The sequence below is a fragment of the Archangium sp. genome, assembly GCF_036277355.1.
Lineage (GTDB): Bacteria > Myxococcota > Myxococcia > Myxococcales > Myxococcaceae > Archangium.
Genome location: NZ_DASUNC010000068.1, coordinates 57,672 through 114,621, shown reverse-complemented (window position 1 = coordinate 114,621; position 56,950 = coordinate 57,672). Strand labels below are relative to the sequence as shown.

The window sequence follows — 56,950 nt, the reverse complement described above, 5'->3', positions numbered from 1 at the left end:
CTCAGCTCGGAGCTCGTCAGCGCCACCGGGTTGCCTTCGATCGTCGTCTTCTTGCTCCCCTTGGCGAGCATCGAGTCCTGGGCCGAGTTGACGAAGGGCGTGGGAACGGGCCCGGCCGGCGTGGGGACCTTGCAGACGTCTGGCGCGGCCGAGACATGCGTATTGCCGGCGCCCTTGTGCAGAACCGAGCGGCCATTGGCGAAGACCTTGCTCATGATTCCCTCAATCCTTCGGACTCATTTCCACGACGCAGGCGCCGACCCGGCCGCTGTCGGAACACCCGTATACCAATGTCCTGCGCGGCCCGCCTTCACGCCACCTCGCCCGGTGCAGGGCGATGCCCATCATGGCGGGAGCCGCGCCTGCTCCGGCATCCCCCAGCCCCTCCGCCGCCACTCCCACGTGGAGGGGCTCGGGCATCAGCGCGGCATTGCGCAGGTACGCCCGGGTGAACTCGGTGCCCCAGAATGACTCTCCCGGTTGGCAGGCCAGGACGCCATCCACCCGGCGTGCACCCGCCACCGCGTCACGCCGGAGGTGTTGGAATGCCTCCGTCAGTCCCTCCGCCAGGCTGGGCTCCCGCCGCGTGAAGGGCCGAGGCTCCACCGCGAGCGACGTGCCCAGCAGGGTTCCCATGGTCTCCAGCCCCAGCGTCCTGGATGCCCCTGGACGGGCCAGGGCGACGAAACCCGCCGCCTCCCCGGGAATCCTCCCGTCCGGATTCTGACGTCCCAGGTGCAGCCGCGCCGCCGCCAGTGCTTCCAGGGAAGCCTTGTCGCCCAGGGAGTCCACCGCCCCCACCAGCGCCAGCGCCCCGGTGCGCCCGGAGCGCAGGTCCGCCCGGGCCGTGCTCAGGGCCTCGAAGAAGGCGGCCCGGCCCGTCGCGTACACCTTCACGACATTCAGCCGTCCCCCGGCTTCCGCCATCAGCGCCGCCACCAGCGCCTGCTGCTCCACCGCCGCGGCCCCCGCTCCGGGCTCCGGCAGTCCGAGGTACAGGAGCACCGGCTCCCGGGGCTGCGCCGTCAGTACGGGCCGCACGCCCACGAGCGCCTGACGCGCGAGGGCCACCATGCGCTCCGTGCGCGACAGGGCCGTGTCGAGGAGTCCCAGCCGAGAGGCCCGGACGGGGTGTCCCAGGTCGTCCAGTACCTCCGTCTCCGCGAAGCGCACGAGTCCCGCGCGCAGCGACGCGAGCGTCATGTGCCGCGAAGTGCCAATCGGTGTGCACAGGCCGAGGCCCACCACCTGCTCTCCGCTCACGGCGCGTCCTCCCAGGGCTCCAGGAGCCGCACCGAGGTCACCTCATGCGTGGCCAGCTCCCGGTGCGTTGGAAACGTGGCCCGCCAGGTGAGCACCAGCCGGCGCTCCTCCGGCTCCAGCAGCACGGTGTCGAGCGTCATGCGCCGCTTCTCGCGTCGCCGGGCGAAGGTGCAGCGGGCGAGCAGCCTGAAGACAGGGAGGGCGAAGGCGATGGGCCCCTCGGGCGAAACACCCTCCAGCACCACCGGCTCCCCTCCTCGCAGGTGGGGCGAGGCCTGGAGCCCCCGTGACGCGGTCTGGAAGAAGCGCTCGTCGAAGTCCAGTGGCCAGAGCGGCGCCCGCTTCTCCACCCAGGCCGCGTCATAGGTCCCCGCCCACCCGAGGCGAGGCTGCCAGTGGCGCGCCACCGGGCCGAAGCCGCATGGCGGTGGTCTGTCCGTCCAACCGCGGATCGGCGCCTGGGGCTCCTCGAGGGAGGGCAGGGGCTTGTCGAGTGCCTCCTGCGCGCTCTCGTAGAGGCCCCGGCCCACGGGGTTGTGCGCCTCGTACCGCGAGGCGCAGGTGCCGCCGAAGCTGTACTCGTACTGGAGCGGCACGGACTCGAAGGGCAGTGGGTCCGAGGCGCTCAGCCCGACGAGGCTCCGGTACCAGACGCGCGTGCCGGAGACGAGCGCCCGCTTCTCCAGCGCCCCGACCCGTGCCGTCACCTGCGCCCGCGTCACCTTGCGGCCCCGGGGGGCCCAGGCCCGGCCGTGAAGCAGGACGTCGGTGGCGGGCCGCGTGTACGCGGAGGGCGCCTCGTAGCGGAGGCTCGACTTCTCCGGCTCCCCCCAATACGTGTCGGTTCGCGGCGGCGCGAGTTGCTCGTCACACAGCGCGAGCGGTGCTCCCGGGGAGCGCCCTGGCGGGGGCATGACGAAGCTGCCGGCGACGACGATGACGAGACACTCCTCGCCTTGCTTCGTCAGGGAGAGGAAGTCGGCGGCCGCGAAGGAGGTGAGGTTGTCGAGTACGGGCATGGTGCCTCGGTCCTTGTCGTCCTCAGCGCGAGGTGTGCGCGAAAGCAGGCCCTCTCAGGGAGAGGTGGGCGCCGCGGACCCTGGCGAGGCCCGCGCGCTGGCGGGGGATGAAGGCTCGGGTGGCGATGACATGCTGGCCCCGGGTGCGAATGGCCAGCTCTCGTGCCAGGACGTGCCGGCGCCGCATGGGACTGGTCTCCAGGGCGTCCACCAGCACGGGGCCACTGAAGGGCTGGCCCAGCAGGTAGCGCCTTCCCTTCTCGAAGCGGCCGCGGGCTCCGTCCCACTAGGCAGTGATGGCGGCCACTCGCGGCCAGGGCAGGTCGTCCTCGGGGGAGGGCATCAGGTTCGCGTCCAGGTCCTCCCGCAGCTCGGGAGGCGGAGGCGCCCCTTGCGGACGCTCTCCCGGAGGCAGGGCGTGGGGGCCGTCCAGCCGCAGCCCCGTCATCGCCGAGAAGGCCTCCCCGGCCAGCGGCGCGACCGAGGGGTCCGCGAGATGTTTCACGCAGGCTTCCATGGCCACCCACCGCCCGCTGAAGCCCAGGGCCCACAGGACCATCGGGCGCAGTTCGGCCGTCTCCAGCAGCTCCACCAGGAGCGAGATGTCTTCGTCGTCTCCGCCCAGGGCCATCAGCACCAGGGGCTCGGGGCCGAGCGCGGCGCGAGACCGCACCGCCTCTCGGCAGGCATCCCAGGCCAGCCTCACTCCGGATGTCAGGCCCACCTCCATGGCGGCTGCGCGAACGCCGGGGTGCGAGGCGTCCAGCAGGGCAGGCAACAACCTGCGTACCTCCTCCTCTGGCAGCGGCAGGGCGCCGCGCAGGGCCGCGAGCCGTACACGTGGCTCCTCATGGGCGATGAAGCGCGTGAGCAGCGCGGGGGAGGCCTCCTGGCGGAAGGCCAGCGTCTCCAACGCATGGGTCTGCAGGTCGCGGTCCTCCAGCTTCAGCAGTCCGGTCAATCGTGCGCTCAGCCCGGGAGTTTCGCTCAGCTCCAGTGCTCGACGGATGGCTGTGCGTGCCTCGGGCCCGGCCTTCTGGAACTGGAGCAGCACTTCGTCCACCTCCCCCCGGGCCAGCAGCGCATACGCCGCCGCGAAGAGGAGCGGTGCTTCCTCCGACTCGAAGGCGGGACGTAGCACCGCCTCGGCCGCGCTCTCGTCCTCCAGTCCCTCCAGATGGGCCCGCAGGCGCTCCTCCACCGCCGCCGTCTCCTCCAGCGTGAAGTCCGGCGCCACCAGGGTGCGCTCCCACTGCTCCCATTGGAAGGCGGCTTCGCTCAGCTGCTCTTCCAGGACGTCCAGCAGCACCATGGCATTCCTCGCGGTGCTCGCAGCATAGCACCCGGCCGCAGACATCTCTTTGGAACGTCGCGGACTACCGCGGGAGCCCTCGTGCCCACCGCCACGGAGCTGGATGGCCTGGGCAGCCCGAAATCGATGCCCGCCGTGACGCCTCCGCCCTGACGTGTCCAGATGCTAACGCGGCGGATGGACGAGACGCCGCCGCTGGACACGCTCGTGGTCGCGGGCGGAGATGTGGACGCACTGCTCAAGCAGGCGCGCAGCACCGCGGACCAGGTCACCACCGTGGTGGAGGGCGTGATGCGGGTGCTGGGTAGGAGCGGGGACATGAAGCGACCAGTCAGTGAGCGGGTCACCCTGGTGGAGGTGCTCGAGTTGACCGGACCCTTCGAGACATTCGCCGCCACCGTCCAGGCCGCGGCACGACGCCTGGAGGCCGAAGGGGTGAGCGGGCTCGCGCGCGTGCAGTTCTACGCCACGCCTGGCTCCTCCGAAGTCGGGGCGATCATCACGTTCGCCGCTCCCAGTCAGATCATGGACCACATCCGCATGATCTCGGACTGGCCGGAGTTCAAGGCGCTCCTCGGCGTCGTGAAGCCCGTGGATGTCCAGCTCTACGGGCGACTCGGCGAGGAGGCGCTCGCCTGGGTCCGGAAGATGAACGTGGTGAGCAAGACCTTCGAGCGCCACGTGGCCGGCTTCGTGCGCTCGCCGTGAGGTGACAGGGCAAGTGCTACCTGCCGGTCTCCGCGGCGTCCCGGTGGGCGTCGCAGGCAGGGCCGAACCCGAAGTCACACCCCTTCTTGAAGAGGGCCTTGGCGCGCTCCGGATTCTTCGCCACGCCATCGCCATGCTGGTAGGCGAGGCCAAGGTTGAGGCAGCCTCCCGCCAGCCCCGCATCACAGGCCTTCTCGAAGAGGCCGACGGCTCGCTTCATGTCCTCCTTCACACCGCTCCCGGACATGTAGGACGTGCCGAGGATGTTGCAGCCGTTCATGTCTCCCGCGTCACACGCCTGCGTGAGAAGCGTCGCGGCACGCTCCGGATTCTTCGCCACCCCGTTCCCCTCCGCGTAGGCGAGGCCGAGGCTGAAGCAGCCGGTGGCCGCGCCCCCGGTGCAGGCCTTCTCGTAGAAGGTGGCGGCGCGCGCCAGATCCCGCGGTACCCCATTGCCCCGCGCGTAGGTGAGGCCGACGTTGAAGCAGCCCTTCGCGCTCTTCGCGTTGCAGGTCTTCTCGAAGAGGGCGAGGGCCTGCTTCGAATCCTGCTTCACCCCCATACCTTGCGCGGAGGCGATGCCGAGGCCGTTGCACGCGTCCAGATGGCCCTTGTCACACGCCTTCTTGAAGAGGGAGGCCGAGCGTGCCGCGTCCTTGGCCACACCCAGCCCCTGCGCGGAGGCCACACCCAGCTTGTAGCAACCTTCCGGGTCGCCCTTCGTGCAGTTCTTCTCGTTGAGCCCCGCGATGCGGACCCGTTCCTCCTGGCCGATGGGCGCCTCCTGCTTCTTCGGCACCTCCTTCGGAGCCTCCTTCTTCGAAGCCTGTGCTTTCGCCGCCTCCGCCTTCGGCGCCTCGAGCGCGGAGCTGCGCGTCCCCAGCAGCATCACGGCCAGGGTGAGCCCGAGTGCCCAGGGGTGCCGGCGTGTCTCGATTCCAGAGCGAAGCATGGAGAAGCCCTTTCCGGGCATGATGGCCCGTCGCGAAACGTTCAGTCTCCCCATGATACGGGATTGAGACACCTCGCGGGCGGGGTCTCCCTCACTTGTCGACGCGCTCCTGGACCTCGAAGCGCCCGGCCTTCACGACGTGCCGATCGACCACGAGCTTGCCGGCGCGCAGCGTGCCGCGAACCTCCAGCGCAGGGTCGTCTGCCACTGACCCACGGGCGCGTGGCTCATCCCTCGCGGCGGAGCTGCTCGGCGAGGCCGTCGAGCAGCCGCAGCAGGCCGGTCTCGAAGAGCGTGTCGAGGGAGAGCTCGAAGCTCCCGCCGGCCAGCTCGCCAACGCGGGAGAGCATCGGGAAGTGTCCCGAGGCGATGACCCTCGCCATCTCCGCCTCCTGGGTCTGTATCCATTCATCGCTGGTGAGGCCCGTCTCGGCTTCCGCCTCGGCCTCCTCTTCCAACTCGAGGGCGATTCCCCGCACGAAGCCGACCAGCGTGAGGTGCACCTGGAGCATGGTGTCCAGCCCGAGCCCCAGGCCATCCAACGCACGCAGCACCCACTCGGTGTGGGCCATCCCGCTCGGAAGCAGCTGCGGCCGGGTGAGGGAGAGCACCCGCGCCAGCCACGGGTGACGGTGGTAGAGCGACCAGTGCAGCCGCATCACCCGCTCGAGCTGGGCCCTCCACCCCGGTGGAGGACTCCGGGGGAGCTCGCCTTCCGCGAACGCCGCATCCGCCATCAGCAGGACCAGCTCCTCCTTGCCGGGCACGTGGCGGTACAGCGACATGGTGGGCACCCCGAGCGCGGCGGCGACGCTGCGCATGGACAGCTCCGAGAGCCCCTCGGCATCGGCGATGCCGAGCGCGGCACGCACGATGCGCTCGCGCGACAGCTCCTGCTCGGAGGCGGGGTTCGCGCGCCGCCGGGCACTCCGCGGTGAGGGCGAGACCCGGTGCTCGGGAGCGGCCACCACGGTGCCCACGCGCGGGACGGCTCGAAGCACGCCCTGCTTACCGCACCGCCTTCGCCCGCTACGAGCAACAACTGCGCGGCTTCGTCGAGCGCAACCAGCGGCTCGCGACGGAGGATGCGACCGAGGGGCCACCGCCCAAGGAGGTGCTGGAGCGGGTGGCCAATGGCATCACACTCCAGGACTACACAGTGTCCGCGTGAATGGCTGGCGGCTCACGCGAGGAGTACGTACCCTCGCGCCCATGACCTCCCATCCCTCTGGTTGTCCCGTGCGTGACACGATTCCAGGGCGTGTTTCAGCGGCCGCGTTGCTGCTCGTGCTCGGGGGATGCTCCGACCCGACGCCCCGCTCCCGATGCGAGACCTTCCGGGGAAGAACCCTGCAGCAGGCGCGAATCACCGGGGCCGAGCTCGTCGCGGCGTCCAGCCCGTTGCCCGAATACTGCAAGGTCACCGGCACCCTTCCCCCCTCCCTCGACTTCGAGGTGCGTCTGCCCTCGGTGTGGAACGAGAAGACGGTCTACGCCGGAGGCGGCGGCTTCGACGGATTCATTCCCGACACCGGCGTCTATACGGTGAATGGCTATGCCACCATCGGCTCGAATGGCGGACACACGGGCGATGTCCTGGACGCCTCCTTCGCCCTGGATGCCCAGAAGCTCGACGACTTCGCGTCCCTCTCCATCCACCGCGTGCTTCCCATCGCGAAGGCGATCATCCAGGAGCGGTATGGCAAGGGCGCCGCGAAGACTTGGTTCGAGGGGTGCTCCAATGGAGGCCGTGAGGCGCTCATCGAAGCCCAGCGGTGGCCGGAGGACTTCGATGGCATCATTGCCCGGGCTCCCGCCTACAACTTCGTGGAGCTGCTGATTGCCTTCAACCGGAACACCCGGCAGCTCATGAAGCCTGGAGCCAGTCTCTCCGCCGGGAAGCTCCAGGTGCTGGGCAAGGCAGTGCTCGATGCCTGTGATGCGAAGGATGGCGTCGCCGACGGCATCATCTCCCATCCCTCGGCGTGTGCGTTCGATCCCTCGGTGCTCCGGTGCACCGGCGCCGAGCGGGAGGATTGTCTGACGGCCGAGCAGGAGGCCTCGGTCAGGACGATCTACTCCCCCACGGTCCTCGATGGCGCGACCATCAACGCGGGATGGCCCCCCGGAGGAGAGGCGGACCCGGAAGGCTGGGCCGGATGGCTCACCGGCAATGGCAACGCGACGCTCTCGGCGGGCGGCCTCTTCGGGAGCGGAATGATCAAGTACTTCATCACCCGGGACCCGAACTTCGACCCGCTCACCTTCGACCCCAACGCCTGGCTCCCGCGCATCAACGAGATGTCGGCCCTGGTGTCGGCCAACAACCCGGACCTGGGACGGTTCCAGGCGCGCGGCGGGAAGCTGATTCTCTGGCACGGTGGCACCGATGCGGCCATCAGCTTGAACGGGACGACCACGTACTATGAGAACGTGGTCCAGGCCGCGGGGGGCCAGGCCGCGGCGGACACGTTCGTCGAGTACTTCCCCGCCCCGGGCGTCAACCACTGCTTCGGCGGAGCCGGCGCCGACACGGTGGATCTGCTCACCGCCCTGGAGAACTGGGTGGAGAAGGGCGTCGCGCCCTCCCAGGCGAAGCTGGTGGCCACGAAGCTCAATCCCCAGACAGGGCAGAGCGTCCTCTCCCGGCCCCTGTGCAAGTACCCGCGCCATCCCCGGTACAAGGGCTCGGGAGACGTCAACTCGGCCGACAGCTTCACCTGCGTCGAGCCCTGAGCGGACGCGTCCCCCGGGGCCTCAGCCCGCGGCCCCGGGCTCGAAGCGCGCGAGGAAGACCTTGAACTGCAGCGAGACGAAGATCGGACGCGGCTCCACCAGTCCGGTCCGGGCGAACATCGAGAACAGGGCGGCATCGGACTCGATGGGCCGTATCACCGAGAGGAGCTGACGCCGGCGCTCCAGCGCCTCCTCGGGCACGCCATGCGCCCGCAGCCGCCGCAGCTCCACGTTCGTCAGCACCGGGTCATTGCCAACACGGCAACCCAGCACGAGGGGCGCTCCGGGCGCGAGCCGCCGGGTCACCTCTCGCAGCAGCGCGAGCCGGGCCTCCTCGCCCTCCACATGGTGCAGCACTCCCATCATCTGCGCGCCGTCGAACGGAGGCCCGGGAGGCAGCGTGTGCAGCTCGCCCACGTGCAGGTGCGTGCGAGAGAGCAGGCCCTCGGCCTCCAGGCGCTGGCGGGCCACGGCGAGCATGGCGTCGGAGGGATCCACGCCCGTGAAGCGCCAGCCGGGCACACCGAAGCGGGTGTAGGGCACCAACTCCGCCCCCGTGCCCACTCCCACGAAGAGCAGCGACGCCGTGTCCCGGCCGTCGAGCCGCGCGGTCAGCGCGCTGACGCCGAGCTCATACATCGCCTGGACGCCAGCGAGGTTGACGGAGGCCTGGGTGTCGTAGTGGGCGGCACGATCGGCGCCAAAGCCTTGCACGACGTGGTGGGCGGAGTGTTCGTGGGTCATGACGTGTCCTCGGGGGCCCTCGGAAAGCGGGCGATTGAACCAGAGGATGCGTCGGGACCTCGAGGAATGGGAGAGCGGGGATTCGGGCCGGATCGGCGGAAATTCAGGCGGCCCCGTCGAGCACGCGCAAGGCGGGAGCGTGGGGCTCCAAGGCCGCGGGCTGCGGCTCCATCCGGAGCGCGGACCGGTCGAGATCGGCCAGCCGTGGACGGCCGAGCAGGGCGAGGGTCCGGTCGATCTCCTTGGAGAGGATGTCCAGGGTGAGCTCCACGCCCGCCTGTCCGTCCGCGGCCAGCCCGTAGAGGAAGGGCCGGCCGATCATGCACGCCCGGGCTCCCAGGGCGATGGCCTTGACCACGTCGGAGCCGCGGCGGATGCCACCGTCCAGGACGACCTCGGCGCGGCCCTGCACCGCCTCGACGACCTCGGGCAGGACGTCGGTGCCCGCCGGGAGGAAGTCGAGCTGCCGGCCTCCGTGGTTGGACACGATGATGGCCTGCACACCGTGCTCCACCGCGAGCCGGGCATCCTCGGCGCAGGTGACGCCCTTGAGCACCAGCGGCCCCGGCCAGATGGAGCGCAGCCACTCGAGGTCCTTCCAGGAGACGGAAGGATCGAACTGCTTGTTGGTGAAGCCCGCGACGGAGAGCGCGTCCTTCCTGGACAGCGCTTTGGTCTCGATGAAGTTGCCGAAGGTGGCGCGGGGACTGGACGCCATGCGCAGCACCCAGCCCAAGTGCCGGAAGACATCCAGCAGGTGGGTGAGGGTGACGCGGGGAGGCACGGTGAAGCCGTTGCGCCGGTCCCGCTCCCGGTTGCCCATCTCCTGGACGTCCACCGTGAGGCAGAGCGCGCGGTAGCCGGCCGCCCGGGCCCGCTCGACCAGCGAGCGCGTGATGCCCCGATCCTTCCAGACGTAGAGCTGGAACCACAGGGGCGGTGGCGCTGCGGCGGCCACCTCCTCGATGGTGCAGATGGACATGGTGCTCAGCGTGAAGAGGCTGCCCCGCCTGGCCGCGGCCTTCGCGGCGAGCACCTCGCCCCAGGGCGCCACCAGCCCCGCCAGTCCCGTCGGCCCCAGGATGATGGGCGTGGACAGCCGCTCGCCGAGCAGCGTGGTCGACTGGTCTCTCGCGCTGACATCCACCAGCGTGCGCGCCCGGAAGAGGTAGCGCTCGAAGCCACGCCGGTTCGCGTGCACGGTGTACTCATCCTCGGCGCCCCCCTCGATGTAGTCGAAGAGGGTCCGGGGAAGCCGGCGGCGGGCGCGCTGTCGAAGGTCTTCGAGATTGATGAGCATGGCGTGGATACGGCACCGGGATGATAACAGCGAAGCCCGGTGAGCCGACAATCCAGGGGGTGGGAGGTCACCCGTCGTTGGGCAACGGCGTGAAGCAGTCGCCGAGCGACTCCAGGGGAACGGACCACAGCTCGCGGCCGTGCACGCCATCATCGGCGACGAAGAAGACCCGATCGCCGGACCGGGTGAATCGGGAGGGGAAGGACGAGGCGGGACCGGGAGCGAGGTCCTGGAAGAAGAACGTTCCCTTCGCCGTCCCATCGCTCCTCCACAGCTCCTGGCCGTAGGTGGCGTTGGGAATGGAGAACAGGACGCCCTTGCCCATGCCGGTCAGACCCGTGGAGAAACCCGGGAACGAGCCATCGGGCCCGGGGGTGAGGTCCTCGACGAGCCGCGTGTTCTTCCGCTGGCCCTGGCTCACCCAGAGTTCCCGTCCATGGCGCCCATCGTCGGCGATGAAGAACACCTTGCCGGCCGCGGTGGTCAGCACCTGGGTGTAGTCGGAGAAGAAGGTGTCGGCCGGGCCAGGGTGGATGTCCTCGACGAGGCGCGTGCTCCCACTCGAGCCGGAGGTCTTCCACAACTCCTGGCCGTGGAGGCCATCATCGGCGGTGAAGAAGACCTGGTGGCCCACCGACACGAACGACAGGGGCGAGGAGCCCTCCGCACCGGGACGGATGTCCTCGACGAGGCGCGTGCCCCCGGGCGTGCCATCGCTCACCCAGGGCTCGGCACCGTGGACGCCATCGTCGGCGACGAAGAAGAACTTCCCGTCCGCGACGGCCGTCACGTACAGGTCCGGGGCGATGTCCGCCAGGGGAATCGTTCCCTCGGCAGTGCCGTCGCTCTTCCAGAGCCGGGACCCCGTGTCATCGAAGACGTAGAGGAAGACCGTTCCTCCCAGGGCGCCCAGGACGCTGATAACGGCGAACCCGCCGGGGTTGATGTCCTTGACGAGCACCGTGCCCTCGGGCGTGCCGTCGCTCTTCCACAGGTCCCGGCCCCCCTCCCCTCTACTGGCGGCGAAGAAGAGCGTTCCGTCCGCGTTGGTGAGCCACTCGGGATAGGAGGGACCCGTGGGGTTGATGTCCTTCACCTGGAAGGTGCCCTCGGGCGTGCCGTCGCTCCTCCACAGCTCGATGCCTTCCTCCTCGCTCTCCGCGGCCACGAAGAAGAACAGCCCGTTCACGGCGGTGGGATACTGCGACTCCCCGAGGTAGCTCCCGACGAAAATGGTCTTGATGAAGACGGTGCCCTCGGGCGTGCCGTTGCTCTTCCACAGCTCGATGACGCCTCCGGGATTCGGGAAGGGCAGCGTGGTGAGGAAGAGCGTGCCGTTCACGTCCGTCAGGTCCGCCGGGTCCGACGTCTCCGGCCCGGGAACGATGTCCTTCACCAGGGAGGCGGGACGGCACTCCCGCTTGCAGCCGTCCTCCCTGTGCCCCCACTCCTGGGCGGGAACCCCGGTGCTCTCCTCCTCGATGGAGGGCGTGCAGGCCCCCACGAGGCAACAGAAGATGAGCGGCAAGCGCCACGCAATCATGTGAACCCCCCTCGATACGCCGCCCAATGTGGAGATGGATGCGCCGTCCATCCAGGGCTCTGGGGGAGGGACGAGCGGGCAGGCGGAACTCCCGCGTGACTGCCCGCCCCACCAGGAACTCCGCTCCCTTCCGCGTCTATCGGCCCGTGGGTGCCGGACTTCGCTCCTCCCTGGCCTCCTGGGGCATGACGAGCGGCAGCTCCACGAAACTCGCCTGGCCCGGCGCGTGGTACACGCGCTGTACGGCCTTCCGGAAGTCGCCGGGCTTCGCGTCGAAGATGCTCTCCACGTACGTCTGCGGGTTGCGGTCGTAGAGCGGGAACCAGCTCGACTGGATCTGCACCATGATGCGGTGGCCGGGCAGGAAGACGTGGTTCGCCGTGGGGAGCCCGAAGCGGTACGTCACCGGCTTGCCGGCGGGCAGCGGCCGGGGCTTCTCGAAGCTCTCGCGGTAGCGCCCGCGGAAGATGTCGGCCGAGACCATGAGCTGGTAGCCGCCCATCTCGGGCCGCGCGGCGACCTCGTCCGGGAACACGTCGATGAGCTTCACCACCCAGTCGGAGTCGGTCCCGCTGGTGGAGGCGACGAGGTTGGCCATCGGGCGGCCGCTGATCTTCACCGGGGCGGTGAGGACGTCGGAGACGTAGACGAGCACGTCGGGCCGCGAGGCCGCCTCGCGCTGGTCTCGCACGAGCCAGCTCTTCCAGGGGTCCGTCGCCGAGGCACCGGCCGCGCTGGAGTCCTCGACGATGGGGCGCGCGCGGTAGGGCACGGGCCTGGCCGGATCGGAGACGTATTCGTCGAAGGCCGCTCCGCCCGCCGCGGGGGCCACGAACCCGGCGCTGGAATCCGGGCGCAGGTAGAACGGGGCCGGCTTCACCTTGCAGCCGCTCGCGCAACCGGCGGGCCACGACGACAGCTCGCGCCACCGGTTCGTCCCCGTCTCGAACGCCGTCACCGGCGCGACCTGGGCCCGGGGCGCGCCCTCGACGAGGTACTGGTCGAGGAACGGCCGGAGGATTTCACGCCGGAAGTGCGCCGAGGTGTCGGCGCCGAACTCGAGCGCGCCGAGGCTCGAGCCGTCCCCGATGGCCTGGCCGTGATGCCACGGACCCATCACCAGGAAGACGCGGTCGTTCGCGGTGTCCTTCGGCTCCAGCGTCTCGTACACCGCCGGCGCGCCGTAGATGTCCTCCTGGTCCCAGAGGCTGTGGACGATCATCACCGGCACCGTCAGCGGCCGCGCCGCCAGCAGCTTGTCCACCGCCTGATCGCGCCAGAACGCGTCGTACGCCGGGTGCGCGAGCAGCTTGCGGAAGAAGCCGAGCTGCTCCATCCCGTGCCGCCGGCCAATCTCCCCGGCCGAGCCCGCCGCGAGGTACTCGTCGTACTGGTCCCGGTAGCCCGACGCCCACTTGATCTCCCCCTTGCGCGTCGCCTGCTGCTCGAGGATGTACGGCAGCATCGTCTGACGGAAGGCGCCGTGGTGGAACCAGTCATCGCCCATCCACCCGTCGACCATCGGGTTCATCGGCACGGCCACCTTGAGCGCCGGATGCGGGTTGACCAGCGCCATCAGCGGCAGGAAGCCGTCGTACGAGATGCCGATGATGCCGACGCGCCCGTTCGACTCGGGGACGTTCTTCACCAGCCAGTCGATGGTGTCGTAGGTGTCGGTGGCGTGGTCCACCGGCGTGGGGTTCCGCGGCCCGTGCAGCGGCCGGTTCATCACGTAGTCACCCTCGGAGCCGTACTTGCCACGCACGTCCTGGAGGACCCGGATGTAGCCCCCCTCGACGATGACGTCGGTGGCGTTGTCGTAGCCGTGGAGCACCCGGGACAGGTGGGTGCTCTCGGCGTGGCGGGTGAGCCTCTCCGCATCGTAGGGCGTGCGCGTCAGGAGCATCGGCCGGTTCTTCGCGCCGCGCGGCACCAGGATGATGGTGTGGAGCTTCACGCCGTCGCGCATCGGGATGTCGACGGTGCGGCGCTCGTGGTCCAGCAGCTGGCCCGCGGGGGTGAAGGTGGCCGGTGTGTCGGAGGGAAGGTCCGGAGGGCCGCCGCTCGGAGCGGGCGCGGTGGCCAGGGTGGAGAGCAGTGCGAGCGAAGCGACGAGCGGAGCGAGCGGCATCGCGGCGGAGGCTAGCCAACTCCTGGCCACCCCGAGAGGAGAAACCGCGGGCGAGGCATGAGGAAGCGTCAGCGCCGGTCCAGGTGCACGGCGAGCACCGGTGCCGTGGTGACGGTGCGGACCTCGGGGAGCTGCGCCACGCGCTCGCGCAGGGTGTTCAGCGCCGGCATGCTGGGGACACGCGCGCGGATGAGCATGTCCAGCTCTCCGGCGAGCGACTCGATGCTGAGCACCTCCGGCAGCTCGCGCACCAGGGGGGCCACGCGGGGGCACGCGGGCCCCTCCAGCCGCACGAAGAGGTAGGCGTCCACGCCGGTGGGAGGCCCGCCGCTCCCCCGCCGGATGGTGTAGCCCTGGATGAGGCCGTCGCGCTCGAGCCGGGCCACCCGCTCCTGGACCGCCGAGCGCGAGAGGCCCACCTTCGCCGCCAGCTTGGTGGCGGACTCCCGCCCGTTGGCCTCCAGCAGGGAGAGGATCCGCCCATCCAACTCGTCCAGCGCCATGACCCGTCATCTCCTCCCGCCGGCCCATCCCCGGTGCCCACCGGCATTCCGCCGGTGGAGCGGCACTCCGCCACCTGTCGACCGGCGGCCGTCCTTCCTAGGGTGCCGCTTCACCCCCCACGGGAGCAAGCACATGGAACTCCACGACCGCGCGGCGCTCATCTCCATCGACGTGCAGCAGGGCTTCGACGACCCCTCCTGGGGCCCCCGCAACAACCCCCACATGGAAGCGAACGGACGCCAGCTCCTCGCCGCCTGGCGGCGCTCCGGACGGCCGCTCGTCATCGTGCGCCATGACAGCGCCTCGCCCACCTCGCTGCTGCGCCCGGGGCAGCCGGGCAACGCGCTCAAGCCGGGCTTCGAGCCGCTCGCTGGCGAGCCGCTGCTCACCAAGAGCGTGAACAGCGCCTTCATCGGCACGGACCTGGAGGCGCGCCTGCACGAGGCCGGCGTGCGGCAGGTCGTCCTCTTCGGCATCGCCACGGACATGTGCGTCTCCACCACCGCACGCATGGCGGCCAACCTCGGCTTCGAGCTGGTGGTGGTGGGGGATGCCTGCCACACCTGGGCGCAGCGGGCACCCGATGGCACCCTGTTCGACGCGGACACCATGCACCGTGTGCATCTGACCACCCTGGCGACCGAGTTCGGCCGCGTGGTGGACACCGCGGACGTGCTGCGGGCGCTCGCGGCGCGGGCGGCCTGAGACGCGTCCGAGGAGGGTGTCCTCCCCGGCACGACGCCATGGAGTAGAGTCGTGGGATGAAGGCGAACTCGATGTGGCGGTCGATGCCACCGGAAATGCAGCAACAGCTCAGCCAGGACAGCGAGCATTTCCGCAAGTGTCTCGACTACCTGCGGGAGCACGCGGCGGGCGAGCTCGAGGGCATCTACGGCCCCGACAGCATGACCTGGGTCATCTACCGGGAGCCGGTGATCCTCCTCGGTGGATTGCGCGCCATCCTGCTGCAGATCGCCCATCCGGCAGTGGCCGCCGGTGTCTCCCAGAACAGCAACTTCCGGACCGACCTGCTCGGCCGTGCGCGGCGCACCTATACGGCGATGTACCAGCTCGTCTTCGGTGGCCTCCGCGAGGCCATGGGCGCCGCGAAGCGGGTCCACAGCCTCCACAGCCGCATCTACGGCTCACTTCCGGCCGGCCCCGGTGCACAGAGCGACGGCCGCTATCGCGCGAACGATCCTTCGCTGCTGCGGTGGGTGCTCGCCACCCTCATCGACGGCGCCCTCGAGGTCTTCGAGACCTTCGTCCGGCCGCTCAGCCTCGAGGAGAAGCGCCGGTATTACCAGGAGACGCGGCTCGCCGCGGCGCAGTTCGGGCTCCTGCCGGAGCAGATGCCGCCCACGCTCGAGGACTTCTACGCGTGGTACCACGAGCAGCTGGCGGGGGAGACGCTGCGCGTGGGAGACACGGCGCGCGAGCTGGCGAGCCTGCTCTTCAATTCGCCCTTCACCCGGGGACAGCTCGATGAGGTGCTCACCGCCGGCCTCCTTCCGGAGCGCTGGCGCCAGGCGTACGGGCTGGCCTGGGGGCCGGGACAGCAGCGCGCGTGGAAGCTCCTGAAGAGCACGATGCGCCGGGCCATCCACCTCACCCCGCCCAGGCTCCGCTCCGTCACCGCCTGGCATCAGGCCCAGCTGCGGCTGGCCCTGGCTCGAGGAGAGCGGCCAACCGTCATGGCCCGGGTGCTGAACACCCTCGACTCCTACGTCGACGTGCCGTTCAGCATCCGGCCGGTCGCGGCGAAGGCCCCCTCGGACGACAAGGATTGAGGCGTGCAAGCGGCGGGAATCGAAGCCGCCAAGCCCTCGCCTGCCCGGCCTGGCGGCTCCCCGGGCACGAGCACCGTTGCCCCGAAGTACAGACCTCGGCTGCTGGGCGCTGGTGCCCCCCCTACGGCCCCGAGCTTCGCCTAGCGCACACTGGTGGCCTCACGAGCCCAAGCTCCATTGACCCGGGTTGAGGCATACGCCCAGGCTCAGCGAGGCACTGAGGGACAAGGCAATGCACCCAGCAGGTCTAACGCGATTGATGGCGCTGCTGACGGCAGTTGCGGTGGCAAACCTCGGATGCGCCCACACACAGGAGCCCGAGCGCAGGATGTATCTGATCGCCGAGGACGCAAACAGCATCGACTTTCAAGAAGATGCACGCGGGATCGGAGGCGCTGGAGCCGAGGCCTACTGTAACGAGCTACAAAAGCAGTGCTACACCAAGTGCATGAGGCGCAAGCCAGAGATCCCATCCATACCGAAGCACTCTGGCAAGCACAAGGAGCACTGCACCACGAAGTGCCTCAACGAATTCATGGATTGCGTCAAGCGAATGGAGGAACTGGAGCGGCAGGAGTCGCAGAACAAGAAGCTTCAATTCCCAAACATCAACGAAGCGCTCGACTGGCTCAGGGAACACACACCCGAGGCGCCGCCAGGAACCCATGTGGTCGTGGCCGGAGTAGGATTTGTCATTGCGATAGTCGGCGGCGCGCTCTTTCTCGTTCCCATCTAAGCCAGATTTTGCACCTGGAAAACAACCGCAAAAGGCTCGACGCGACCATGCCCTACATTCCAGACTTCGACACGGACGCAATCCTTGGCGCTCTCAACGCCATCAGCCAAAAGCATCCGGAGGGCTCCCCGGAGAGGGACATCATCGAGCTCGCGCAGATCGCATTGGTCTACCCTCGCCACATCCGGAAAGAGGGTGACTTCCGCAGATTCTATAAAGAGTTCTTCGATCCCTCATTCAAGCTCGAGGTCTCCCATGAATTCGCAACACGGGAGGATGCAGACAAATGGCTTGCCCGTGGAAACGCGAAGGACGCCGAGCGCGTCAGAATCGCCGGCAAGGGTTTCATGGTCGTTCAATTGCCAGGAAGGCTGACGTTCATGAGCGCACCTCTTGAAGACGAAGAGGTGGAGGAAGACGAATCAGGGGAGGATTCCGAGTAGACAATTCAGGCTTACGAAGCGGGCAACCTCTCTTGGAAGCGGCGGGAATCGAACCCGCTGGGGACTGATCCGCCACCACTCGGACCCAGAGGCATCCCCCCGTTTCCCCTCTGAAAATGAGGCGCCCATCTGTCCGGACGAGTCCAGGCGCGTCCGTTCGGTTCGGTCCTTTTTTGGTCCCCTTGGACCCGTTACCCATCGAGAGCGGCAAGCCGTCCGGCAAAGGCCCCCTAATGACACCGACTCTTGAGTCTACTATTGGCTTGGTCCCGACATTGCTCCGAGCTGATGCTGGCGGGCGAGTGTAGAGCGACAGCGGAAACGCCCCCCCTCACGCCACTAACGCTAACCCCCTGAGTTCGGTGTAGCTCTCCCTACCTCGCATGCCCGCGCCTACGGTGCTGTCCAGGGCAGGCTCGCTTTCGCGAGTCGCTATGCGCCCCTGGATAGCGTCCTCGTCGCAAGGCGGTGGGCTGGCTGCGGCTGATGCTCCACTAAAGGTGCACACCCTCGGAGCTGTCGGAGTGGCCGATGCCATCCTCCGCTAGACCCTATGTCCCACGAGGGGGCTGGCCTCCGGGGAGGTAATCGTCAGGTAGATAGAGCTGGTGCTCCGCTGGGAGACGACCGCTAGCTAGGAGCGCTTCATATTCATCCAGCGAGCAGATGGTGGCGATGACCACCGGTCTGCCATCCTGAATGACGACCACGGCGCCCACGGCTCCCCGCGGATCGTGAATCAACGCATGCAGCGCTACCCGCTGGGCCTTGGACGGCTGTTCCCGCCAGAGAGAGACGAAGTACATCACCAAGCCGGCAACGCCCCCAGCTGCCACCGCCACGAAGGCCCAACGTGGTCTCCCCGGGTGTCCTATCTGGACCCGGGCAAGGTGCAACTCAAGCAGGGCCAGCGCGGCGAAAACCGCTCCCCAGGTCAAGGGCAATCCCCACCAGAGCCAGCCGCGTCCTGCCCGTGGAGACAGCCTCCTCGTGCGCTCCGGTCTCAAGCCCGAGCTTCCTTCAGTCCAGCTCATCCCGCACCGCTTCCTCTACATCGTCCCCGAAGAGCGAATCCACCAGCAAGTACCCACCAAAGCCGATGATGAAGCCGACGATGTTGCCGGCAATGGGGACCTCTGAACCCCAGATGGCCCCCACGACACCTGCTGAAACCGCCGCACTGAGCGAACCCGACACGAAGGCCCTCGTGCCGCGTGCAACATAATCCTCACGGGTGTGCGCCTGTTCGTCGAGCGCCATACTGCTCAACTCGAAGACCGGTGCGGCAACCCCGCCGGCCAACGAACCGCCCAGGCCCCGGCCAGCCGCTGTTGACAAGGAGGGGGACAAGCCTCGGCCCACCATGGAGCGTGAGATGTTGCTCCCCACAGTGGAATTGAAACCAGAGCTGACCATTCCCTCGGTCACTCCCGCGAAACCGCCGGCCACGCCCGTCCTGAAGAGGTCCTGTAGCGGGTCTTGCCGAGCCTTTGGATCATAGAGGATGAGTCCTGACTCCATGACGATGGCCATCAACGAGCCGCCAATCCCTCCCCGGGCTCCCATGCTCCCCATTGCCCTGAGGTGCCCCGGCATGCCGCCTCCATGCTTGGTGGCCAGCAGTAGCTCCGGGAAGAGCCACGCCTCGATCTGCGGAGAGGTCATTCCAGGGTAGTTCTGGGTGATGCTGTTTCGGAATGACTGCAGGTTGCGCAAGTGCGCGGTCGTCACGCCGTTGCTGCCAATCTTCTCTCCAGTCCAGGCATAAAACCGGTTCAACGCGTCAGTTATCTGTTGCCGGACGGCTTGTGTGATCGCCGGGTTGCTCAACTCGTTCTGAAGCGACTGCCAGGACGCCAGGGTCCTCCCATTGATGATAACCGGGTTGAGGCGAAAGTACGCGTCCGCGAGCCGCTGGCAGATGTTGGCCGTCTGGTAGGAGGCAGGGTCCGCCAACAACTCGCGGAGCGGAGCGGCGTGGTCCGCGTTCACTGCAATGTGGCCCTTGCTCGCGAACAGGGCCTGGGCTTGCGCTGGCGTCAGGTTGGGATAAAGCTGGTTCGCAGCCAGCCGGGTCTTGTTCGGGCTGCCTCCAATCAAGTCATTCAAGCCGTTCAGGTAGGTACTGAAAAACTCCGTCATTTGCGCACGGTTCTGGGGAACCTGACTCCGGACGCTCGTCTTGACAGAGACCAGATTCCCGTCACCGGGTTGTCTGAAATCGAAGATGGGAAAGTTGTTCTGAACTGTCCTGTTCAAGTCCTGCAGCATCAGGCCCTGTGGCCGGTTCTGCGTATAGATTTCCCCCAGGGTGCCCCGCCACTGGATGCCATTGAGCGACCCAGGCTCCGTCGAGAATGCCTTTGGCAGGGCCCTCTCACTGATAGGAGGGCTCCCCATGCGGCTCATCCATCCTTGAAGGACCGACGCATCTATCTGGAAGATGCCTTGCCTTGCCAGCAGCTCGTCCAACTCTTGCTGGGTCATCAAGGGCAGTTCGCCCTCCTGCTGTACTACAGGTCCCTGGTCGGGCTCGACCGCTACAACTGCGTAGGCGTTCTGCCCCGTGACGAGCCGATAGAGGGTCTCTTTCTTCAGGGGCAGGTGCACCTCATGACGTCCCTCCGTGGTGAGCACGTCATATTCAACGGGGGTGTACCCTCTGGCATAGCCACGCCCATGATAGGTTGCAGGAAGGCTCGACACTGACAGTTCGTGCCTTTCCTTGCTGGCCTCCTTGGGTCTGGCGATGACAGTCACGACCCCGTCCTTCACCAACACCACCTGATGGTGGAAGTCCTTCAGGGGTTGTCCGCCCGCGGAGAGCCTCACCGATAATCCAGGCAGAGACTGGAAGGTCTCCAGGGGGATGCTCTTGACCGAATATCTCACCGTCACATCTGCGGTGGAGAGGTCGCGCGTTCGATTCGGAAGCCCTCCCTTGGGGCCAGGAGTCAGCGTATCCTTGATAGAAAGCTGACTGCTATTGGAGAGTCCGGTCGGCGTGCTCACCGCTGCATCCAGAGAGCAACTCCCAACGACCACCAGAGGCTTGCGAGGGTCGTGCGGGAGCGAGGTAGACCACTTGAGCCCAACGAACTTCGCTGCATCTCCATATGGCAAGACAAGTCTCATGACATTCACTCCATTGGCTTGGAATGAGAGCAAGAGAGTGCCTGCGCGAAGATTGGGGTTCTTGCCTGCTTTTATCACCTCAAATGTGATGGTGACGGCTTCAGCCGCTGGATTCGCATACTGAGCGGTCTTCCTAGGGGCTGTACCGGAAGCCCCCTTCGGAGACGTACTGGCCGCCTGCTTCTGGAACACTGTGCCAGGCCTGCTCTGGGAGGCGACGCCCTGGGGCGTGAGGGGCCCTTCCCCCTGCTGCTCTCTTTGCTCGCCGACCGGGACCTCTATGGCGACGAGCTTGCCCGACAAGAAGGCGTCGGCAATGCACTTTTTGAGCTGCTCATTGTCCTTCGCGCTACCAGGACCAAGAGATGCTTTGGGTGAGCGACCTCCCAGTGCTTCGTGTATTTCCAAGAGGAGCGGCCTGCGAGACTTGAGCCATACATCCAGCTGCCTCAACACGGAGGAAGAAGGCACATGGCCACTGAGGCCCCTGGCTGCCCCGTTATGCCACGAGACAATGAGGTAAGGTACGGATGGACCAGGTAGCACCCAATGTGCATTGATGGAGCGAGACATTGACCGAAGCATAGCACGGGCAAGCTCTCCAGGCTGAGGGTATAGGACGGATGGGAGTCCTTGCGCCTGCCCCTGGTGTGCACCTTACGTTCCGGTGGGAGGCCCTCTGCGCTGAGGTGGCGAAGCTCAAGGTGCAGCGCCACAAGCGCGGCCAGTTCGTCCGGCTGCCCCTCGCAGCTTCGGCCGAAAACCCCGGCTCGCCCGATGGCGACCGGGGCTTTGCTACATCCCTTGCTACAGCTTCCCGGAAAGCAGAGTCCTTTCCAGGAGATACGGAGTGGAAGCGGCGGGAAGCGAACCCGCCGCCGAGAGCGAGCCCTCAGTCCTGCTGGCGGTAGAGGCGCACGGGCGTCCCCGGGCCTCCACTCACCGGGACATAGAGGAAGCCGCGCTCCCCATCGACCAGGGTGACGGCGTCTCCGAGCCGCGTGTTCACCGAGGGCTGGCCGAAGCCGTTGCCTCCCAGGCCCGCGCAACCCGCCGTGGACGCCACACACCCGCCCTGGCCCGTGAAGTCCGAGCGGCTCGCCGGCACCTCCACCGCCGAGCGGTACACCACCGCCCCGTCCACCGCGTTGTCGAAGCCCACGTACAAGTAGCCGCGGTTGATGGCCAGCAGCGTCAGCCGCGTGTTGCGCGGGTTGTCGAACTGGCTGAGCTGCCCATCCCCCTTACCGTTGCCAGCGACCAGCACCCAGTCCCCCGCGTCGCAGTCATAGGCGGTGGCCGGCGCGGGACCGGAGACGCGCTCGGGGTCGCACCGCCACAGCTGCGGGCCCTCGGGGGTGTTACGCCCCAGGTACACGTGGCCGTTGAAGACAGCCATCCGCGACCAGGCCCGGTCCGACGGCTCCAGGTCCATGTCCTTGTCCGTGGTGAGCGATTGCTTCGCGCGGTACTCCGGGGCGCTCGGGGTGATGGACACCCAGTGCGCGGGCGAGCTCTCGTAGTCCAGCGGCCGCTGGACGGTGGCCCGGACGAGGCCTCCGTTGTTCCCCAGGTAGAGCTTGCCGTTGAACTCGCCCACGAAGTCGATGCCCACCGTGCGCGCGGGGTTGGCCGGAGAGCCCGCCGCGCCAATTCCTGGCATCCGGTGCGCCGCCAGGTTGCACACGTCATGTGACGCGGGATTGCACGCCCCGGTGCCATTGCTCCTCGCCTCCAGGCCCTCGGCCGTCTCCGCCGGAGCGCGCAGGAGCGCGAGCAGCCCGGGCCGGCGCGCGTCCCCACTGAGGGGAACCCCCAGGTACGTCCGGCCCTCGAGGATGCCCAGGGCGGAGAAGCTCCGCGCCGACATCCCCTCCAACGCCTGGCCCAGGTCCACGTACTTCATGTCCAGCGTCGCGTCGTCATCCCGGGACATGTACACGTAGTCGAGCCCGCCCCCACTCCGGCTCCCGCTCATCATCAACCACTCGGTGGCGCCGAAGGAGCCGGCGGCGAAGCGGGCGCGGCCATCCTCGTTGTCCGGGCCGCACTGGTACGAGTTCTCCCGGCAGCCGGCGAAGCCGATGGACGGGAAGGGCGCACCCGCCGCGTTGGAGCTGCGCGAGCCGGCGAGCTTCTGCGTGTCCTTGCGGAAGCGGAAGGCCAGGTCATCCGGCCGCACGCCGTCCTGGTCCATGCCCACCGCGCGCGTGCCGTCCGCATTGGGGCCCAGGTACATGCGGCCCCGGTACGCGACGGCCGAGGTGGCGGAGACGCCGTCCGCGAACGGGTCCACCTGCACCGGCCCGTCCTGCCACGTGCTCACGAGCGGGCCGAAACCGGTGAAGGTGACGCGGTCCAGCGGCGAGGCCCCCAGGCGCTCGCCCCACACGGATTGAAGCTCCGCGGCGCGGACGGTGTACTGCCCGCCGCGCTGCGCGGACGCGTGGGTGAGGAGCACCTCGTTGTCTCGCGGAGGCGCGAGCACCCGCGCGGAGAGCACGGCGCCCAGCGCGCTGGCCCCCGTCAGCTGGTAGCGCGAGGCACAGGTGGCGGACGAGGAGCAACCGGCGCTCCCCGGGACATCCGGCCCGGCCTGCATGGGACGGGAGAAGGTGAGCACGACCCGGTCGCGCACCAGCGTGGTGGCGCTCATGAGGCGCAGCGGCGCTCCCACCTCGAAGTCCGCGTGCCGCGGCGAGCCCAACCCATTGGCCGCGCGGTCCACCACGCCGGACACATGCACGGTGTAGCGGCCATTGCCCGGCGCGAAGGGAAGCTGGATGTCGACGGTGTTGGGGTCCACCAGGGAGAGCTCGGTGCCCAGCCAGAAGGCATCCGAGGGCGTGCACTCGTGAGGCGTCTCGTCCGTCAGCTCCACACAGTAGTTGTCGGGGTTGAGCATGCTGGCGGCGGACTCGTCCCGCACCATGGGCTCGGAGAAGCGCACGCGAAGCACCGTGCTGCCCGGCAGGAAGGCCATCTGCACCCTCGGCGCGAAGTCGTCCTCCACGCAGACACCCGCCCGGCACGCGAAGCCCGCCCCACAGTGCGCGTCCTCCCGGCACCGCGCGCACACGCTCTCGAGGCAGAGGAGGGAGGACGAGCAGTCCGTGTCCCCGCCACAGCTCTCGCCCTCGGCGCACGCGGGGCACCCACCGCCGCAGTCCACGCCCGTCTCCGAGCCGTTCTTCACCCCGTCCGTGCACGTGGGCGCCGCACACGCACTCTCCGTGCAGCCCGAGGGTCCGGACGTGTCATCGCGGCCGACGCACGGCTGGCAGCTCCCACCGCAATCCACGTCCAGCTCGTCCCCGTTGCGCAGACCGTCGGCGCAGAGCTCGCCCGGGCCGCCCGGCAGACCGTAGGTGACAGGGGGATCTCCACACCCGCTGCAACCCACCTGGAACAGCGCCCCACCCCACACCCACACCACCACCAGCAAGCGACCGAGTCGCATGACGCCTCCAACCCTTCCTTCCCCTACCCACGGTGGGAATTTGTCTTCATCGCCGAGCGCCCGCGCATGGGGGAAACCCCCTCATCTGTCAGCAGGCGGAAGAAGGGACTCCCCCGTTGTCCCCACCCGACAGTCCTCCGGTACCCGGAGTGGGCACATGCGTTCCCACATCGCCCTTGCATCCGAGGCCAGCGCCGGGACAAGACAGGCTCCGGGCCCACCCCCTCGCCCGGGCCCTCGGGAGAGCGTCATGGCAGCGCGTTTCAAGAACCTGGATGGCAGCCTCCCCCACCCGCTCGGCAACGTCTTCAAGTGGGCCGTGGGAGACAAGCTGGCGGGCAAGCGCCGCAAGAGCCCGGACACCGCGCCCGTGCGCCGTGTGGAACCGGACCTCGCCGCGCTGGCCACGCCTCCCGCCGCGGGCGAGGGTGCGCGACTCACCTGGCTGGGCCACGCGAGCTGGCTGGTGCAGCTCGACGGCGTGTCGCTGCTCATCGACCCCGCCCTGCGCGACAGCATCACCGGCTTCATCCGCCGCAACGTGGACCCGGGCGTGCCGATGGAGAAGCTGCCCCCCATCGCCGCCTCCCTGGTCTCGCACAACCACTATGATCACCTGGACATGCCCACCGTGCTCCAGGTGGGCGCGCCCGTCGTCAGCGGCCTGGGCATGGCACGCTACTTCCGCTCCGGCTCGCCGCCCGTCACCGAGCTGGACTGGTGGGGCGCCACGAAGGTGGGCCCGGTGACGGTGCACTTCGTCCCCGCCCAGCACTGGAGCCGCCGCGGCCTCAACGACGTCAACGAGACGCTCTGGGGCGGCTTCGTGGTGGAGGGCTCCAGCGCGTGCGTCTACCACTCGGGTGACACCGCGTACTTCGACGGCTTCCAGGAGATTGGCCGGCGCTTCCCCGGGCTGGACGCGGCCATGCTGCCCATTGGCGCGTATGACCCGGGCTGGTTCATGGAGAAGCAGCACATGAACCCCGAGCAGGCGGTGCGGGCCTACGAGGACCTCGGGGCCCGGCACTTCCTCGCCATGCACTGGGGCACCTTCAAGCTCACCGACGAGCCCCTGGACGAGCCGCCCCAGCGCCTGGACGCCGAGTGGAGCCGCCGCCAGCTGCCCCGCGAGCCGCTCCACGTACTCGCCGTGGGAGAAAGCCTCTCCGTGCGTCGCGCGGGATGACGCTCCAGGGTTGAGGGAGTACGGCCGGTGTGCTGTGAGGGGGAGTGACATGCTCCTGCCCGTCCTCCTCGCCCTCACCCTCCACCAGGCTCCCCTCACCACCGTCGCCGAGCAGAGTGGTTGGACTCGCACCGGCCGCTACGCGGAGGTGGAGTCCCTCTGCCGCGCCTTCCCCCGGCGCTACCCCGGCAAGGTGCGCTGCGACACCTTCGGCACCACCCCCGAGGGCCGCCCCATGCTCGCCCTCGTGGCCAGCGCGGATGGCACCCTCTCCCCCGCCGCCGCCGCGAAGAAGGGCCGCCCCGTCGTCCTCTTCCAGGGCGGCATCCACGCCGGTGAAATCGATGGCAAGGACGCCGGCTTCTGGCTGCTGCGCGACCTGCTCGACGGCAAGGCGCTGCCGGGCGTGCTCAAGCAGGTGACGGCCGTCTTCGTCCCCGTCTTCAACGTGGATGGCCACGAGCGCTTCGGCCCCAACCACCGCCCCAACCAGGTGGGCCCCGAGCAGATGGGCTGGCGCGTCACCGGGCAGAACCTCAACCTCAACCGCGACTACGTGAAGGCCGATGCCCCCGAGATGGTGGCGCTGCTCGAGCTGCTGCACGCCTGGGACCCGCTCTTCTACGTGGACCTGCACGTCACCGACGGCGCCAAATTCGAGCACGACGTCAGCGTGCAGATGGAGCCCCAGGTGGTGGGCCCGGAGACGATGCGCACCCTCGGCACCAGACTGCGCGAGGAGCTCTTCACCGAGCTGGAGTCCAAGCAGCACCTGCCCCTCCCCTTCTACCCCTCCTTCCGCGAGAACGATGACCCCGCCTCGGGGGTGACCTACGGCGTGTCGCCCCCGCGCTTCAGCCACCAGTACTGGGCCGCCCACCGGCGCTACGGCGTGCTGGTGGAGACCCACTCCTGGAAGCCCTACGCCCACCGCGTGGCCACCACGCGCCACGTGCTCGAGGGCCTGCTGCGCCTCACCGCCCGCGATGCCCAGGCCCTCCTGTCCGCCGTGAAGGCCGCCGACACCGAGGCCACCTCCGGCAAGGTCCGCGAGGTGGTGCTCACCTGGGACAACACCGACAAGAGCCGCCCCATCGCCTTCCGCGGCTACGCCTACGAGCGCACCCCCTCCGAGCTCACCACCCAGCCGTGGATCCGCTACGACGACTCGAAGCCCCAGGTGTGGACCCTCCCCTATTACGAGGAGCTCCGCCCCGGCCTCACCGCCTCGATGCCCTCGGGCGGCTACCTCATTCCCCCCGCCCACGCGGGCTGGGTGGCGGAGAAGCTCACCACGCACGGCCTGCGCTTCCAGCGGCTCGGCCAGGACATCCCCTCCGCCCCCGTGGAGGTGTTCCGCGCCACCGAGGCGAAGTTCCGCCCCGGCTCCGTCGAGGGCCACCAGGGCCTCTCCGTGAAGGGCCAGTGGACGAAGGAGACGCAGCCGCTCCCCGCAGGCACCCTCTACGTCCCCGCCGCCCAGACGAATGTCCCCCTGCTGGCGCACCTGCTCGAGCCGCTCGGGCCGGACTCGCTGCTCGCCTGGGGCTTCTTCAACAACCACTTCGAGCAGAAGGAGTACGTCGAGGACTACGTGCTGGAGCCCTTCGCCCGTGAGCTGCTCGCCCGCGACGCCGCCGTGAAGGCCGCCTGGGACGAGAAGCTGAAAGACCCGGAGTTCGCTCGCAACCCGCGCGCCCGCATGCGCTTCTTCTACGAGCGCCACCCCGCCCACGACATCCGCTTCAACCTCTACCCCGTCTTCCGCATCGACTCGGCCCCCGCGGGCCTCAAGCCGGCGCGCTGACGCTCCTCACTCCGTGTAGGTGGCACACCCCGGAGCCCCGCCGTTATGGTGGTGGGTCGATCGCCACTCATGTGGTGGAATACGGCCCCTACCGGCTCCGGGAGGACGATGAGCAAAGAACGCCACCTGCTCGAGCAGGCCATGGCCCTGCTGGAGGCCCAGCGCCCCACGCTGGGCCCCGAGGCCACCGAGGCCGCCCTGGCGGTCTTGCGCGCCCGGCTCGCGGCCCTCGCCTCCCGCGTCCCCCTGGAGCGCCGGCACGTCACGGTCCTCTTCGGCGACCTGTGTGGCTTCACCTCCCTGAGCGAGCAGATGGACCCCGAGGACGTCAGCGAGCTGATGAACCAGCTCTGGGCGCGCGTGGACGCCGCCATCGTCCGGCACGGGGGCCGCATCGACAAACACATCGGCGACGCCGTGATGGCGCTCTGGGGCGCGGACGGCGCGCGCGAGGACGACGCCGAGCAGGCCCTCCACGCCGCCCTGGACATCCAGGCCCAGCTCGACTCCTTCCTGGCCGGCCCCCCCGAGGGCCTGCGCATGCGCATCGGCATCCACACCGGCCCCGTCCTCCTGGGCGTGGTGGGCACGCTCGGCGAGCTCACGGTGATGGGCGACACCGTCAACACCGCCAGCCGCCTGGAGCAGGCCGCCCCCGAGGGCGGCATCCTCATCTCCCACGCCACGCACCGCCACGTGGGCGGCGCCTTCGATGTGGAGCCCCAGCAGCCCCTGCGGCTCAAGGGCAAGCAGGAGCCGCTCCAGGTGTACCGGGTGACGGCGGCCCGGCCGCGCTCCTTCCAGCGCCAGGGCCGCGGCCTGGACGGCATCTGGGCCCGCCTGGTGGGACGCGAGGAGGAGTCGCGTCAGCTGCGCTCCGCCCTGTCCGCGGCGCTCTCCGGCGACGGGTGCCAGCGCGTCACCCTCACCGGCGAGGCGGGCATCGGCAAGTCCCGGCTGCTCGGCGAGTTCGAGACGTGGCTCGAGTCCCTGCCCTCGCCGCCCCGCTGTCTGCGCGGCCGCGCCAGCCCGGAGATGCGCAGGCACCCCAATGCCCTGCTCAGAGATCTCTTCTCCTTCCACCTCCAGGTGCAGGAGAGCGACCTGCCCAGCGTGGTGCGCGCCCGCCTGGAGGAGAGCTTCTTCGAGGCGCTCGGCCCGGAGACCTCCAGCCGCTACCGCGCCCACCTCGCCGGCTCGCTCATCGGCTTCGACTTCAGCGACAGCCCCCTGCTCAAGGGCACGCCCCTGGACGAGCAGGGCCTGCGCGCCCGCGGCCTCGCCGCCCTCAGCGAGTACTTCCGCGCCCTGCTGAGCCGCGAGCCCATGGTCCTCTTCCTGGAGGACGTCCACTGGGCGGATGACAGCGCCCTGGACTTGCTGGAGCGACTGCTCCAGACGCTCGCCCCGGAGCGGCTGCTCGTGCTGTGCACCGCGCGGCCGGAGTTCTTCGAGCGGCGCCCGCGGTGGGCCACCGCCCCCCACCACACCCGGCTTGAGCTGCGGCCGCTCTCCCAGCAGGACAGCCGGGTGCTCGTGGCGGAGCTGCTGCGCAAGGTGGAGGCCATTCCCCCGGCCCTCCACGAGCTCGTCGTCTCCCGCGCCGAGGGCAACCCCTTCTACCTCGAGGAGCTCATCCAGATGCTGCTCGAGGAGGGCGTCATCCTCGCCGAGGGCGAGCACTGGCGCGTCGAGCCCGGCCGGCTCACCTCGCTCAAGGTGCCCTCCACGTTGAGCGGCGTCCTCCAGGCCCGCCTGGACAGCCTCCCCGCCCACGAGCGCGAAATCCTCCAGCGCGCCTCGGTGGTGGGACGCCTCTTCTGGGACGAGGCGCTCGAGCGCATGGGACAGGGCGAGGAGCCCACCATCCCCGTCCACCAGGCCCTGGCCGCCCTCCAGGAGCGCGAGCTCATCTTCGAGCAGTCCACCCCCGCCTTCTCCGGGACGCGCGAGTACATCTTCAAGCACGCCATCGTGCGCGAGGTCACCTACGACACGGTGCTCAAGCGCGAGCGGCGCGCCTTCCACGGACGCATCGCCGAGTGGCTGCTGGCTCGCGGGGGCGAGCGCTCCCGGGAGCACCTCGGGCTCATCGCGGACCACCTGGAGGCCTCCGGTCAGGCGGCCCGGGCCGCCGTCTACCTGCGGCGCGCGGGTGAGGAGGCCCTGTCCCTCTTCGCCAACGCGGAGGCGCGCGCCTTCCTGGACCGGGCCCTGGACGTGACGTCCGAGGCGGACCTCCCCGAGCGCTACGCCATCGTGGCCGCGCTCGAGAAGGTCCACGGCGTGCTCGGCGAGCGGCAGGCACAGCGGTTGGACCTGGAGCTGATGGAGGCGCTGGCCGAGCTGCTCGCCGACGAGCGGCGGCAGACCGAGGTGGCCCTGCGCCGTGCCCTCTACGCCACGGAGATTGGAGAGATCGCCGAGGGCGTGGAGGCGGTGCGCAAGGCCATCCGGCTGGCCCAGCAGACGGGAGACGTGGCCAGCGAGGCGCTCGGCCACCTACGCTGGGGACGCATCCTGCGCTACCACCAGGGCGACTTCGAGGGTGCCCGGACGCAGTTCGAGCGCAGCCTGGCGCTCGCCGAATCCGCGCGGCTCGAGCAGCTGGAGGTGGAGAGCCTCCTCAACCTCAGCGCGACGCTCAACGAGATGGGAGAGCTGGGGCCGAGCCTCGGATACATCCTCCGGGTGCTCCCCTTCTGCCGGGCCATGGGCAACCGCTGGCTGGAGTTCTCCGCCATGCGGCACCTGGGGTACGTGCGCAAGAGCCTGGGCGACTTCGCCGGAGCCAGGGCCGAGCTCGAGCAGACCCTCCAGTTCAGCCGCGTCATCGGTTACCGCTTCTGGGAGTGCGTGGACCGATGCACGCTGGCGCTCGTCCACCACCACCTGGGAGACGAGCCCACCGCGCTCGAGAGCGCGGAGCTGGCCCTGCGCATCGCCCAGGAGATTGGCAGCCCCCGCAACCAGGGCTATGCCTGGATGGCCCGGGGCCACGCACTGCTCGCCCTGGAGCGCCTGTCCGAGGCCCGCGAGTCCTTCCAGCAGGCCCGTGGAATCCGGGTGGAGACGCGGATGCGGCACCTGGAGATGGAGTCCATCGCGGGCCTGGCCTCCGTCGCGCTGGCGGCCGGCGAGCGGCAGCAGGCCCTCGGATACGCCGAGGAGCTCCTCGCGCACCTGGAACAGGGCCGGCTCCAGGGCGTGGAGGAGCCCTTCTGGATGTGGCTCACGTGCTTCCGCGTCCTCCAGGACCAGGAGGACACCCGCGCGGCCCGCGTTTTGGAGACGGCCCACCGTCAACTCCAGGAGTGGGCGGGGAAGATCCAGGACGAGGGACTGCGGCGCTCGTTCCTCGCCATCCCCTCGCACCGCATGCTCCTGGCGGAGGCCGGCGGCCAGACCGAAAGCTCGACGCGTCAGGGGGATGAACTAGCGTAGTGGCATGCTCAAGACTGCCCTGAAGCTCCTGCTGCCCACCCTGCTGCTCGCCACCACCGCCTACTCCGCCGAGGCCACCCTGAAGGTGGGCACCGGCGTGGAGAAGTACGAGGTCACCGGCGCCTCCGACAGCTTCACCGTGGCCCCCAACACCCGCATCTACGCCGCCACCAGGCTCACCGGCGTGGAGCCCGGCACCGTGAACGTCATCTGGTCCAAGGACGGCAAGGAGGTCTCCAAGACGGAGCTGAAGGTGCCCCGCGCCTCCTACCGCACGCACGCCTACCGCACCTTCCGCGCGGGTGACACCGGCGCCTGGACGGCCAAGATCGTGGGCGCGGACGGCACCGAGCTGGCCTCCACCAGCTTCCAGGTCACCGTCCAGTAACACCCCTCGAAGTCATGAGCGCCCCGTCTCCCCTGGTTCACCTCCAGGGGAGGATGGGGCGCCCCGAGGGCCTTCACGCCCTCACTTGCCCGTCACACGCTGGCCGCGCACGTCGACGACGAAGTAGAGCTCGTCCTTGTTCTTGAAGAGCCCGCCCATGGCCGAATAGGGCTCGAAGCCGAAGTCCGAGTGGCGGGTGGACAGCACGCCCCGGGCCGCCACGCGCTCCTCGTCCACCGCCACCTCCAGGGGCAGCACCACCTCCCGGGTGACGCCGCGCAGCGTCAGGTCGCCCGTCACCGCCACCACCGAGCGCCCGTCCCGCCCCTTCTCGCCGGTGAGCGCGCAGGACTTCGAGGTGAACTCGATGCTCTTGTGCTCCTCCAGGTTCAGCTGCTCCTTCGCGCGCAGGTGCTCGCGGATCTGCTCCCTGTCGCTCAGGGGCACGTGCTCCTGGCCCGTCAGGTCGCGCATCTCGTCGCGCTCGGGGTCGAGCCCCTCCACCTGCACCGTCACCGTCACCGCGCACGCGGACAGGTTCGCCGGATCGAAGGCGAGCGAGCCCCACCAGTCCGTGGCGCGCACCACGTGGTCATGCCCGAGCGAGGCGGTGAAGAGCTGCACGAAGAGGTGGCTGCTCCCCAGGCCCGGGTCGAAGGTATAGGTGCGCGACAGGGGCGACAGGGACTCCACGCCGCCCAGGCCCGGGAAGTCGTCCCGGGCGGGGAAGGTGACGCGCTCGCGGTCCTGGGTGGGGCTGGTGCCACAAGCGGAGAGGGAGGCCGCGCCAAGAAGCGCCGCGGCCAGCGCGAGGGGGTATCGGCTCTGCATGGATGAACTCCGTGACAAGGGGGAAGGGTCCGGTTTCCCGGAGCGGCGGAGTCTAGCAGCCCCGTCACCTCCTCTTCCCGTCGGCTATGGTGGCGCCCATCCCCGCCATGGCGGGAGAGAGGAGGCAGGCAGACATGGGTCACGAAGCGGAGCCGACGGTGCCCAACACGGGCCGGATGTTCGACTACTGGCTCGGAGGCAGTCACCACTACCCCGTGGACGTGGCGGCGGCACGGGCGTTCGAGGTCGTCTTCAAGGACTTCCGCCCGGTGTTCCGCGCGCTGCGGGACTTCATCGGGCGCGCCTCGCGCTACATCCAGGCCCAGGGCGTGGAGCAGTTCCTCGTGCTGGGCGCCGGCCTGCCCACGCAGGGCAACGTCCACGAGACGGTGCCCGGGGCGCGCGTGCTGTACACGGACATCGACGACTCCAACGTGGCGCTGGGCCAGCGCATCCTCACCGGCGTGCCGGGCACGGGCTACACCCGGTGCGACGCCACGGACCTGTCCACGCTCGACCTGGGCCTCATGCGGCAGGTGCTCGGCCCCCTGCGCCGGCTCGGCATCATCGTGGTGGGCGTCGAGGCCTTCATGACGGACGAGCAGATCCGCGCCTGCTTCCAGCAGCTCCACGAGCTGGCGCCGCCGGGCAGCTACCTCGCCTTCGACTGCGACAGCCCCAAGGCCCTGGAGCACCCCGAGCTGGTGCGGATGATGGGGCCCGGCTTCCACATGCGCACCCCGGCGCAGCTCGAGGCGGTGCTCGGCCCGTGGCGGCTCACCGAGGAGGGCGTCCAGCCCGTGGCCGTCTGGCGCAACCCGGAGCCGCCTGGCGTCCCCGCGTACATGAATGGGGGCGTGGCGGCGAAGCCCTGAAACACGAGGGCCGGAGACCGCGGGGACTTCCGCGGCTCCGGCCCGGGACTGCGTTCCGCTGGACCGCTCAGTTCAGCTTGGGCTCACACCGGCACATGCTCTGCCGGCACTCCGTCCCCGCCGGGCAGCTGCCGCCGCAGTTGGCCTTGCAGATACAGGCGCAGGCGTTGGCGTCGGCCTGGTAGGTGGGGCCGCAGTTGAGCGCCGCTGTGTCGCAGACGCACGCGCAGGCCGCCGCGTCGAACTTGAAGCCCGGCGCGCACGTGGCGCTCGCCACGCACTGGCAGCTGCACGTGGAGGTGTTGCACGTCTGGTAGCCGCCGCACGTGCCACCGCAGTCCGCCGTGCAGCCGAAGGCGCACACGTCCTTGCTGGTGTTGCACACCTGGCCCGGCGAGCCCCCACCGCCGCAATCCGCGGGGCACTCGCACCGGTTCGTCTGCCGGTTGCACGTGAGGTTGCCCTTGCAGAAGTCCGGCGCGGACGGGTCGTAGTAGCCCGTGTCCGTCGAGCAGGGCGGCGGGTTGCCGTCCTGGTTGGGCGTGAGGTCGCTCCAGTAGCGGTAGGAGATGGCGGCCTTCGTCGCCCCCGCCGAGGCCGGACGGCACGCGCCGTAGAAGGACAGCGCCCGGCTGATGCCGTCCACGTCGAAGCCGTTCGTCCGGCCGCGGGGCAGGTCGTTCGCCGAGCACGCCGCGGGGTTCTGCACCGACTCCAGCGACACCCGCACCGAGGCGCCAATGGGCGGCTTGAGCGTCCGGTAGCCCGTGGAGGCGATGACGCTGTCCACGATGGTGTTGATGGCGTTCTGGATGGACGTGGTGCTGCGGATGCTGCCCACGATGCCGCCGGTGGCCTGGATGACGTCCAGGTGCCGCGGGTTGGCCGCGGGCTCGCCCGGGTAGCAGTCACCGCCGGCCGGGTCACAGATGATGCCGTGCATCTGGATGAGGCTGCCCGTGGGGTTGGCCCCCTTGAAGTAGTCGATGTACGTGCTCACCGGGACGGTGTCCGGCTGGTCGCGCACGTCCGTGAGGAGGATGACCACGAGCCGGGCCCCCGGGCGGTACTTCTTGTCCGCGGGCGTGCTGGCGTTGGTCATGTAGTCCACCGCCACGCGCGCGCCCTCCAGGGAGCGCTCCTCGCTGGCGCCGTCGATGCCCACCCAGCAGTACTGCTTGGGGTCCGGGCACGTGGCGCCCTGCTGCAGCCACGCCTTGAACTGGTCGATGTTGCGCGTGAAGCCGCGGAACACGTTGCGGTTGGGCCACGTGTAGTCCGGCTGGGTGTACGAGGTGGTCACCATGGAGATGCGCCAGTCGAGCTGCGAGTTGCCCAGCCGGTTGGTCATGGCCGTGGCGGCATCGCCCAGGGCGCCCTGCGACGTCTGCATGGAGCCGCTGTCGTCCACCACGAAGAGGAAGTCGGCCATGCCGTTGCCCGTGGTGAAGGTCTCGCACTGCACCGCGTCCGCGTCACCGAACTGCGCCAGCGCCGTGCCGCCCGCGGTGTCGCCCATGACGAAGAGGCCCGGGTCCCTGTAGAGGCTCGCCGGGGTGATGGCCAGCACCACCAGCACGCTCGCGTTGGAGCGGTGGACGTACTGCGCCTGAATCTTGTACCCGCCGCTCACGCCCGAGCCGCCGGTGAGCGTCCCGGCGCCCGTGCCGACGAGCTGGTTGGCCACCGCGTTGGCGTAGTCGCGCAGGTTGGTGGTCGCGCTCTGGTCGTAGAAGGCCTGCAGCGCGGGGTGACCGTCCCACGTGGTGAAGGTCTGCGTGGTGCCCGCCGCCACCGACGGGGAGAACTGGCCGCGCACGAACAGCTCGTCTCCCACCACGGTGGTGGATGAGCCCGCCTGGCCCCGCTTGTAGGCGATGAAGGCCACCTTGTTCGTGTCGTCGTAGCCCATGAAGCCCCGGCTCTTGCCGCCCACCTGAATCTGCTTCACCTCCGTGAACGAGGGCCGGAGCGCCAGACGGATGTCACCACCGCTGTCCTCCCGGAAGGAAACCTGCCGCAGGTTGCCCACCGCGCAGGCCTGGCCGGCCGGCGTGTTCCCGGCACCATCGGCGCGGTCGCGGGGATCCAGCTCGCCCGGATCCTTCTGGCCATTCTGGTTGGAGTCCTCGGCACCGTCGACGATGCCGTCCCCATCCGAGTCGGGGTTGAGCGGATCCGTGGTGGTGGCCGGGTTCGCGTCACCCGGGTAGCCGCAGGTGGTGATGGGCGCCGAGCCCGCGGGAATGCCCCGCTCCACGCCATCCAACAGGCCGTCCCCGTCCGTATCGCGCTTGGAGGGATCCGTCTCGCCCAGGTCGCGCAGACCGTTGGCGTTGGTGTCCTCGCCCTTGAAGATGCCCTGGTCCGGGCCGTCGAGCAGTCCATCGCAGTCCGTGTCCTTCACGCGCGGATCGCTCTCGTTGGAGTCCACCAGGCCGTTGTGGTTGTGGTCCTCCAGGCCATCCGTCAGGCCATCTCCGTCCGTGTCCGGATTGCGGAGGTCGGTCTCCGTCGCATCCCAGACGCCGTTGCCGTTGGTGTCCTCGATTTCATCCGGCAGGCCGTCTCCATCCGTGTCCTGGGAGTTGGTCCTGCCGCCGCAGTCGGAGCCATTCTTCGGGTCCGTCTCACCCGGATCCACCACGCCGTTGGCGTTGCGGTCCTCGGCGCCGTCCATGCACGAGTCCCCGTCGGTGTCCGCCTTGAGGGCGTTCGTCTTGGTGACATTCAGCTCGATGGAGTCCGAGAGGCCATCCGCGTCCGTGTCGCGCTTGCGCGGATCCGTCTCGCCGAAGTCCACCACGGTGTTCTGGTTGGCGTCCTCCACGCCGTCCTTCAGCCCATCCCCATCCATGTCGGGGTTGACCGGATCCGTCTCGCCCGCTTCCAGCTTGCCGTTGTAGTTGCGGTCCTCCAGGCCATCCTTCAGCCCATCACCGTCCGAGTCCGCGACGGTCGGATTCATCCGGGACGCCCGGGACGGGTCCGCGTTCGGGATGAAGAGGGCCTGGCACTCCGCGCTCTTGTTGACGGTGGTGGTGCGGCCCAGCTCGACACCATCGCGGATGCCATCGCCGTCGGTGTCCCACTTGCTCGGGTTTGTCCTCAGGCCACCGGGATAGACGTTGCCGTACTCCTCCGCGTCCGTGAGGCCATCACAGTCGGTGTCGATCGACGTGTTGGTGGGCTCGAGCGGGCCCGGAGGCTCTCCGAACGGATCCTCCGCCGTGGGCAGCTCCGGGGGAGGCGGCGGAGGGGGCGGGGGCGGCGGAGGCGTGGTGCCAGGCCCGTCGGTTCCACCACCCGGGGTGTCGGGACCAACACCACCGGTATTTCCACAGCCAGAGACAAGCGCGACCACGAGCAGCGCGGCCGCGAGGAATCGGGATTGGGTACTCATGTCAATCAGCACCGGGCGGAAGAAGGGGGGGTGAAAAAAAATCAGTCCGCCAACGTGGGAATGCAGTCCTCCGTTGCCCAGGTGGGTGTCTAGGCGCAGGGAGCCGCACTGCCCGAGGCAGGACGGAATGCATCCAGGCAGCCCACACAATTGCGCCCGCCCTCTCTCTGGGCGTTCAGTGGTGGACACACGATGATTGACCCACCCGAGGGCGGGCTCGGCTATTGTCCGTCGACGTGCCTGTGTTCGGTCTCGCGGCGTTGTGGAATGGCTCGGCCCGTGCGGAACGGGTGAGAGAGCTGGTGGAGGGGCTGGGGGCGTTGCTGCCCCCGCCGAAACCGCCAGGCATCGTCGTGGCCTTGCGGGAAGCGGAAGCCACCCTGGAGCTGAAGTTGGAGGCGCCCAGCTACCCGCGCACCGCCCTGGAGGAGCTGAGCCAGCAGGTGCACCAGAGTGGTGGCACCCTGGTGGAGCTGTGGCGCCTGCCCAAGGCGGCCCGCGACGCGTTCCGCAACGACTCGCTCACCGGCCCGGACACCCACGAGCTGGAGGACTACGAGGCCGCGGCCATCGTCCTGCACGGCCACCTGCAGCAGCTCGCCGTGCGCGAGCCCGTGCCCGAGGGGCCGCCCCCGGGGCCCGCCTCCGTCCCCATCGACTTCTTCGCCAGCGGGGGCAACGCCGCGGCCACGCCCGCGCCGGCCGAGGCTCCGGAAGCCACCCCGCCCGAGGCCGCGGCCGCCCAGTCCGCTCCGGTGCCCGAGACGGCCCAGGAGACCCCCCGCGCCTACGAGACGTTCGACACGCAGCGCCAGGGGCGCCGCTTCGCGGTGAAGCTGGAGATGGTGTTCCGCACGGAGCTGGACTTCGTGCGGGAGCACGCGACGAACATCTCCAACGGTGGCCTCTTCGTGCGCACGGCGCACCGGCCTCCCGTGGACAGCGTGGTGACGGTGCAGGTGAAGCTGCCCAACGGCGAGCGCCTGCAGGGAGACGCCCTGGTGGTGCACGTGGTGGACGACCCGTACAAGGGCGGCGTGGGGCTCGCCTTCCTCAACGACGACCCCACCTTCGCCGAGACGCTGGACCGGTACCTGGCGAGCCTCGCCAGCACCCCGGCGAGCTGACGCCCTACCCCACCGACGCCGTGGGCCGGGGCTCGGGAGCCGGCGGGGCCAGGAGTCCCGGCTCGCCCACCACGACGAGCCGGCTGCGTCCGGCGCCCTGCTTCACCACGCGCACCTGCGCGCCGATGCGCTCGGCGAGCCCGGACACGTGGGAGATGATGCCCACCTGCCGGCCGGTGGCCTGGAGCGCGTCGAGCGTGGCCAGGGCCATCTCCAGCGTCTCCGGGTCCAGGGTGCCGAAGCCCTCGTCGATGAAGAGCGTCTCCACCTGCGTCGTCTCCGAGGAGAGCGAGGCGAGCCCCAGGGCGAGCGCCAGGGAGACGAGGAAGCTCTCCCCGCCCGAGAGGCTGGACACGCCCCGCACCTCGTCGCCCATGTCCCCGTCCACCACCTGCAAATCGAGGTCGTACCCGGGCACGCGCATGAGGCGGTAGCGCGGGGCGAGCTCCTCGAGGTGCGCGTTGGCGTAGTACAGGAGCGAGTCCAGGGTGAGGCTCTGGGCGAACACCTTGAACTTGCGGCCATCGTGCGAGCCGATGAGCTCGCTGAGGGTGCGCCACACACCGCTGGCGCGCTGCTTCTCCTCGAGGAGCCGGGCCTGCTCGCCCTGGCGGCGGCGGGCCTCGTCATCCTGGTCGAGCCGGGCCTTCAACGTGGCGGCGGCCTGACGCCGGGCCTCGGTGTCCGCGCGGGCCCGCTCACAGGCGGCCGGAGCGTCCGCCTCGGGGATGGAGGGGAGACCGGAGGCCTCGTGCCGGGTGCGCTGCGACTGGCGCTCCGACAGCACGGCCAGCGCATGCGCATGGGCCTGACGCAGCGCCGACAGCGCACGCTCCTCGGCCTCGCACCAGGCGGCATCCCGCGCGAGCAGCAGACGCACGGCCTCCAACGTGAGGCTCCGCGCCGACAGCAGCGCGGAGAGCGCCGCCTCGGCCTCGGCCCTGGCCGTGCCCGAGGAGGCATGGGTCCGCACCGCGTCCTCGACACGCGCGGCCGCGGCGGCGGCCTCCCGCTTCACCTTCTCGGCCCGGGTACGCACGGACTCGGAGGCCTGGGACGCCTCCTTCAACTCCCGGTGGAGTCCCTCCCGCACCTCGGCGGTGGGACGTCCGCCGAGCAACGCCCCGCGCGCGGCCTGCTTCTCCCGCAGCGCCTCCTGGGCCCCGGAGAGCGCCTGGGCGCAGCTCTCGGTGAGGGCGTGCTGCACTCCGGCCGCCGTCTCCGCGGGGGTCCGCTTGTCCCTGGCCTGGGCGACGCGCGCCTCCGCCTCCTTCGAGGCCTGCTCGCGGGTGTTCCACTCCGCCACCCGCTTCGCGCAATGCGCACGGAAGTCGGCCGGCTTCGCGGACAGCGACTCCTGCCAGCGCGGCAGCTCCTGGAAGGGCACCGCCAGCACCTCCAGCACCTCCTGGCGGACGCGCGCGGCCTGCTCCACATCGCGCCCGGCGGCGGCCTCGGCGTCCGTGTTCTGGCGCAGCGCCTCCTCCGCCTCACGCACGGCCTTCTCCACCCCCTCCTGGCGCTCGAGCGCGGCGGTGAGCACCGTGCGGGCCTCCTTCGCCACACGCTCCAGCTTCTCCGCCGCTTCCTCCGCGGCATTCAGCTCGGCCTGCAGCGCCTTCACCGTCGACAGCTCCGTCTCCAGCCAGGCTTCGAGTCCCTCGGCCTCCACGTCCTCGGGAGGCAACGCACCCGAGAGCTTCGCGCGGGCCTCGCTCCAGGCGGCGCGCTGTTGCACCCGCCGCTGCGCCGCGGCCGCCCCACGAGCCTCCGCCTGCGCCGCGCGAGGGCCCGCCGCCGCCGCCCGGGCACTGGCCTCGGCCTCCGCCCGGGTCACCTCCGCGGCCTCCCCTTCCAGCTGCTCCACCCGCGCCCGCGCCTTCGTGGCGAGCCCCTCCAGCGCGCTCCCCGTCTGCCGGTAGGGATGCTCGGTGGCACCACAGAGGGGACAGGGCTGGCCTGCCCGCAGCTCCGCCCGGTGCTCCGCGAGATCCAACGTCGCCCGCGCCTCCACCAGGGCCCGGCGAGCCTCCTTCAGCGAGGCCTCCCGCTCGATGCGGCGCACCTTCGCGGCCTCGGCCTCGGCCGTCGCGGACGCCTGCTCCGCCCGGGCCTCGCGGGCCTCCCCGGCCGACTCCTGCTCCGCCCGGGCCGCCTCGCTCGCGCCCTTGCGCGCGTCCGTCAAGGCCCGCAGCCCCTCCTGCCGGGACTGCAACTCCACACGGCGGGCCCGCCGCTCCGCACCGGCCTCCTTGCCCTGGGCGGCCTCGGCGCTGGCCACCCGGGCCTTCGCCTCCTCCAGGGCCGCTTCCGCCTCGCGCTTCTCCTGTCCACGGCGCTCGGCTTCCGCCCGCAGCGCTCCGGCCCGCGACTTCACCTGCTCGAGGGCGGTGCGCGCCTTCGCCTCGTCCTGGGCCGCGCGGCCGTAGCGGAGCAGCTCCGCCTCCCACCGGGGCCACTCGCGCGCCATCGCCTCCAGGCGCTTGTTCTCGACGAGCCAGGCCTCCGCCGCCTTCTGCTCCGCGCGCGCGGCCTCCTCCTCGCGGGCCACCCGCGCCAGCGCTTCCTGGGCCACGCGCTCGGACTCGCGGGCGGCATCCAGCTTGCGCGCGGCCTCCTGCTCATCGCTCCGCGCCCGCGCCAGCTCCGAGTCCAGCTTCAGCGCCTCTTCCAGCGCCGGGCGCGCGGCCACCTCCGCCGCCTCCGCCGCGCTCCGCCGCGCCTCCGCCTTCGCCCACGCCTCCTCGCACACCCGCGCCGAGGCCTGTGCCGCTTCCGCCTCCGAGCGCCGCGCCGTCAGCGCCGCTTCCGCCTCCGCGAGCCCCCGGGACGCCTCGTCCACCCGGCTCAGCGGGGCCCGCAGCACCTCCGCCGCGCGCACCCGCTCCAGCTCCGCCTTCCGGGGCTCCGCGGCCTCCAACGCCTGGGCCGCGCGCTGGCGCGACTGCTCCGCCTCGGCCTCCTGCGCCACCCGCCGCGCCCGCTCCGTGTACCAGTGCAGGGCCTGCTCGGCCCTCGCCTGCACCTCCCGCGCCTCGCCCAGCGCCGCTTCCTCCCGCGTGCGCTGTGCCTCCACCGCCGCCCGGTCCTCGTCGGACAGCCGGGCGATGGCCGCCACGCCCTGCTCCAGCTTGGACAGCTCCTCCTGCACCTCCTTGTGGCGCTGGTGCGCGGCCATGGACACCCGGCTGTACACCTCCGTGCCCGTCATCCGCTCCAGCAGCTCCGCGCGCTCGTTGGCGTCCGCGCGCAGGAAGGCGGCGAACTCGCCCTGCGCCAGCAGCGCCGAGCGCCGGAACTGGTCGAAGGACAGGCCCAGCCGCTCTTCAATCGCCTTGAGCACCTCGGACCTGGTGCGCCCGAACTGCTGCTGGCTGGCCACGTCGGTGAGGCTCATCTCCTGCGGCCGGAAGCGGCCCTCGGCGAGCTTGCGCGCCCGCCACACGGACCAGCGCGCGCGGTAGCGCCGGCCGTCCTTGCCCAGGAAGTCCACCTCGGCGAAGCCCTCGCCCGCTCCGCGCCGCAGCATGCCGCGCACGTCGTTGGCCATCAGCCGCGCGTCCGCGTCCTCGTCGGCGCGCCCCACGGGCACACCGCCGCGCTCGCCCAGGCGAGGGGTGCGGTCGAAGAGGGCCAGGCACATGGCGTCCAGCAGCGTGCTCTTGCCCGCGCCCGTGGCACCGGTGATGGCGAACAGCCCCATCTTGTCGAGCGGCGGTTGATCCAACTCCAGCGCGAAGTCACCCGCGAGGCTCGTCAGGTTGCAGCCACGAATGGCGAGAATCCTCATGACGCGTCCTCCTGCACCTGGGTGAGCAGCGAGTGGAAGGCCTCGAGCAGCGCGGGCTCCAGGGGCTCCGTGTAGTCGCGCGCGTAGCGGGCGCGGAAGACGTCCTCGGGCGTGCGCTCCTTGAGGGAGACGCCCGGCCGCGCGTCCGCGAGCGTGTGGCCACTGCCGGTATAGGCGGGGGTGAGCTTCACCAACCGCGCGGCCTTGCCCTCGAGCGCGGCCTCCACCCGGCGGCGCAGCGCGAGCTCGGGGCGGGGCAGCGCGACGCACACCTCCAGGTAGGGGCGCCGCCAGTCGGGCGTGTCCGCGTCCAGCTCGGGCAGGGCCTCCAACATCCGCACCACGTCATCCAACGTGGCCGCGTCGCGCTTGGGGACGCGCTCGATCTCCACCCGGCGCGGCACGTGCAACGGGCGCACGGTGGACAGTTGCGCGCCGTCCAACTCCACCAGCAGCACCTGGTGCGCGTAGCTGGCCTCGGAGAGCGACAGGGGAATGGGCGAGCCGCTGTAGCGCACGCCCTCGCGTCCGCCCACGCGCTGCGCCTTGTGCAGGTGCCCGAGCGCCGCGTACGCCACGTCCTCGGGGAAGAGGTCCACCGGGAGCGCGTGCTGGTTGCCCCCGAGAATCTTGCGCTCGCTGAGCGCGGACAGCTCGGTGCCCACCATGTAGCAGTGACCCATGGCCACGAGCGCCTGGCCCGGCTTGCGCTTCACCCGCGCGCCCTCCAGCACCTCGGCGTACACGGAGCGCACGCCCGCGATGAGCTTGTCTCCCGCTTCCTCGGAGACGAGCGGGAGATCCGCGGGGCGCAGGTACGGCACGGCCGCCACCCACGCGCCCACCTTGCCCTGCGCGTTCTTCAGCGGCACCAGCAGGCGCTCGAGGTCCATCGCGCCCCGGGCCTTGGGCAGCCCGCCCACCACGCGCACATCGAGCGCGGCGAAGAGCGGGTCCGGTGCATCCAACCGGGCCGCCGAGTCATGGTTGCCACCGATGACGACGACGTCGAGCTTGGGGCAGCGGATGCGGGCCTGGGCGACGAAGCGGTACCAGGCGGCCTGGGCCTCGGCGCTGGGGTTGGCGGTGTCGAAGATGTCACCGGCCACCAGGAGCGCATCCACCTCGTGGGCCTCGAGCGTGTCGAGCAGCCACTCGAGGAAGGCCGCGTGCTCGGCCTCGCGCGAGGTGTCGTACAGCGTGTGCCCCAGGTGCCAGTCCGACGTGTGCAGCAGGCGCATCCGTGCGATCCCCTCCTGATATCCGCCGCGAGGGGTGGGGTGGGTCCCCGCCCTGCTCGCACGTTCAGGCGGCGCGCAGTGTGCCCGCTGGGGGGCGCGGCGCCAATCCCGGGCGTACACCTACATGGCGGATCCGTCGGCGGCCGGGGCTGACACCGGCATCCGGTAAAAAGTACGGACCGGAACCAGCTCAAGGCATGTCACCCGTCACCGGTGACCCGTGGATGGGCCACCCTCCATTTCACTTCTACGCGCGTAGAAGTGGATGGGCCGCCCTCCGTTTCACTTCTACGTGCGTAGAAGTGGATGGAGTCTCACAGCGAGATGTGGCCCTCGAGGTACAGCACGGCCTGGCCGGAGATGCCCACGCGCTCGCCGCGGTCCTCGCACTGGAGCACGCCGCCCCGGTGGGAAATCTGGTGCGCCAGCAGCTGCCGCTTGCCCAGCTTCTGCGCCCAGTAGGGCACCAGCGTGCAGTGCGCCGAGCCCGTCACCGGATCCTCCGGCACCCCCACCCGCGGCGCGAAGAAGCGCGAGACGAAGTCCGCCTCCGAGCCCCTCGCCGTCGCCGTCACCGCGAAGTACTCCAGCTGCGCCAGCTTCGCCATGTCCGGCGCCAACGCCCTCACCTGCTCCTCGGTGTCGAAGACGGCGAGCAGGTCCCTCGACAGCAGCGTCTCCCGCGGCTCGGCGCCCAGGGCCTCCACCAGCCCCTCCGGCAACGCACACGGCTCCGGCGGCCGCGAGGGGAAGTCCATCTCCATCCACTCCCCCTCCTGCTGCGTCACCACCAGCGGCCCCGAGCGCGAGTTGAACTGCGCCCGCTCCAGTCCCGGCGCCAGCCGCGTGAAGAGGATGTAGGCCGCCGCCAGCGTGGCGTGTCCGCACAGGTCCACCTCCTGCAACGGAGTGAACCAGCGGATCTGCCAGCCGCGGACCTCGTCGCGCAGCACGAAGGCCGTCTCGGAGAGGTTGTTCTCCGCGGCGATCGCCTGGAGCACCTCGTCCGGCAGCCACGCGTCGAGCGGGCACACCGCGGCGGGGTTGCCGCCGAAGACCTGGGAGGAGAAGGCATCGACCTGGTAGAGGCGCAGGCGGGTGGGCATGGATGACCTCTTCCTTTACTTGCTGGACTGGGTGAGAGCGCTGGCGAACTGCATGGCGTAGTTCACCTCCAGGCCCCCATCCACCACCAGCGTCTGGCCGTTCACGTAGGAGGAACCCTCGGAGCACAGCCATTCAATCGTCTTGGCGATCTCATCCGCGCTGGCCACGTAGCCCACGGGCACGCTGTCCTTCACCTTGGTCTCCAACACCTCCCAGGCCTCGCCCATGTAGAAGCGGCTGGAGTCGGTGTCGATGTAGCCCGGGTTGATGGCGTTGACGCGCACGCCGGAGGACGCCAGCTCGGCGGCCAGGTACTTCACCAGAATCTCCATGGCGCCCTTCATCGCCCCGAGGAAGCCATGGAAGGGCAGCGGCATGCGCGAGTCCATGCCGGACACCGCCACGATGCGGCCCTTGCGGCCCTCCATCAGCGGCACCGCGCGCTGGGCGGCCAGCAGGAAGCTCTTCACCGTCACGTTGAAGGTCTTGTCCATCTGGTGCAGCTTCATCTGCATCAGCGGCGTGAAGGCGGTGGAGGCGGCGTTGGCCACGAAGACGTCCAGCCCGCCGAACTCCTGCTGCACCAAATCGAAGGCGGCGTGGAGGCTGGCCGGCTCGAGCTGATCCGCGATGACGGTGCGGCAGCGGCGGCCGAGCGCCTCCACTTCCCGGGTGAGCTCGGCGGCGGCTTCGGCATCGCGCCGGTAGGTGGAGACGATGTCGTAGCCCGCCTTCGCGAGCCGCACGGAGAGGGCGCGGCCCACGCCTCGCGAGCCACCGGTGATGAGCGCCACGGGTGCAGTCATATGCCCCACGGCATACCACCATCCGGCCGGGGTGCGCGCCTCCCCACCCTCGGCGAGGTGTCCTGCTTCCGAACACCCTACCCACTCCACGTGTCCCATTCCGGGACAGGGCCGCGCAGGGCGGATTTCCAGAGGGAATCCCAGAGGTTGGCCTCCGGCGTGCATGAGCGCTTTACAAAGCCCCGGCGCCACCCTGTGCCAGGTGCTGTCCCTGACGCGAGCTGGAGGGCCCCGGGTTTCCCACCAACCCGGGGCCCTCATCCTTCCGGGCGGTAGAGTGCGCCGCCATGAGCACCCCCCCTGCCCCCACCTCCCCCGCCGGCCCGCGCTGGCTCTACCTGCACGGCTTCGCCTCGGGGCCCCAGTCCGCCAAGGGCGTGGCGCTCGCCGAGCACTACGCGCGCCAGGGCATCCACCTGGAGCGGTTGAACCTGCGGCAGCCCTCGCTCGAGCACCTGAGCCTGAGCGCGATGATGCGCACGGTGCGCGACGCCATTGGCGGCGAGAGAGACAGGGCCATCGTCTTCGGCTCCAGCCTGGGCGGGCTGACGGCCTGCCGCGTGGCGGAGGAGGACGCGCGGGTGTGCGCGCTGGTGCTGCTGGCCCCCGCCCTGCGCTCCCCGGAGCAGATGCGGCGCAACGTGGGCGAGGAAGGCCTGCGCCGCTGGCGGGAGACGGGCTGGCTGGAGACGCAGGACTACGCGGAGAAGCGGCAGACGCGCGTGCACTTCGGACTCATCCACGACCTCGACACCGTCGACAACCGCTCGGGCGGCTGGCCGGACGTGCGCGTGCCCACGCTCCTCATCCACGGACGCCAGGACACGACGACGCTCCTCCGCTACTCGCGCGAGTGGGCGCACGGCAAGCGCCATGTCCGGCTCGTCGAGGTGGACGATGGCCACGAGCTGGTGCAGTCACTCGGCCGCATCGCCGCCGAGGCGGATGACTTCCTGCGCCCCTTCCTCGTCCCGGCGGAAGGGGCGGCGGGGCCTCAGTAGGAGGACTCGCTCCACTCGAGCACGGCGGCGGGCCGGCCCGAGGGGATGGGCGGTGGCGCCGTCACCTCGATGGTGGCGTTGCCCTTCAGGGTGACGGCGTTGGGACCGGGGACGAGCCCGGAGCAGGCTCCCGCGTTCTCCACCACGAGTTGCCCCGTCAGGTGGTTGTTGGAGCCCATGTAGAACTGCTCGTGGACGAGCAGGGCCGCGCTCTCGCCACACGTGTCGACGAAGGTATTTCCCTGCCAGACCTTCATGTCGCGGCCGGCGAGCAGGGCGACCCCCGTGGGGAGGGCGGGACGCAGGCTCAGCTCGGCTTGAATGTCCATGTTCCCCTGGGCCAGGACGGAGGCAGTCCAGCCGGACACATGGGCCGCACAGGCTGGCGAGTTGCCCGTGAACTCCACGTTGCCCTCCACCATCCAGACCCCACGCGGGAGCAATGCGCCTGTCGACTGGAAGCTCCCGTTGAAGGACGCATCCTTGCTCCACTTGCCGGGCGACGGCTCCGGGTAGAGACCACTGCTCGGGTCGCAGCCACTCACGATGGAAGCGAAGGCCGGGCTGCTCGTCTTCCAGATCAACGGACCCGAGGTGCCACACGGCGTCCAAGCATCGGGGTCGGGCTTCGTCAGCAGAATCGGGTCATCGGCCTTGCGGACCTCCTTGGTCTTGGCGCCCGAGCAGGTCGAGGCATCGTAGACACTCTTCCAGCATTTGCCGCAGGGCTCCGTGGTGGTCGACTCCTCCCCGGGATGGAAGATGCGGGGGCACGACTGGGGCTTCGCGCAGCCGGGCTTCGAGTAGTTCCACATGAACACCTGCGCCCCGCCCAGCTCACGCAGGTAGTAGAAGGGCGTGCATTTGCCGCCGGAGCAGCCCGGAGGCGCATTGAGGCTGCTCCACACCCTCACGGGCGGAGGCTGGGGCACGGGAGCGCCGGGGATGCACTGGCTCGACGAGCCTCCCCCCGTGGCGGAGCAGACGTCCCCCCCCGACTGCGCCACACAGGTGGTGTTGGCATCGCACTTCTGTTTCGCCGGCGGGCCCCCCGTGCATCCCGTACCGCAGATGCAGCCGGTGCCAGAAATGTCTCCCGAGGAGAAGATGTCGCCATGGGCGCCGCACACGTGCGAGGCACCGTCCATGTCGATGGTGCCTCCGGCGATGATGCCCGCCGCGGGCTGCGGCCCGACGCGCACGCGCAGCACCTTGCGCGCCTGGGCGGTGGCCGGGTCCGTGCCCGGGTAGAGGCCCACCACGGTGATGATGATCGTCTGATCCCTGTCCCGCACCGGGTTGCTCTTGCCCGGCGCCAGGCCATCCCCTTCCGTGCAGCCGAGCCCGGGGTTGTTGGAGGTGGCGGCCTCGGGGGCGGGTGAATCCCCGTCGTCGTCGTTGTCGTCGAAGCGCACCAGGTACGCGCCATCCTCATGGGGGACGAGGCGGAAGCGCTTGCCCGTGCCCGGCAGTTCCACCTCCTGGGCGCCGGGATCATCGAAGAGGGGCAGGTGGTCATCCTCCTGCCCGGCCCCGAGCGCGGGGAGCAGGATGCACTCGGTGTTCAGCTTCGGGTCCAACGCCCGGTCCAGGTCCACGTCCCTGGCGAGCAGGGCGGCCAGGTACGCGCGGGAGCGCTCCACGCCGAGCTCGGCGAGCGCCAGCGCGCGCGCGTCGTGACGCACGAGGCTCGCGCTGCGCCGCTCGTCCTCCCCGAGCTGCATCGTCGTGGCGACCACCAGGGTCATCGCGGCCAGGACGAGGAGGAGGGCCAGCAGCGTGAAGCCGGCGCGCTCCCCTCGCGGGACTGCTCTCGCGCTACACACGGGCGGACGCATTCATTGCCTCAGGGTGATGGAGAGGGAAGCGGAGTGGCGCAGCACCTCGCCATCCGGCAGCGGGCGCTCGAGGTCGAGCTCGATGTCCACCCGGCGGATGCTGCGCAGGTCGGTCTCGTCCGTCACGGGAACGGGGAGCAGGGTTCCACTGGCGCTCCAGTAGGTGAAGCGCAGGCCGTTGGCGGCCACACTCGAGCTCAGCGCCTCCCAGCCCGTGGCGTTGGTGGCGAAGACGTCCGGACAGCTCAGCTCGAAGGGGCCACCCGGCGAGGAGAAGAGGCTGCCCCAGCACTGGTTGCGCCGCACCTGGCCGGCGTCGAGCGTGTAGTAGACGCGGTCCGGCGTGGAGACGAAGCCCCGGTTGGCGCCGGAGAGGAAGTCCGGTGGGGGGGCCTGATCGAGGACGATCGTCTTGCGGCCCCCGGGGACCTCGGCATGGAGCGACGATTGAATCTGCCGCTCCATCCAGCCCCCCTTCGCGTTGGCCACGATGATGACCTCGTTGCCCTGGTAGCGGTTGAGGCCCCAGGGGCAGGTGGGCGACGCGTCCTCGCTCGCGCAGTCGTCGAGGCCCGCGTCCGGGGCGAAGAGCAGGCTCTCCTCGCTGGAGGAGCAGTGGGACGGGGCGGAGGAGATGTCGCAGCCGCCGTTGAGCTCGTTGAGCAGGGCAATCCCATTCGCGGGGAGCCCCGTGGTCTGGTCATCCGCGAGCTGCGAGTACCCATTGAAGTTCGAACCCCGCCGGGGCAGGTCCGCGAGGAAGCCGAGCCGGTTCTCCTCGGCGACCAGGAAGGTGGGCGGGAAGAGCTCGGCGGAGCCATCGACGCGCGCATGGCGGGGGCATCCCAGCCCGGCCTGCCGCAGCTCCGCGCCCAGCTGCCCCAGCACGAGCGCGGCGCTCCGCTTCATCTCCGCGAGCTCCACCTGCCGGCGGTGCAGGACGGTGGTGCGGGCGAAGGCGGCGAACGCCACGGCCAGCACGACGAGCGCCACCGCACCGCCCACCAGCAGTTCGATGAGCGTGAAGCCCCGGCGCCCCTTCACCATCGTAGCGCCTCCAGGGACAGCGAGCTGCCGCGGTAGTCCATCCGGACCACGGCCCTCTTGTAGAACAGGGGGCCGGTGACGGTGGTGTCCACGAGCGAGTCCGTCACCTCCGTCACGGTGACGGTGCACGTCCACCCGGTGGGCAGCGGCACCAGCAGCGCCTGGCAGGGCTTGGGGCCTCCGGCCACCCAGGCCGAGGCCGAGGAAGGCTGCGCGCGCATCCACTCGAGCTGCTCGGTGACCCGCTGCGCCGCGTCCTGATCCGCCACGGCCCGGCCCACGTCCTCGCCGCCCCGCGACAAGGCGCCGAACACCCCCACGAGGGCGAGCATCATCACCACCCCACCCACCAGCGCCTCGGCGAGCACGTACCCGCGCCTGTGCTTCGCTCCACTCATGGGCACACCTCCGACGAGGGCTCGTCCCTCACGCACACCGGGCCGTTGACCGCCAGCAGGACGGACAGCTCCTCGCCCCCGGACGTCACCCGCAGCTTCGCGGGCGTCTTCGTCATGTCCTCCGTGTGCAGCCGGCCGTTGGGCCGCCACACCGCCTCCACTCCGGGCTCCACCCGCACCGTCGTCAGCGAGGGCATGGGAATCCACTCGACGGGCTGCAGTTGCGCCAGGGGGGTGGGGTTCTCGCAGTCGGCGGTCGGACGGCGCGACAGGCGCAGCCGGTTGCCCGGAGCCCCGGCGATCACCGGGGTGTCGTCCTGGTAGACGTCCAGGTGGAAGCACCGCCCCGAGTCCCGGGCGAAGAGCCGGGCCCGCGCCGCCCCCGCGGCGACCAGCTCCGCGGCCTGCCGGCGGCGATAGCGCCCGTTGAGGGGCCCGAGCGATACGATCGCCAGGCCCGTGAACAGGCCCAGCAACGCCACCGTCACGAGCACCTCGGTCAATGTGAATCCGCGTGGCTTCCGTGGCATGAGGGGTGCAGGCATCGTAACGCTCCCGGGCCCGTCCAAAATATCAGAACGTGGGAGAAGACCCCACAGAACGTACATCGCTCACGCGAAAAACGGGGTTTGGGGACCCGGAACGGGGCCCCGGAGGGCCGGCTTCACCCTCAGCGACTGCACGACGGCCCTGCAGAAGACGTGGCTGGCCCAGGACCTGGCCGCCACGAGCCGCCCCTGGAAGGTGGTCTTCTTGCACCACCCGCCCTGGTCCAGCGGCGAGCACCCGTCGAGCACGGCCATGCGCCGCGACTTCTCCCCCCTCTTCGAGCAGTACGGGGTGGACCTGGTCCTCACCGGCCATGACCACAACTACGAGCGCACCAAACCGATGAAGGGCGACGCGGTGGCGCCCGCGGGCACGCGTGGCATCCCCTACCTGGTGGTGGGCAGCGGCGACGCGACCCTGCGCCCCTTCCCCGGCGCCCAGCCGGACTGGACGGCCTTCCGCGACAACACCCACGTGGGCTACCTGGATGTGGTGGTGGACGGCGGCACGCTGACCACGAAGTTCATCACCTCGAGCGGCACCGTGCGCGACAGCCTCACGCTGACGAAGACGCTGCCCGCCGCGGTGGCCGCGCCCTCCGGTGTCTCGGCGATGTCCGCGGACGCCCCCCAGGGCCCCACGTACGACCCCAAGCAACTGCCCGAGTTCCTGCGCGACCAGAAGCCGGTGCCCCCGGCCGACACGCTGGAGTCCGTGGCGGACGCGCCCGAGCCGGTGCCCGCCACCGCCCTCGAGCAGCGGTAACCCGGTACTTCCGGTTGGAATGCCGCCCGGACGCGGCGAGGATGCCGGGCGGCATTCCCCGGGAGTCCCAAGAGAATGAATCGCATGCACTGGTTGGACGCGCTCGCCGCGAGATTCACCGTGGCGCGCCAGCCCCGCTTCTTCGAGGACGGCTGGGGCTCCAACGCGCTGTTGGAGAAGCTCACCCGGGGCCCCCAGGGCTTCGCCTTCCCCGAGCTGTCCGAGGTGACGGTGCGCCCGGCCCGGCGCGAGGGGCACCTGCTCGTGCAGGAGGGCCGCTTCCCCAGCCCCGCCGCCGTGGGCTCGCTGCCCGAGGCCTGCCGGGAGGCGCGCTTCCAGCTGCTGCTGCCCCATGACGCGGGCCCCCGTCCGCCGGTGTGCGTCTTCCTGGCCGCTTCCGGGGACGAGGGCTTCGGCCTGCGCCGCTTCATCGCGAAGGAGCTGGCCCGCGAGGGCGTGGGCGCGCTGCTGCTGGAGAATCCCTACTACGGTTCGCGCCGCCCGCCCGGACAGAAGGGCCCGGCGGTGCGCACGGTGGTGGACCTGCTGCTCATGTTCCGCGCCACGGCGGTGGAGGCGACGGCGGTGCTCGGATGGCTGCTGGCCACGGGCCACCCCAAGGTGGGCATCTCCGGCTACAGCATGGGGGGCAGCATCGCCGCCTATGCCGCCGCCATGTTCCCCCTGCCCGCGGCCGTCATTCCCCTGGCGGCGGCGCACTCGTCGGCGCCCGTCTTCACCGAGGGCGTGCTGTCCGCCGTCCCCGACTGGGAGGCGCTGGGCCGCACCACCGGTGGCCCCGAGGCGGCGCGCCAGCGGCTGGCCGAGCTGCTCTCGGCGGCGGCCACCACCGCGCTGCCGCCCCTGGCCCACCCGCGCCGCGCCATCCTCCTGGCCGCGCGCCGGGATGGCTTCGTCCCCTCCGCCTCCACCCTGCGCCTGCTGCAGCACTGGCGCGGGGCGGAGCTGCGCTACCTGACGGGGGGACACATCAGCGCCTTCTTCACCGGGAGGAGCGCCATCATCCAGGCCATCCTCGACGCCTTCTCCCGCATCGAGCCCCTCCAGCTTCCCCCCGAGGAGCAGCCGCCCGCGTGAGCACCCACGGGTGGGCTGGCCGGTGGCGCATGGCCTGACGTACGCTCGGCGCATGGTCCGCTCTCCCCTTCCGCTCGTCGCGCTCATGGGTGCCATGGGCTGCACCCAGGACGCTTCCGCCCCGGGCGAAGCGCCGGACGAGGACGGCCCGACGCTCATCCAGCGGCTGAAGGGAGAGGACACGAGCAAGGGCTCCAGCGTCCGGGGGCTGTCGCCCGAGGAGCGCGCGAGCCTCTTCCCGCGGCCCATCCCCGCCCCCGAGGGCTGGCAGGCCCGGGCGGACGCGTCCGTCGAGCCCGAGGACGCGGGAAGCGCCTCCGAGGACTACGCGGAGCAGCGCCGTCAACTCTACGCGCAGCGCATGCAGCAGTTGCAGGAGGACGCGGCGCTGCGGGACGCGGGCATCGAGAGGACACTCGAGGAGCGGGCGGCGGACGAGGCCCTGGCGATGGGCCCGGTGCCCAAGGACATCGCGGGCCAGCGCCGCCAGCAGCTCGCCAAGGAGCGGCTGGAGACGGAGCGGTTCCGCAGGTTCGGCAAGGGCGGCGGCATCAAGCGCGGTGAGATGCTCCACGTCATCCGCGACACCGACGGCGGCACCGGCACGGACGGCGGCACCCGGGCCGCGCTCAAGCAGTAGGGGGAGCGCGCCATGTCTCCCCCGAGCCCTCCGCTGCGCGTGGCCTACGACGTGGAGGCCGCCACCGTCCTCACGCGCCACAATCCGCTCCACCCGTACGCGCCGGACCTCGAGCGGCTGAAGCAGAACTCCGATGCCTTCCCGCTCGCCAGGGCGCTCACCCAGGCGGGCCGCCCGGCCACTCCGCTGGCGCTGGACGCGAACGCACTCGAGTCCCTGCACGCCCTGGCCCGAGAGCGTCCGCCGCTCGTCTTCAACCTGTGTGACACGCTCGGCGGCGAGGGCGCACCGGCACTGCTGGTGCCCACCGTGCTCGACGCGCTGGCCATTCCGTATACGGGCGCGGACGCGAAGGGTCTGGCCCTCACGAAGAGCAAGCATGCCCTCAAGGCGCTGCTGGCGAGCGAGGGCGTGCCCACGCCGCGCTTCCAGTGCATCCACGACGCGGCGGAGACGGAGGGCTTCACGCTGACGCTGGAGCCTCCCGTCGTCCTCAAGCCCTGCGGGGAGCACGCCTCCATCGGCCTGGAGGCGGCGAGCGTGGCGTGGAACGACGCCGAGGTCCGGGCGCGGGCGCGGCACCTGCTCGGCCGTTTCGGCGGCCCGGTGCTGGTGGAGGAGTACGTGGAGGGCCGCGAGTTCTACGTGTCGGTGGCGGGAGACCCGCTCCGGGCGCTGCCGGTGATGGAGCAGACCTTCGGGGACCTGCCCGAGGGCTACCTGCGGATGCGCACCTTCGACACGAAGTGGTTCACGGCGCCGGGCCTGTCCGGAGACACACCGCTGCTCGAGCGGGACGCGCGGTGGAGCAGGCCGGTGCCCCGGCGGCAACCGGCCTCACCGTGGCGCCGCCGCGAGACGGTGGAGGAGCTGTGCGTGAGGGCCTTCGGGCTCGCGGGAGGCCGGGACTGGGGCCGGGTGGAGTTCCGGCTGGAGGCGGGCGGAGTCCCCCTGCTCATTGACATCACCCCCAACTCGTACCTGGCCCCGAGCGCCCCCTGCGTGCTGGCCGCGAAGGAGGCGGGCCTGACCTACGCGGCCTTTCTCGGCCTCATCATCGACGGAGCCCTGGGCCGGGCGCGGCGTCAGGGCTGATGTCATAACGGGCCCGGAGGATTTCATGAGCGACGTCTTCGACCAGGCCATCGACCGGGTGCTGAGCCGGAAGAACCGCGAGGTGTACGAGCTGCTGCAGCGCAGTGGCCTGTACGACAACGTGGCCACGGCCATCCGGGGCCGGAAGGTGCGGGTGCGGGGGAAGTGGCTGACGGACTTCGCCTCGTGCAACTACCTGGGGCTGGACCTGAGGCCCGAGGTGATGGAGGCCATCGGCCCGGCGGTGCGCGAGTGGGGCACGCACCCCTCCTGGGCGCGCATGTGCTGCAGCCCCGAGCTGTACGAGCGGCTGGAGGCGGAGCTCGCCGCGCTGCTGGGCACGGAGGACGCGCTGGTGCTGCCCACCATCAGCCTCATTGGCATTGGCCTCATCCCGGCGCTCACGGGCAAGGGGGCGGCCATCTTCGCGGACAAGGTGGTGCACAAGGTCAACCATGACGGCTGCCGGCTGGCGCGGGACATGGGGGCCACGCTCACCAGCTTCCGCCATGAGGACCTCTCGACGCTGGAGGCGGGGCTGGCGGCGCACGCGGGCGCCACGGTGCGGCTGGTGGTGGTGGACGGGGTGCTGTCCACCACGGGGCGGTTGCCGGAGCTGGGGCGCATCCTGGAGATCGCCCGCGCGCACGACGCCATCGTCTACGTGGACGACGCGCACGGCTTCGGTGTGCTGGGAGAGAGCCCCTCGCCCGAGCACCCGTACGGCCGCAAGGGCAACGGCGTCATCCGCCACCTGGGGCTCACCTACGACAACGTCCTCTACGTGTCGGGGCTGTCCAAGGCCTACTCGTCGCTGGCGGCCTTCATCGGCTGCCCGAGGAAGCTCAAGCCCTTCCTCAAGTGCAACGTGACGAGCTACCTGGTGTGTCGGGGCCTGTGCCCACGGCCTCGCTGGCCACGGCGCTGGCCGGGCTGGAGCTCAACGCCCGCGAGGGCGACACGTGGCGCCGCACCCTCCACGAGTACACGCGCGCCATCCTCGACACCTACCGCGAGCGGGGCATTCCCACGGACAACGACACGGCGTTCCCCATCGTCAGCGCCTACGTGGGGAGCGCGGAGAACGTGGAGCGCGGCGGGCAGCTGCTCTTCGAGGAGGGCATCAACGTGACGCTGCAGGGCTACCCGCTGGTGCCGCGAGACAAGGGCGTGCTGCGTGCCACGCCCACCGTGGCCAACACCTGGGACGAGGTGGAGCAGCTCATCACCGCCGTGGGCCGCGTGCACCGGACGCTGATGGCCCGGTAACGGCTCAGTAGAAGACGCGGGTGGAGAAGATGAGCCGCACGGCGGTGTCCCCGGCGCAGTCCTCGTTCTCCCGCCGCCCGAAGAGCAGCTCCGCGCCGAACGTGACGGAGCGCACCGGCGTCACGAGCAGGTTGCCGGAGAGGCGGAAGTCACCGCCGCTGGAGCCCTCGCCGTAGAAGTCCGCGGAGATGTGGCCGATGAGCGGCCAGCGCTCGCGGGCCGGAGGCGGCTTCATTGTCGCGGACAAAACCCTCCCCTTCGACGCACCGCACCAATCGAAGAGGGCGGCAACCGGGGCAGACTCCCGCCGACAATCTCCGAATCCCAACACAGGAGCCCCCCATGCAACGACGTCTCTTCACATCCCCCCGCCTGCTGGCAGCCGTGGTGCTCGCGCTCGCCCTGGGTGCCTGCGACACGCAGTCACCGGACGAGGACTCCCTCTCCACGCGGAGCGCCGCGCTCGCCGACCCGTGCTCGGCCAACCAGAGCTTCCAGATTGGCGCGGGCATCCATGACATCACCGGCCCGGCGGCGGAGATCGGCATGATGGGCTACGCCATGGTGGACCAGAAGACGGCGGGCATCCACCAGCGCCTGCGCTCGCGCGCCTTCGTCATCGCCTCGCCCTGCAACGGCAAGCGCGCGGTGTTCGTGAGCGCGGACCTGGGCCAGGTCTTCCAGGGTGTGCGGCAGCAGGTGGTGGAGAAGCTGCGCGCCCGGTACGGCACCCTCTACACGGACGACAACGTGCTGCTGAGCGCCACGCACACGCACTCGGGGCCCGGTGGGCACTCGCACTACGCGCTCTACAACCTCACCATCCTCGGCTACGACAAGCAGGGCTTCGACGCCATCGTGGACGGCATCTTCCAGTCCATCGTCCGCGCCCACGACAACCTGGCGCCCGGCACCATCCGCGTCGCCTCCGGAGACCTGCTCGACGCGAGCATCAACCGCTCCCCCGAGGCCTACCTGCGCAACCCGGCCACCGAGCGTGCGCAGTACAGCTACGACACGGACAAGCGCATGACGCTGCTGCGGCTGCGAGGGGATGACGGGAGCGAGGTGGGCCTCATCAACTGGTTCGCCGTGCACGCCACGTCCATGGGCAACGACAACCTGCTCATCAGCGGCGACAACAAGGGCTACGCCTCCTACCTCTTCGAGAAGCTCAAGGGGACGAGCTACACCGCGCAGCGCACCTTCGTGGCGGCCTTCGCGCAGAGCAACGAGGGCGACGTGACGCCCAACATCTACGGTGGCACCAACGGCGGCGGCGCCAACGACTTCGAGAGCACGGAGCTCTCCGCGCGCAAGCAGTACAACCTGGCGAAGACGCTCTATGACACGGCCTCGGCGCCGCTGACGGGCGGGGTGGACTTCCGGCACGCGTACGTGGCGATGGACTCGGTGCAGGTGGCGCCCGCGTACACGGATGGCGTGTGGCGCACCACCTGCGAGGCGGCCATTGGCGACTCCATGCTGGCGGGCGCCGAGGACGGCCCGGGCTACGGCTACGAGGGCTCCACCTGCGAGAGCCTCGACGACGCGTGGAGCGTCTTCAACTGCGCCCTCTCCGCCACGCCGTGCCAGGGGGAGAAGCCCATCGTCCTGGAGATGGGCACCCTGACGCCCTACCCGTGGACGCCCGAGGTGCTGCCGTTGCAGGTGGTGCGGCTGGGCAACGTGGCGCTGGTGGGGCTGCCCTTCGAGCCCACCACCATGGCGGGGCGGCGGGTGCGGCAGCAGGTGCTCGCGCAGCTGTCCTCCGTGGGGGTGGACCAGGTGCTCATCGCCGGCCTGTCCAACGCCTACGCGGGCTACCTGGCCACGCGCGAGGAGTACGCGAAGCAGGACTACGAGGGCGCCTCCACGCACTTCGGCCCGTGGACGCTCGCGGCGGTGCAGCAGGAGGTGGACAAGCTGGCGGTGGCCCTGCGCACGGGCGCCACGGTAGCCACGGGCCCCACGCCGAGAGACCTGCGCAACAACCAGTCCACGGTGCAGACGGGCGTGGTGTACGACGACAAGCCGCTGCTGGTGAGCTTCGGCAGCGTGGTGACGAACGCGCTCGCCAGCTACACGCGGGGCCAGACGGTGAGCGTGAAGTTCTGGGGTGGCCACCCGAAGAACAACCTCCGCCGCCAGGGCAGCTTCCTGCAGGTGCAGCGCAAGTCGGGCACCTCGTGGGTGACGGTGGCCAACGACTGGGACTGGGAGACGAAGTACCGCTGGCAGCGCTACGACTGCGCTCCCACCTTCGGCTGCTCGCACGTCACCACCGAGTGGACGATTCCGGCGGACACGGTGCCGGGCACCTACCGCATCCGCCATGACGGCGACTGGAAGTCCGGCTGGGACGGGCTCATCCGCGCCTACAGCGGCACGTCGCGCGAGTTCACCGTGAACTGAGCCGCACGCGTCAGCGGACCTCCAGCTCCTGGAAGATCACCCCATCCAGTTCCAGGCGCCGCACCGTCTCCACGAAGCGCTCATTGGCGACGATGAGCGTCGCCCCCTGCCTCAAACGGAAGAGGTCGGGCTCCGGGGGAAGCGAGGCGGCGTCGAGGATGATGGGGTCCGGACAGGTGAGGAAGTCATTCCCGCAGGTGGGGCATGGGGGCCGGAGGTCTGGCGGCAGGCAGTCGGGGTGGAGCTGGCCATGCAGTTCCATCTGCATCTCGAGCAACGTGGGGGCATGTTTGGTGCGGAAGCGGATGCGAGTGGGGCACCCCTGCAAACCCCGCACGCCCGCTTCCCGCAAGCGCTCCAACGCCTCACGGCGCAGACACAGCGCCCAGGGCATATACAGGTCCAGCTGGCCGAAGTAGCCCACCCCGGTGCCTTCCAGGGGCCCGAACAGTGTTCCTGGCTCCAGCATCGCGTCCTTGGGGACCAACGGGCGCACCACCTCCCGCAGCCGCTTGATCTCCTCGAGTGGAACGGGCCAGGGATCGGACAGCTTCTTCAACTCGTGCGGTGGCAGGCTGGACAGGTCCACGCACGGGTATTCGAGGCCCGCCCCCGCCCCTCCGCATCTGCATGTCGGGCAGGGCTCCAGACCGGGTAACCCCAACCTGTGCGCGGCGTTCAGATAACCCGTGTAGCGCGGCGAAGGGTCTCGCTCGAGTCGATAGAACTTCATGCGTTCGTGTCTCCATCCTCGGCGGTCACGGAGCGAGGAGTTGGGGGCCTGGTGGGGAAACCGTGGCGCCCTGCTCCGCGCGCTCCCGCTCACGCACCGCGGGTGAAGCCGTGGCGCACGCGGCCAGCAGGAGCGCGGAGAGCAACAGCGACAGCAGGGAACGGAGCGGGAGGAGTCTGTTCATCCCCTGCCCTTGTATCAATGACGCGGAGACACCGCGACGCACTCGTAGCCCATGCGGCCCCTCTCGCAGCGTCTGGCATACTGGGGCACGTGAGAGCCCATCACCGGAAGCCAGGCCCCCCGCCCTCGTTCCCC

The 56,950-nt window shown here is 70.1% G+C and carries 48 protein-coding genes (1 of these 48 running past the window's edge); 20 read left to right on the top strand and 28 right to left on the bottom strand.

Annotated elements, in window-relative coordinates:
* The 5 genes from VFZ09_RS18390 to VFZ09_RS18370 form a co-directional block, all read right to left on the bottom strand.
* Positions 1–215: the 5' portion of a DUF4150 domain-containing protein gene (locus VFZ09_RS18390; RefSeq protein ID WP_329728898.1), read on the bottom strand. 1,117 nt of this gene lie to the left of the window's left edge; only the first 215 of its 1,332 coding nucleotides appear in the window; the start codon lies at positions 213–215; the stop codon falls past the left edge of the window.
* Positions 216–222: 7 nt separating this feature from the next.
* Positions 223–1,263, bottom strand: coding sequence for a 3-oxoacyl-ACP synthase (locus VFZ09_RS18385; protein WP_329728897.1), 1,041 nt, complete (start codon positions 1,261–1,263; stop codon positions 223–225).
* Positions 1,260–2,282: a DUF2169 domain-containing protein gene (locus VFZ09_RS18380; RefSeq protein WP_329728896.1), complete on the bottom strand. Its 1,023-nt coding sequence runs from the start codon at positions 2,280–2,282 to the stop codon at positions 1,260–1,262. Before VFZ09_RS18380 ends, VFZ09_RS18385 begins: the two co-directional genes overlap by 4 nt.
* 22 nt (positions 2,283–2,304) lie before the next feature.
* Positions 2,305–2,469, bottom strand: coding sequence for a hypothetical protein (locus tag VFZ09_RS18375; protein WP_329728895.1), 165 nt, complete (start codon positions 2,467–2,469; stop codon positions 2,305–2,307).
* A 99-nt stretch (positions 2,470–2,568) separates the two neighbouring features.
* A complete protein-coding gene (locus tag VFZ09_RS18370) occupies positions 2,569–3,594 on the bottom strand; it encodes a TIGR02270 family protein (protein ID WP_329728894.1) in 1,026 nt (341 codons plus the stop codon).
* 162 nt (positions 3,595–3,756) lie between these two features.
* On the opposite strand from VFZ09_RS18370, the gene VFZ09_RS18365 reads away from it, so the two are divergent.
* Complete coding sequence (locus VFZ09_RS18365; RefSeq protein WP_329728893.1) at positions 3,757–4,302, top strand: hypothetical protein; 546 nt, start codon at positions 3,757–3,759, stop codon at positions 4,300–4,302.
* Positions 4,303–4,318: 16 nt separating this feature from the next.
* Here VFZ09_RS18365 and VFZ09_RS18360 read toward each other — a convergent pair whose 3' ends face one another.
* Positions 4,319–5,254 carry a tetratricopeptide repeat protein gene (locus VFZ09_RS18360; RefSeq protein WP_329728892.1) on the bottom strand — a complete coding sequence of 312 codons (936 nt, stop codon included), beginning with the start codon at positions 5,252–5,254 and terminating at the stop codon, positions 4,319–4,321.
* A 227-nt stretch (positions 5,255–5,481) separates the two neighbouring features.
* Positions 5,482–6,255 carry a TetR/AcrR family transcriptional regulator gene (locus VFZ09_RS18355; protein ID WP_329728891.1) on the bottom strand — a complete coding sequence of 258 codons (774 nt, stop codon included), beginning with the start codon at positions 6,253–6,255 and terminating at the stop codon, positions 5,482–5,484.
* A gap of 238 nt (positions 6,256–6,493) precedes the next feature.
* On the opposite strand from VFZ09_RS18355, the gene VFZ09_RS18350 reads away from it, so the two are divergent.
* The gene (locus VFZ09_RS18350) at positions 6,494–7,990 is read left to right on the top strand and encodes a tannase/feruloyl esterase family alpha/beta hydrolase (protein ID WP_329728890.1); all 1,497 of its coding nucleotides are present in this window, start codon (positions 6,494–6,496) and stop codon (positions 7,988–7,990) included.
* Between the two features lie 21 nt (positions 7,991–8,011).
* On the opposite strand, the gene VFZ09_RS18345 is transcribed toward VFZ09_RS18350, so the two are convergent.
* From VFZ09_RS18345 to VFZ09_RS18325, 5 genes are all read right to left on the bottom strand, one after another.
* Positions 8,012–8,734, bottom strand: a complete 723-nt coding sequence (locus VFZ09_RS18345) for a class I SAM-dependent methyltransferase (protein WP_329728889.1) — start codon at positions 8,732–8,734, stop codon at positions 8,012–8,014.
* A gap of 103 nt (positions 8,735–8,837) precedes the next feature.
* The gene (locus VFZ09_RS18340) at positions 8,838–10,034 is read right to left on the bottom strand and encodes an alpha-hydroxy acid oxidase (RefSeq protein WP_329728888.1); all 1,197 of its coding nucleotides are present in this window, start codon (positions 10,032–10,034) and stop codon (positions 8,838–8,840) included.
* 67 nt (positions 10,035–10,101) lie between these two features.
* Positions 10,102–11,577, bottom strand: coding sequence for an ELWxxDGT repeat protein (locus VFZ09_RS18335; RefSeq protein ID WP_329728887.1), 1,476 nt, complete (start codon positions 11,575–11,577; stop codon positions 10,102–10,104).
* A 136-nt stretch (positions 11,578–11,713) separates the two neighbouring features.
* On the bottom strand, positions 11,714–13,708 hold the full coding sequence (locus tag VFZ09_RS18330; RefSeq protein ID WP_329728886.1) for a CocE/NonD family hydrolase: 1,995 nt from the start codon (positions 13,706–13,708) through the stop codon (positions 11,714–11,716).
* Between the two features lie 68 nt (positions 13,709–13,776).
* On the bottom strand, positions 13,777–14,211 hold the full coding sequence (locus VFZ09_RS18325) for an Lrp/AsnC family transcriptional regulator (protein ID WP_329728885.1): 435 nt from the start codon (positions 14,209–14,211) through the stop codon (positions 13,777–13,779).
* Between the two features lie 133 nt (positions 14,212–14,344).
* On the opposite strand from VFZ09_RS18325, the gene VFZ09_RS18320 reads away from it, so the two are divergent.
* From VFZ09_RS18320 to VFZ09_RS18305, 4 genes are all read left to right on the top strand, one after another.
* Entirely contained in the window at positions 14,345–14,917 is a 573-nt protein-coding gene (locus tag VFZ09_RS18320) for a cysteine hydrolase family protein (protein WP_329728884.1), read from the top strand.
* A 95-nt stretch (positions 14,918–15,012) separates the two neighbouring features.
* Positions 15,013–16,002: an oxygenase MpaB family protein gene (locus VFZ09_RS18315; protein ID WP_329728883.1), complete on the top strand. Its 990-nt coding sequence runs from the start codon at positions 15,013–15,015 to the stop codon at positions 16,000–16,002.
* A 259-nt stretch (positions 16,003–16,261) separates the two neighbouring features.
* Positions 16,262–16,738 (top strand): hypothetical protein, encoded by a 477-nt coding sequence (locus VFZ09_RS18310; RefSeq protein WP_329728882.1) that lies wholly within the window; start codon positions 16,262–16,264, stop codon positions 16,736–16,738.
* A 47-nt stretch (positions 16,739–16,785) separates the two neighbouring features.
* A complete protein-coding gene (locus VFZ09_RS18305; RefSeq protein ID WP_329728881.1) occupies positions 16,786–17,181 on the top strand; it encodes a hypothetical protein in 396 nt (131 codons plus the stop codon).
* A 1,020-nt stretch (positions 17,182–18,201) separates the two neighbouring features.
* Here VFZ09_RS18305 and VFZ09_RS18300 read toward each other — a convergent pair.
* Positions 18,202–20,193: a hypothetical protein gene (locus VFZ09_RS18300; protein ID WP_329728880.1), complete on the bottom strand. Its 1,992-nt coding sequence runs from the start codon at positions 20,191–20,193 to the stop codon at positions 18,202–18,204.
* Between the two features lie 1,015 nt (positions 20,194–21,208).
* Positions 21,209–23,776 (bottom strand): dickkopf-related protein, encoded by a 2,568-nt coding sequence (locus VFZ09_RS18295; RefSeq protein WP_329728879.1) that lies wholly within the window; start codon positions 23,774–23,776, stop codon positions 21,209–21,211.
* A 250-nt stretch (positions 23,777–24,026) separates the two neighbouring features.
* Between VFZ09_RS18295 and VFZ09_RS18290 the strand changes: the two genes are divergently transcribed.
* The 4 genes from VFZ09_RS18290 to VFZ09_RS18275 all read left to right on the top strand — a co-directional run bounded on the left by VFZ09_RS18290 (position 24,027) and on the right by VFZ09_RS18275 (position 30,604).
* On the top strand, positions 24,027–24,965 hold the full coding sequence (locus tag VFZ09_RS18290; RefSeq protein WP_329728878.1) for an MBL fold metallo-hydrolase: 939 nt from the start codon (positions 24,027–24,029) through the stop codon (positions 24,963–24,965).
* Between the two features lie 49 nt (positions 24,966–25,014).
* Positions 25,015–26,772, top strand: a complete 1,758-nt coding sequence (locus VFZ09_RS18285; RefSeq protein ID WP_329728877.1) for a M14 family zinc carboxypeptidase — start codon at positions 25,015–25,017, stop codon at positions 26,770–26,772.
* 108 nt (positions 26,773–26,880) lie between these two features.
* On the top strand, positions 26,881–30,216 hold the full coding sequence (locus VFZ09_RS18280; RefSeq protein ID WP_329728876.1) for an ATP-binding protein: 3,336 nt from the start codon (positions 26,881–26,883) through the stop codon (positions 30,214–30,216).
* Between the two features lie 4 nt (positions 30,217–30,220).
* Entirely contained in the window at positions 30,221–30,604 is a 384-nt protein-coding gene (locus VFZ09_RS18275; protein ID WP_329728875.1) for a DUF2914 domain-containing protein, read from the top strand.
* Positions 30,605–30,685: 81 nt separating this feature from the next.
* Here VFZ09_RS18275 and VFZ09_RS18270 read toward each other — a convergent pair whose 3' ends face one another.
* Positions 30,686–31,435 carry a YceI family protein gene (locus VFZ09_RS18270; protein ID WP_329728874.1) on the bottom strand — a complete coding sequence of 250 codons (750 nt, stop codon included), beginning with the start codon at positions 31,433–31,435 and terminating at the stop codon, positions 30,686–30,688.
* Positions 31,436–31,569: 134 nt separating this feature from the next.
* Here VFZ09_RS18270 and VFZ09_RS18265 point away from each other — a divergent pair, with 134 nt between their 5' ends.
* A complete protein-coding gene (locus VFZ09_RS18265; protein ID WP_329728873.1) occupies positions 31,570–32,310 on the top strand; it encodes an SAM-dependent methyltransferase in 741 nt (246 codons plus the stop codon).
* A gap of 67 nt (positions 32,311–32,377) precedes the next feature.
* On the opposite strand, the gene cglD is transcribed toward VFZ09_RS18265, so the two are convergent.
* A complete protein-coding gene (gene cglD, locus VFZ09_RS18260) occupies positions 32,378–35,713 on the bottom strand; it encodes an adventurous gliding motility lipoprotein CglD (protein ID WP_329728872.1) in 3,336 nt (1,111 codons plus the stop codon).
* A gap of 236 nt (positions 35,714–35,949) precedes the next feature.
* On the opposite strand from cglD, the gene VFZ09_RS18255 reads away from it, so the two are divergent.
* Positions 35,950–36,840 carry a TIGR02266 family protein gene (locus VFZ09_RS18255; RefSeq protein WP_329728871.1) on the top strand — a complete coding sequence of 297 codons (891 nt, stop codon included), beginning with the start codon at positions 35,950–35,952 and terminating at the stop codon, positions 36,838–36,840.
* Positions 36,841–36,844: 4 nt separating this feature from the next.
* Here the strand turns inward: VFZ09_RS18255 and VFZ09_RS18250 are convergent, their stop codons facing one another.
* The 4 genes from VFZ09_RS18250 to VFZ09_RS18235 form a co-directional block, all read right to left on the bottom strand.
* Positions 36,845–40,630 carry an AAA family ATPase gene (locus VFZ09_RS18250; RefSeq protein ID WP_329728870.1) on the bottom strand — a complete coding sequence of 1,262 codons (3,786 nt, stop codon included), beginning with the start codon at positions 40,628–40,630 and terminating at the stop codon, positions 36,845–36,847.
* Positions 40,627–41,871, bottom strand: a complete 1,245-nt coding sequence (locus tag VFZ09_RS18245; RefSeq protein ID WP_329728869.1) for an exonuclease SbcCD subunit D C-terminal domain-containing protein — start codon at positions 41,869–41,871, stop codon at positions 40,627–40,629. Before VFZ09_RS18245 ends, VFZ09_RS18250 begins: the two co-directional genes overlap by 4 nt.
* Positions 41,872–42,185: 314 nt before the next feature.
* Positions 42,186–42,977 (bottom strand): PhzF family phenazine biosynthesis protein, encoded by a 792-nt coding sequence (locus VFZ09_RS18240; protein WP_329728868.1) that lies wholly within the window; start codon positions 42,975–42,977, stop codon positions 42,186–42,188.
* 15 nt (positions 42,978–42,992) lie between these two features.
* Positions 42,993–43,784 carry an SDR family oxidoreductase gene (locus VFZ09_RS18235; RefSeq protein WP_329728867.1) on the bottom strand — a complete coding sequence of 264 codons (792 nt, stop codon included), beginning with the start codon at positions 43,782–43,784 and terminating at the stop codon, positions 42,993–42,995.
* A gap of 287 nt (positions 43,785–44,071) precedes the next feature.
* On the opposite strand from VFZ09_RS18235, the gene VFZ09_RS18230 reads away from it, so the two are divergent.
* Positions 44,072–44,785, top strand: a complete 714-nt coding sequence (locus VFZ09_RS18230; RefSeq protein WP_329728866.1) for a YqiA/YcfP family alpha/beta fold hydrolase — start codon at positions 44,072–44,074, stop codon at positions 44,783–44,785.
* Here the strand turns inward: VFZ09_RS18230 and VFZ09_RS18225 are convergent.
* The 5 genes from VFZ09_RS18225 to VFZ09_RS51650 all read right to left on the bottom strand — a co-directional run bounded on the left by VFZ09_RS18225 (position 44,779) and on the right by VFZ09_RS51650 (position 48,871).
* Complete coding sequence (locus VFZ09_RS18225; RefSeq protein WP_329728865.1) at positions 44,779–46,623, bottom strand: hypothetical protein; 1,845 nt, start codon at positions 46,621–46,623, stop codon at positions 44,779–44,781. The genes VFZ09_RS18230 and VFZ09_RS18225 overlap by 7 nt on opposite strands.
* Positions 46,624–47,670 carry a prepilin-type N-terminal cleavage/methylation domain-containing protein gene (locus VFZ09_RS18220; protein WP_329728864.1) on the bottom strand — a complete coding sequence of 349 codons (1,047 nt, stop codon included), beginning with the start codon at positions 47,668–47,670 and terminating at the stop codon, positions 46,624–46,626. It abuts the gene before it with no gap.
* Positions 47,664–48,068, bottom strand: coding sequence for a hypothetical protein (locus VFZ09_RS18215; RefSeq protein WP_329728863.1), 405 nt, complete (start codon positions 48,066–48,068; stop codon positions 47,664–47,666). Before VFZ09_RS18215 ends, VFZ09_RS18220 begins: the two co-directional genes overlap by 7 nt.
* Positions 48,065–48,598, bottom strand: a complete 534-nt coding sequence (locus tag VFZ09_RS18210) for a prepilin-type N-terminal cleavage/methylation domain-containing protein (protein WP_329728862.1) — start codon at positions 48,596–48,598, stop codon at positions 48,065–48,067. Before VFZ09_RS18210 ends, VFZ09_RS18215 begins: the two co-directional genes overlap by 4 nt.
* A gap of 81 nt (positions 48,599–48,679) precedes the next feature.
* A complete protein-coding gene (locus VFZ09_RS51650; protein WP_414640716.1) occupies positions 48,680–48,871 on the bottom strand; it encodes a hypothetical protein in 192 nt (63 codons plus the stop codon).
* Here VFZ09_RS51650 and VFZ09_RS18205 point away from each other — a divergent pair.
* The 6 genes from VFZ09_RS18205 (at position 48,813) to VFZ09_RS18180 (ending at position 53,484) form a co-directional block, all read left to right on the top strand.
* Positions 48,813–49,382, top strand: a complete 570-nt coding sequence (locus tag VFZ09_RS18205; protein ID WP_414640715.1) for a metallophosphoesterase — start codon at positions 48,813–48,815, stop codon at positions 49,380–49,382. The genes VFZ09_RS51650 and VFZ09_RS18205 overlap by 59 nt on opposite strands.
* A gap of 75 nt (positions 49,383–49,457) precedes the next feature.
* Entirely contained in the window at positions 49,458–50,480 is a 1,023-nt protein-coding gene (locus tag VFZ09_RS18200) for an alpha/beta hydrolase family protein (RefSeq protein ID WP_329728861.1), read from the top strand.
* A 52-nt stretch (positions 50,481–50,532) separates the two neighbouring features.
* Positions 50,533–51,120, top strand: a complete 588-nt coding sequence (locus VFZ09_RS18195; protein WP_329728860.1) for a hypothetical protein — start codon at positions 50,533–50,535, stop codon at positions 51,118–51,120.
* 12 nt (positions 51,121–51,132) lie between these two features.
* Positions 51,133–52,215 (top strand): hypothetical protein, encoded by a 1,083-nt coding sequence (locus VFZ09_RS18190; RefSeq protein WP_329728859.1) that lies wholly within the window; start codon positions 51,133–51,135, stop codon positions 52,213–52,215.
* Between the two features lie 25 nt (positions 52,216–52,240).
* The gene (locus VFZ09_RS18185) at positions 52,241–53,347 is read left to right on the top strand and encodes a pyridoxal phosphate-dependent aminotransferase family protein (RefSeq protein WP_329728858.1); all 1,107 of its coding nucleotides are present in this window, start codon (positions 52,241–52,243) and stop codon (positions 53,345–53,347) included.
* Positions 53,302–53,484 carry a hypothetical protein gene (locus VFZ09_RS18180; protein WP_329728857.1) on the top strand — a complete coding sequence of 61 codons (183 nt, stop codon included), beginning with the start codon at positions 53,302–53,304 and terminating at the stop codon, positions 53,482–53,484. The genes VFZ09_RS18185 and VFZ09_RS18180 overlap by 46 nt, the downstream gene beginning before the upstream one ends.
* Positions 53,485–53,488: 4 nt before the next feature.
* Here the strand turns inward: VFZ09_RS18180 and VFZ09_RS18175 are convergent, their stop codons facing one another.
* Positions 53,489–53,731: a hypothetical protein gene (locus VFZ09_RS18175; RefSeq protein WP_329728856.1), complete on the bottom strand. Its 243-nt coding sequence runs from the start codon at positions 53,729–53,731 to the stop codon at positions 53,489–53,491.
* Positions 53,732–53,826: 95 nt separating this feature from the next.
* Between VFZ09_RS18175 and VFZ09_RS18170 the strand changes: the two genes are divergently transcribed.
* A complete protein-coding gene (locus VFZ09_RS18170) occupies positions 53,827–55,899 on the top strand; it encodes a neutral/alkaline ceramidase (RefSeq protein WP_329728855.1) in 2,073 nt (690 codons plus the stop codon).
* A 10-nt stretch (positions 55,900–55,909) separates the two neighbouring features.
* Here VFZ09_RS18170 and VFZ09_RS18165 read toward each other — a convergent pair whose 3' ends face one another.
* Positions 55,910–56,632 carry a double-CXXCG motif protein gene (locus VFZ09_RS18165; protein WP_329728854.1) on the bottom strand — a complete coding sequence of 241 codons (723 nt, stop codon included), beginning with the start codon at positions 56,630–56,632 and terminating at the stop codon, positions 55,910–55,912.
* A gap of 25 nt (positions 56,633–56,657) precedes the next feature.
* Positions 56,658–56,816, bottom strand: coding sequence for a hypothetical protein (locus tag VFZ09_RS18160; RefSeq protein ID WP_329728853.1), 159 nt, complete (start codon positions 56,814–56,816; stop codon positions 56,658–56,660).
* Positions 56,817–56,950: the final 134 nt, after the last annotated feature.

Coding starts and splice junctions, on each gene's coding strand:
- VFZ09_RS18380 (WP_329728896.1), bottom strand. CDS start 2,282: ATGCCCGTACTCGACAACCTCACCTCCTTCGCGGCCGCCGACTTCCTC.
- VFZ09_RS18375 (WP_329728895.1), bottom strand. CDS start 2,469: ATGCGGCGCCGGCACGTCCTGGCACGAGAGCTGGCCATTCGCACCCGG.
- VFZ09_RS18370 (WP_329728894.1), bottom strand. CDS start 3,594: ATGGTGCTGCTGGACGTCCTGGAAGAGCAGCTGAGCGAAGCCGCCTTC.
- VFZ09_RS18365 (WP_329728893.1), top strand. CDS start 3,757: ATGCTAACGCGGCGGATGGACGAGACGCCGCCGCTGGACACGCTCGTG.
- VFZ09_RS18360 (WP_329728892.1), bottom strand. CDS start 5,254: ATGCTTCGCTCTGGAATCGAGACACGCCGGCACCCCTGGGCACTCGGG.
- VFZ09_RS18345 (WP_329728889.1), bottom strand. CDS start 8,734: ATGACCCACGAACACTCCGCCCACCACGTCGTGCAAGGCTTTGGCGCC.
- VFZ09_RS18340 (WP_329728888.1), bottom strand. CDS start 10,034: ATGCTCATCAATCTCGAAGACCTTCGACAGCGCGCCCGCCGCCGGCTT.
- VFZ09_RS18335 (WP_329728887.1), bottom strand. CDS start 11,577: ATGATTGCGTGGCGCTTGCCGCTCATCTTCTGTTGCCTCGTGGGGGCC.
- VFZ09_RS18330 (WP_329728886.1), bottom strand. CDS start 13,708: ATGCCGCTCGCTCCGCTCGTCGCTTCGCTCGCACTGCTCTCCACCCTG.
- VFZ09_RS18325 (WP_329728885.1), bottom strand. CDS start 14,211: ATGGCGCTGGACGAGTTGGATGGGCGGATCCTCTCCCTGCTGGAGGCC.
- VFZ09_RS18320 (WP_329728884.1), top strand. CDS start 14,345: ATGGAACTCCACGACCGCGCGGCGCTCATCTCCATCGACGTGCAGCAG.
- VFZ09_RS18315 (WP_329728883.1), top strand. CDS start 15,013: ATGCAGCAACAGCTCAGCCAGGACAGCGAGCATTTCCGCAAGTGTCTC.
- VFZ09_RS18310 (WP_329728882.1), top strand. CDS start 16,262: ATGGCGCTGCTGACGGCAGTTGCGGTGGCAAACCTCGGATGCGCCCAC.
- VFZ09_RS18305 (WP_329728881.1), top strand. CDS start 16,786: ATGCCCTACATTCCAGACTTCGACACGGACGCAATCCTTGGCGCTCTC.
- VFZ09_RS18295 (WP_329728879.1), bottom strand. CDS start 23,776: ATGCGACTCGGTCGCTTGCTGGTGGTGGTGTGGGTGTGGGGTGGGGCG.
- VFZ09_RS18290 (WP_329728878.1), top strand. CDS start 24,027: ATGGCAGCGCGTTTCAAGAACCTGGATGGCAGCCTCCCCCACCCGCTC.
- VFZ09_RS18285 (WP_329728877.1), top strand. CDS start 25,015: ATGCTCCTGCCCGTCCTCCTCGCCCTCACCCTCCACCAGGCTCCCCTC.
- VFZ09_RS18280 (WP_329728876.1), top strand. CDS start 26,881: ATGAGCAAAGAACGCCACCTGCTCGAGCAGGCCATGGCCCTGCTGGAG.
- VFZ09_RS18275 (WP_329728875.1), top strand. CDS start 30,221: ATGCTCAAGACTGCCCTGAAGCTCCTGCTGCCCACCCTGCTGCTCGCC.
- VFZ09_RS18270 (WP_329728874.1), bottom strand. CDS start 31,435: ATGCAGAGCCGATACCCCCTCGCGCTGGCCGCGGCGCTTCTTGGCGCG.
- VFZ09_RS18265 (WP_329728873.1), top strand. CDS start 31,570: ATGGGTCACGAAGCGGAGCCGACGGTGCCCAACACGGGCCGGATGTTC.
- cglD (WP_329728872.1), bottom strand. CDS start 35,713: ATGAGTACCCAATCCCGATTCCTCGCGGCCGCGCTGCTCGTGGTCGCG.
- VFZ09_RS18250 (WP_329728870.1), bottom strand. CDS start 40,630: ATGAGGATTCTCGCCATTCGTGGCTGCAACCTGACGAGCCTCGCGGGT.
- VFZ09_RS18245 (WP_329728869.1), bottom strand. CDS start 41,871: ATGCGCCTGCTGCACACGTCGGACTGGCACCTGGGGCACACGCTGTAC.
- VFZ09_RS18240 (WP_329728868.1), bottom strand. CDS start 42,977: ATGCCCACCCGCCTGCGCCTCTACCAGGTCGATGCCTTCTCCTCCCAG.
- VFZ09_RS18235 (WP_329728867.1), bottom strand. CDS start 43,784: ATGACTGCACCCGTGGCGCTCATCACCGGTGGCTCGCGAGGCGTGGGC.
- VFZ09_RS18230 (WP_329728866.1), top strand. CDS start 44,072: ATGAGCACCCCCCCTGCCCCCACCTCCCCCGCCGGCCCGCGCTGGCTC.
- VFZ09_RS18225 (WP_329728865.1), bottom strand. CDS start 46,623: ATGCGTCCGCCCGTGTGTAGCGCGAGAGCAGTCCCGCGAGGGGAGCGC.
- VFZ09_RS18220 (WP_329728864.1), bottom strand. CDS start 47,670: ATGGTGAAGGGGCGCCGGGGCTTCACGCTCATCGAACTGCTGGTGGGC.
- VFZ09_RS18215 (WP_329728863.1), bottom strand. CDS start 48,068: ATGAGTGGAGCGAAGCACAGGCGCGGGTACGTGCTCGCCGAGGCGCTG.
- VFZ09_RS18210 (WP_329728862.1), bottom strand. CDS start 48,598: ATGCCACGGAAGCCACGCGGATTCACATTGACCGAGGTGCTCGTGACG.
- VFZ09_RS51650 (WP_414640716.1), bottom strand. CDS start 48,871: ATGGCCGTGCTCGACGGGTGCTCGCCGCTGGACCAGGGCGGGTGGTGC.
- VFZ09_RS18200 (WP_329728861.1), top strand. CDS start 49,458: ATGAATCGCATGCACTGGTTGGACGCGCTCGCCGCGAGATTCACCGTG.
- VFZ09_RS18195 (WP_329728860.1), top strand. CDS start 50,533: ATGGTCCGCTCTCCCCTTCCGCTCGTCGCGCTCATGGGTGCCATGGGC.
- VFZ09_RS18190 (WP_329728859.1), top strand. CDS start 51,133: ATGTCTCCCCCGAGCCCTCCGCTGCGCGTGGCCTACGACGTGGAGGCC.
- VFZ09_RS18185 (WP_329728858.1), top strand. CDS start 52,241: ATGAGCGACGTCTTCGACCAGGCCATCGACCGGGTGCTGAGCCGGAAG.
- VFZ09_RS18170 (WP_329728855.1), top strand. CDS start 53,827: ATGCAACGACGTCTCTTCACATCCCCCCGCCTGCTGGCAGCCGTGGTG.
- VFZ09_RS18165 (WP_329728854.1), bottom strand. CDS start 56,632: ATGAAGTTCTATCGACTCGAGCGAGACCCTTCGCCGCGCTACACGGGT.
- VFZ09_RS18160 (WP_329728853.1), bottom strand. CDS start 56,816: ATGAACAGACTCCTCCCGCTCCGTTCCCTGCTGTCGCTGTTGCTCTCC.